Annotated in this window: 52 protein-coding genes and 1 riboswitch (2 of these 53 running past the window's edge); of the genes, 25 read left to right on the top strand and 27 right to left on the bottom strand. The window is 63.7% G+C overall.

Annotated features, from left to right (window positions below; all coding sequences use genetic code 11):
• On the top strand, positions 1 to 983 hold the 3' portion of the coding sequence (locus HDE76_RS08020) for an NAD(P)/FAD-dependent oxidoreductase (RefSeq protein WP_184506526.1). 202 nt of this gene lie to the left of the window's left edge; 983 of the gene's 1,185 nt are visible here — the last part of the coding sequence; its start codon lies off the left edge, out of view; it ends in the stop codon at positions 981 to 983.
• 27 nt (positions 984 to 1,010) lie between these two features.
• On the opposite strand, the gene HDE76_RS08015 is transcribed toward HDE76_RS08020, so the two are convergent.
• Positions 1,011 to 2,102 carry a phospholipase A gene (locus tag HDE76_RS08015; protein ID WP_179477286.1) on the bottom strand — a complete coding sequence of 364 codons (1,092 nt, stop codon included), beginning with the start codon at positions 2,100 to 2,102 and terminating at the stop codon, positions 1,011 to 1,013.
• A gap of 148 nt (positions 2,103 to 2,250) precedes the next feature.
• Complete coding sequence (locus tag HDE76_RS08010; RefSeq protein WP_179477285.1) at positions 2,251 to 2,616, bottom strand: EF-hand domain-containing protein; 366 nt, start codon at positions 2,614 to 2,616, stop codon at positions 2,251 to 2,253.
• A gap of 221 nt (positions 2,617 to 2,837) precedes the next feature.
• On the opposite strand from HDE76_RS08010, the gene HDE76_RS08005 reads away from it, so the two are divergent.
• Positions 2,838 to 4,121 (top strand): crosslink repair DNA glycosylase YcaQ family protein, encoded by a 1,284-nt coding sequence (locus HDE76_RS08005; RefSeq protein WP_343205677.1) that lies wholly within the window; start codon positions 2,838 to 2,840, stop codon positions 4,119 to 4,121.
• Positions 4,122 to 4,139: 18 nt separating this feature from the next.
• Here HDE76_RS08005 and HDE76_RS08000 read toward each other — a convergent pair whose 3' ends face one another.
• Positions 4,140 to 4,610 (bottom strand): hypothetical protein, encoded by a 471-nt coding sequence (locus tag HDE76_RS08000; RefSeq protein WP_179477284.1) that lies wholly within the window; start codon positions 4,608 to 4,610, stop codon positions 4,140 to 4,142.
• Between the two features lie 442 nt (positions 4,611 to 5,052).
• Here HDE76_RS08000 and HDE76_RS07995 point away from each other — a divergent pair, with 442 nt between their 5' ends.
• From HDE76_RS07995 to HDE76_RS07975, 5 genes are all read left to right on the top strand, one after another.
• Positions 5,053 to 5,262: a cold-shock protein gene (locus HDE76_RS07995; RefSeq protein ID WP_179477283.1), complete on the top strand. Its 210-nt coding sequence runs from the start codon at positions 5,053 to 5,055 to the stop codon at positions 5,260 to 5,262.
• Positions 5,263 to 5,365: 103 nt separating this feature from the next.
• Positions 5,366 to 6,271, top strand: a complete 906-nt coding sequence (locus HDE76_RS07990; protein ID WP_179477282.1) for an alpha/beta fold hydrolase — start codon at positions 5,366 to 5,368, stop codon at positions 6,269 to 6,271.
• Between the two features lie 144 nt (positions 6,272 to 6,415).
• Positions 6,416 to 7,480 carry an NADH:flavin oxidoreductase/NADH oxidase gene (locus HDE76_RS07985; RefSeq protein ID WP_184506524.1) on the top strand — a complete coding sequence of 355 codons (1,065 nt, stop codon included), beginning with the start codon at positions 6,416 to 6,418 and terminating at the stop codon, positions 7,478 to 7,480.
• A gap of 26 nt (positions 7,481 to 7,506) precedes the next feature.
• A complete protein-coding gene (locus HDE76_RS07980; RefSeq protein ID WP_184506522.1) occupies positions 7,507 to 8,382 on the top strand; it encodes a pirin family protein in 876 nt (291 codons plus the stop codon).
• A gap of 104 nt (positions 8,383 to 8,486) precedes the next feature.
• On the top strand, positions 8,487 to 8,789 hold the full coding sequence (locus tag HDE76_RS07975) for a DUF962 domain-containing protein (RefSeq protein WP_184506520.1): 303 nt from the start codon (positions 8,487 to 8,489) through the stop codon (positions 8,787 to 8,789).
• A gap of 37 nt (positions 8,790 to 8,826) precedes the next feature.
• Here HDE76_RS07975 and HDE76_RS07970 read toward each other — a convergent pair whose 3' ends face one another.
• Complete coding sequence (locus tag HDE76_RS07970; protein ID WP_179477278.1) at positions 8,827 to 9,216, bottom strand: cytochrome c; 390 nt, start codon at positions 9,214 to 9,216, stop codon at positions 8,827 to 8,829.
• Between the two features lie 169 nt (positions 9,217 to 9,385).
• Here HDE76_RS07970 and HDE76_RS07965 point away from each other — a divergent pair, with 169 nt between their 5' ends.
• Positions 9,386 to 10,174, top strand: coding sequence for a tRNA threonylcarbamoyladenosine dehydratase (locus HDE76_RS07965; protein WP_184506518.1), 789 nt, complete (start codon positions 9,386 to 9,388; stop codon positions 10,172 to 10,174).
• A 46-nt stretch (positions 10,175 to 10,220) separates the two neighbouring features.
• Here the strand turns inward: HDE76_RS07965 and phbB are convergent, their stop codons facing one another.
• Both phbB and gluQRS read right to left on the bottom strand, forming a co-directional pair.
• Complete coding sequence (gene phbB / locus HDE76_RS07960) at positions 10,221 to 10,958, bottom strand: acetoacetyl-CoA reductase (RefSeq protein ID WP_179477276.1); 738 nt, start codon at positions 10,956 to 10,958, stop codon at positions 10,221 to 10,223.
• Positions 10,959 to 11,122: 164 nt separating this feature from the next.
• Positions 11,123 to 11,989, bottom strand: a complete 867-nt coding sequence (gluQRS, locus tag HDE76_RS07955; RefSeq protein WP_184506516.1) for a tRNA glutamyl-Q(34) synthetase GluQRS — start codon at positions 11,987 to 11,989, stop codon at positions 11,123 to 11,125.
• Positions 11,990 to 12,100: 111 nt separating this feature from the next.
• On the opposite strand from gluQRS, the gene HDE76_RS07950 reads away from it, so the two are divergent.
• Positions 12,101 to 12,775, top strand: coding sequence for an epimerase (locus HDE76_RS07950; RefSeq protein ID WP_184506514.1), 675 nt, complete (start codon positions 12,101 to 12,103; stop codon positions 12,773 to 12,775).
• 43 nt (positions 12,776 to 12,818) lie between these two features.
• On the opposite strand, the gene HDE76_RS07945 is transcribed toward HDE76_RS07950, so the two are convergent.
• Positions 12,819 to 13,724 carry a YihY/virulence factor BrkB family protein gene (locus HDE76_RS07945; protein ID WP_184506512.1) on the bottom strand — a complete coding sequence of 302 codons (906 nt, stop codon included), beginning with the start codon at positions 13,722 to 13,724 and terminating at the stop codon, positions 12,819 to 12,821.
• A 270-nt stretch (positions 13,725 to 13,994) separates the two neighbouring features.
• On the opposite strand from HDE76_RS07945, the gene htpX reads away from it, so the two are divergent.
• Both htpX and htpG read left to right on the top strand, forming a co-directional pair.
• A complete protein-coding gene (gene htpX, locus HDE76_RS07940) occupies positions 13,995 to 14,879 on the top strand; it encodes a protease HtpX (protein ID WP_184506510.1) in 885 nt (294 codons plus the stop codon).
• A 109-nt stretch (positions 14,880 to 14,988) separates the two neighbouring features.
• Positions 14,989 to 16,866 (top strand): molecular chaperone HtpG, encoded by a 1,878-nt coding sequence (gene htpG / locus HDE76_RS07935; protein WP_184506508.1) that lies wholly within the window; start codon positions 14,989 to 14,991, stop codon positions 16,864 to 16,866.
• 512 nt (positions 16,867 to 17,378) lie between these two features.
• On the opposite strand, the gene HDE76_RS07930 is transcribed toward htpG, so the two are convergent.
• Both HDE76_RS07930 and HDE76_RS07925 read right to left on the bottom strand, forming a co-directional pair.
• Entirely contained in the window at positions 17,379 to 18,836 is a 1,458-nt protein-coding gene (locus HDE76_RS07930; RefSeq protein ID WP_184506506.1) for a cytochrome c peroxidase, read from the bottom strand.
• 136 nt (positions 18,837 to 18,972) lie between these two features.
• On the bottom strand, positions 18,973 to 20,757 hold the full coding sequence (locus HDE76_RS07925) for an alkaline phosphatase family protein (protein ID WP_184506504.1): 1,785 nt from the start codon (positions 20,755 to 20,757) through the stop codon (positions 18,973 to 18,975).
• 495 nt (positions 20,758 to 21,252) lie between these two features.
• On the opposite strand from HDE76_RS07925, the gene HDE76_RS07920 reads away from it, so the two are divergent.
• A complete protein-coding gene (locus HDE76_RS07920) occupies positions 21,253 to 22,296 on the top strand; it encodes a diguanylate cyclase (RefSeq protein WP_221262329.1) in 1,044 nt (347 codons plus the stop codon).
• A 428-nt stretch (positions 22,297 to 22,724) separates the two neighbouring features.
• Positions 22,725 to 24,527 carry a DUF885 domain-containing protein gene (locus HDE76_RS07910; protein WP_184506707.1) on the top strand — a complete coding sequence of 601 codons (1,803 nt, stop codon included), beginning with the start codon at positions 22,725 to 22,727 and terminating at the stop codon, positions 24,525 to 24,527.
• Between the two features lie 42 nt (positions 24,528 to 24,569).
• Here the strand turns inward: HDE76_RS07910 and HDE76_RS07905 are convergent, their stop codons facing one another.
• The gene (locus HDE76_RS07905) at positions 24,570 to 25,265 is read right to left on the bottom strand and encodes a mobilization protein (RefSeq protein WP_184506500.1); all 696 of its coding nucleotides are present in this window, start codon (positions 25,263 to 25,265) and stop codon (positions 24,570 to 24,572) included.
• Between the two features lie 216 nt (positions 25,266 to 25,481).
• On the bottom strand, positions 25,482 to 26,114 hold the full coding sequence (locus HDE76_RS07900) for a DUF4124 domain-containing protein (RefSeq protein WP_184506499.1): 633 nt from the start codon (positions 26,112 to 26,114) through the stop codon (positions 25,482 to 25,484).
• 356 nt (positions 26,115 to 26,470) lie between these two features.
• Between HDE76_RS07900 and HDE76_RS07895 the strand changes: the two genes are divergently transcribed.
• From HDE76_RS07895 to HDE76_RS07885, 3 genes are all read left to right on the top strand, one after another.
• The gene (locus tag HDE76_RS07895; protein ID WP_184506497.1) at positions 26,471 to 26,806 is read left to right on the top strand and encodes a hypothetical protein; all 336 of its coding nucleotides are present in this window, start codon (positions 26,471 to 26,473) and stop codon (positions 26,804 to 26,806) included.
• A gap of 147 nt (positions 26,807 to 26,953) precedes the next feature.
• Positions 26,954 to 27,637, top strand: coding sequence for a carbonic anhydrase (locus HDE76_RS07890; protein ID WP_184506495.1), 684 nt, complete (start codon positions 26,954 to 26,956; stop codon positions 27,635 to 27,637).
• A 9-nt stretch (positions 27,638 to 27,646) separates the two neighbouring features.
• Complete coding sequence (locus HDE76_RS07885) at positions 27,647 to 29,155, top strand: SulP family inorganic anion transporter (protein ID WP_184506493.1); 1,509 nt, start codon at positions 27,647 to 27,649, stop codon at positions 29,153 to 29,155.
• 100 nt (positions 29,156 to 29,255) lie between these two features.
• Here the strand turns inward: HDE76_RS07885 and HDE76_RS07880 are convergent, their stop codons facing one another.
• The 4 genes from HDE76_RS07880 to HDE76_RS07865 all read right to left on the bottom strand — a co-directional run bounded on the left by HDE76_RS07880 (position 29,256) and on the right by HDE76_RS07865 (position 34,213).
• Complete coding sequence (locus tag HDE76_RS07880) at positions 29,256 to 29,918, bottom strand: MOSC domain-containing protein (RefSeq protein WP_184506491.1); 663 nt, start codon at positions 29,916 to 29,918, stop codon at positions 29,256 to 29,258.
• Positions 29,919 to 30,085: 167 nt separating this feature from the next.
• Positions 30,086 to 30,673 carry a nicotinamide riboside transporter PnuC gene (pnuC, locus tag HDE76_RS07875; RefSeq protein WP_184506489.1) on the bottom strand — a complete coding sequence of 196 codons (588 nt, stop codon included), beginning with the start codon at positions 30,671 to 30,673 and terminating at the stop codon, positions 30,086 to 30,088.
• A gap of 16 nt (positions 30,674 to 30,689) precedes the next feature.
• Positions 30,690 to 32,888: a TonB-dependent siderophore receptor gene (locus HDE76_RS07870; RefSeq protein ID WP_184506487.1), complete on the bottom strand. Its 2,199-nt coding sequence runs from the start codon at positions 32,886 to 32,888 to the stop codon at positions 30,690 to 30,692.
• A gap of 60 nt (positions 32,889 to 32,948) precedes the next feature.
• A riboswitch (TPP riboswitch) is annotated at positions 32,949 to 33,045 on the bottom strand.
• Positions 33,046 to 33,076: 31 nt separating this feature from the next.
• Positions 33,077 to 34,213 (bottom strand): phosphotransferase, encoded by a 1,137-nt coding sequence (locus HDE76_RS07865; RefSeq protein ID WP_184506485.1) that lies wholly within the window; start codon positions 34,211 to 34,213, stop codon positions 33,077 to 33,079.
• A 117-nt stretch (positions 34,214 to 34,330) separates the two neighbouring features.
• Here HDE76_RS07865 and HDE76_RS07860 point away from each other — a divergent pair, with 117 nt between their 5' ends.
• Both HDE76_RS07860 and HDE76_RS07855 read left to right on the top strand, forming a co-directional pair.
• A complete protein-coding gene (locus HDE76_RS07860) occupies positions 34,331 to 35,230 on the top strand; it encodes an AEC family transporter (RefSeq protein ID WP_184506483.1) in 900 nt (299 codons plus the stop codon).
• 67 nt (positions 35,231 to 35,297) lie between these two features.
• Entirely contained in the window at positions 35,298 to 35,858 is a 561-nt protein-coding gene (locus tag HDE76_RS07855) for a response regulator (protein ID WP_184506481.1), read from the top strand.
• Positions 35,859 to 35,907: 49 nt separating this feature from the next.
• Here HDE76_RS07855 and HDE76_RS07850 read toward each other — a convergent pair whose 3' ends face one another.
• The gene (locus HDE76_RS07850; RefSeq protein ID WP_221262328.1) at positions 35,908 to 36,171 is read right to left on the bottom strand and encodes a ribosomal protein L7/L12; all 264 of its coding nucleotides are present in this window, start codon (positions 36,169 to 36,171) and stop codon (positions 35,908 to 35,910) included.
• Positions 36,172 to 36,227: 56 nt separating this feature from the next.
• On the opposite strand from HDE76_RS07850, the gene HDE76_RS07845 reads away from it, so the two are divergent.
• Complete coding sequence (locus HDE76_RS07845) at positions 36,228 to 36,632, top strand: S4 domain-containing protein (RefSeq protein ID WP_184506477.1); 405 nt, start codon at positions 36,228 to 36,230, stop codon at positions 36,630 to 36,632.
• A gap of 107 nt (positions 36,633 to 36,739) precedes the next feature.
• Positions 36,740 to 37,330: a response regulator gene (locus HDE76_RS07840; protein WP_184506475.1), complete on the top strand. Its 591-nt coding sequence runs from the start codon at positions 36,740 to 36,742 to the stop codon at positions 37,328 to 37,330.
• A 180-nt stretch (positions 37,331 to 37,510) separates the two neighbouring features.
• Here HDE76_RS07840 and katG read toward each other — a convergent pair whose 3' ends face one another.
• The 11 genes from katG to HDE76_RS07785 form a co-directional block, all read right to left on the bottom strand.
• Positions 37,511 to 39,781 (bottom strand): catalase/peroxidase HPI, encoded by a 2,271-nt coding sequence (gene katG, locus HDE76_RS07835; protein ID WP_184506473.1) that lies wholly within the window; start codon positions 39,779 to 39,781, stop codon positions 37,511 to 37,513.
• A gap of 533 nt (positions 39,782 to 40,314) precedes the next feature.
• On the bottom strand, positions 40,315 to 40,977 hold the full coding sequence (ureG, locus tag HDE76_RS07830) for an urease accessory protein UreG (RefSeq protein ID WP_184506471.1): 663 nt from the start codon (positions 40,975 to 40,977) through the stop codon (positions 40,315 to 40,317).
• Positions 40,974 to 41,669: an urease accessory UreF family protein gene (locus HDE76_RS07825; protein WP_184506469.1), complete on the bottom strand. Its 696-nt coding sequence runs from the start codon at positions 41,667 to 41,669 to the stop codon at positions 40,974 to 40,976. The genes ureG and HDE76_RS07825 overlap by 4 nt, the downstream gene beginning before the upstream one ends.
• On the bottom strand, positions 41,659 to 42,201 hold the full coding sequence (gene ureE / locus HDE76_RS07820) for an urease accessory protein UreE (RefSeq protein WP_184506467.1): 543 nt from the start codon (positions 42,199 to 42,201) through the stop codon (positions 41,659 to 41,661). The genes HDE76_RS07825 and ureE overlap by 11 nt, the downstream gene beginning before the upstream one ends.
• A gap of 38 nt (positions 42,202 to 42,239) precedes the next feature.
• The gene (gene ureC / locus HDE76_RS07815; protein WP_184506465.1) at positions 42,240 to 43,943 is read right to left on the bottom strand and encodes an urease subunit alpha; all 1,704 of its coding nucleotides are present in this window, start codon (positions 43,941 to 43,943) and stop codon (positions 42,240 to 42,242) included.
• Positions 43,944 to 43,956: 13 nt separating this feature from the next.
• Positions 43,957 to 44,292, bottom strand: coding sequence for an urease subunit beta (locus HDE76_RS07810; protein ID WP_255481476.1), 336 nt, complete (start codon positions 44,290 to 44,292; stop codon positions 43,957 to 43,959).
• Positions 44,289 to 44,882: a HupE/UreJ family protein gene (locus HDE76_RS07805; RefSeq protein ID WP_184506464.1), complete on the bottom strand. Its 594-nt coding sequence runs from the start codon at positions 44,880 to 44,882 to the stop codon at positions 44,289 to 44,291. The genes HDE76_RS07810 and HDE76_RS07805 overlap by 4 nt, the downstream gene beginning before the upstream one ends.
• 38 nt (positions 44,883 to 44,920) lie before the next feature.
• Positions 44,921 to 45,223, bottom strand: coding sequence for an urease subunit gamma (gene ureA, locus HDE76_RS07800; protein WP_184506462.1), 303 nt, complete (start codon positions 45,221 to 45,223; stop codon positions 44,921 to 44,923).
• 32 nt (positions 45,224 to 45,255) lie between these two features.
• On the bottom strand, positions 45,256 to 46,161 hold the full coding sequence (locus HDE76_RS07795) for an urease accessory protein UreD (protein ID WP_184506460.1): 906 nt from the start codon (positions 46,159 to 46,161) through the stop codon (positions 45,256 to 45,258).
• A gap of 33 nt (positions 46,162 to 46,194) precedes the next feature.
• Complete coding sequence (mutS, locus tag HDE76_RS07790) at positions 46,195 to 48,882, bottom strand: DNA mismatch repair protein MutS (RefSeq protein WP_184506458.1); 2,688 nt, start codon at positions 48,880 to 48,882, stop codon at positions 46,195 to 46,197.
• A 150-nt stretch (positions 48,883 to 49,032) separates the two neighbouring features.
• On the bottom strand, positions 49,033 to 50,139 hold the full coding sequence (locus HDE76_RS07785; protein ID WP_184506456.1) for a calcium:proton antiporter: 1,107 nt from the start codon (positions 50,137 to 50,139) through the stop codon (positions 49,033 to 49,035).
• A gap of 141 nt (positions 50,140 to 50,280) precedes the next feature.
• Between HDE76_RS07785 and HDE76_RS07780 the strand changes: the two genes are divergently transcribed.
• The 5 genes from HDE76_RS07780 to csrA form a co-directional block, all read left to right on the top strand.
• Positions 50,281 to 50,778 (top strand): CinA family protein, encoded by a 498-nt coding sequence (locus tag HDE76_RS07780; protein ID WP_179477241.1) that lies wholly within the window; start codon positions 50,281 to 50,283, stop codon positions 50,776 to 50,778.
• 172 nt (positions 50,779 to 50,950) lie between these two features.
• The gene (recA, locus tag HDE76_RS07775; protein WP_179477555.1) at positions 50,951 to 51,988 is read left to right on the top strand and encodes a recombinase RecA; all 1,038 of its coding nucleotides are present in this window, start codon (positions 50,951 to 50,953) and stop codon (positions 51,986 to 51,988) included.
• Positions 51,989 to 52,068: 80 nt separating this feature from the next.
• Positions 52,069 to 52,569 (top strand): regulatory protein RecX, encoded by a 501-nt coding sequence (locus HDE76_RS07770; protein ID WP_255457618.1) that lies wholly within the window; start codon positions 52,069 to 52,071, stop codon positions 52,567 to 52,569.
• Between the two features lie 86 nt (positions 52,570 to 52,655).
• Positions 52,656 to 55,283 carry an alanine--tRNA ligase gene (alaS, locus tag HDE76_RS07765; protein WP_179477239.1) on the top strand — a complete coding sequence of 876 codons (2,628 nt, stop codon included), beginning with the start codon at positions 52,656 to 52,658 and terminating at the stop codon, positions 55,281 to 55,283.
• Between the two features lie 277 nt (positions 55,284 to 55,560).
• Positions 55,561 to 55,695: the 5' portion of a carbon storage regulator CsrA gene (gene csrA, locus HDE76_RS07760; protein ID WP_179477238.1), read on the top strand. Its footprint extends 69 nt past the window's final position; the window shows 135 of its 204 coding nt (coding positions 1-135); it begins with the start codon at positions 55,561 to 55,563; the stop codon falls past the right edge of the window.

The raw sequence follows: 55,695 nt of genomic DNA, 5'->3' as shown, positions 1-55,695 counted from the left end.
TGGGCCAGCGGATTGATCGCCTGTACGGCTGCAACGCCAGCGGTCGTTGCGTCATGGATATGCGCTATGCCGATCATTCGCCTGGATGCTTCGGCCTCGGCATGAGCCGCGGAAGCCTCTTCACGGTATTGCGTGATGCATGGCCGGACGCCGGGCGCCTGCATGCCGGGGTGCGGGTGGAAAGCATCGGCACAGACGGCCGCCATCTGATCGATGGCGAGGGCCATCGCCACGGCCCGTTCGATTTGATCGTGGTTGGCGACGGAGCGCATTCGCGATTGCGCGAGGCCACGCCCGCACGGGTAAAGCGTCAACGTATCTATCCCTGGGGAGCCATGTGGTGCCTGCTGCCGGCAGACGGCTGGCAACATCCCTCCACGCTGCAGCAGCGCTATCACGGCGCCAGGGAGATGATCGGCCTTTTGCCGGTGGGACAGCGTGCGGACTGCGGCGGCCGCTGGCTGACCTTTTTCTTTAGTCTGCCCGGCGAGCATGTTGATGGTTTTGATGCGGATGCGCTGACTCGAATGCGCGAAAGGATCCGGGTGCTGTGGCCAGAAGTGATGCCACTACTCCATGGCATGGATGAGCCGGCGCGTTTTCATCGGGCCCGATATCGGGATGTTGTTCTCGGCAAGCCCATCGGCGGCAACGTGATCTTTATCGGCGACGCCGCTCATGCGATGAGCCCCCAGCTGGGGCAGGGCGTCAACATGGCACTGCTGGATGCGGAGGCTCTAGCCGATGCGCTGGCGGTGTCCGCGCACGTTGACGAAGCATTGCTGCGCTATCAGCAAACGCGCCGCTCGCACCTGGCGGTCTACCAACAGTTGAGTCGCTGGCTGACGCCGCTGTTTCAATCCGACCACGGGAGCCTCGCGCTTCTGCGGGATACGTGTTTCGGCCCACTGGGCCGTCTCCCGCTGACGCGTGGACAGATGTTGAAAATCCTCACCGGCACCAAACAGGCCTGGTGGCGCTGATCGACTGGGGCCGGTCATCTGCCCCTATCAGTACCAGTCGAGCAGGGAAATACCGGCGCCGATGTAGCTGGCATTGTGGTTGTAGTCGATCAGGCTTTCGCCGTAGCCCTTGAAGGCTTCCACATAGCCGCGCAGATTGCCCACCAGCGGAAAGCTCCAGGTGAACTGGGCCGCACCGTGGGCATCGCTGCCGCCGCGCAGCGAGCTTCGCAGCATCAGGCCGAATTCCTGGCCGTTCCATTCGTGGATGATCTGCATGTCGCCGCGGCCGACGTAGTTGCTGATGTCCGGGTTGTTGTCGCTGGTGCGCGATTCGGGGATGCGCCACCAAGGGCGAAACATCACCGTCCAGCCGTCGCGTTCGAAACCGATATCGGCCATCACGCGGTTCCAACTGCGCGACAGGGGGTCGGAGCGACCGTTCGACTGGTGGTCGATGCCGATGCCGAGCAGTCGGCCGTCCCAACCGAGCACGGAGTAATGGGTGTTGAACACCAGCATGGCTTCGGGCTCGTAGTTGGTTTCGCGAAACGGGCGCGAGGCCTGCGAGTTGTAGACCTGCCAGTGCGAGTCCTGCGTATAGCCGACCCACACGTCGCCGTAATCGCCAAATACGCCCTGCCATACCTTGGTTTTCAGGCTGAGCTGAAACTTCGCCTCGCTGTTCTGCAGCGGCTGCGGTGTGGTGACCGTATTCACCGGATTGGGGCTCTTCGGCTCAGTGTTCTGGTTGCTGGTGACAAAGATGGGCATCAGATAAACCGGCTTGTAGCCGCGCAGGTTGAACGTGCCGAGCTTGCTTTCCGGCGACAGTTCCCAGCGGCTGTCCAGTAACGACAACGGCTTGCCCGCCTCCGCATCGCTGGGCACCGCTGCGGTCGATTTTTCGTGGCCGAAAATGCTGGTCGACGCGCTGCCGCTGGTCTGATCCACACGCTTCTGTGCGGCGGGCAGATTGGTGCGGCCGGTGGCGTGGTCGTAGCAGGTCAGTCGCTGTGCATCGCTTTCGATACCGGTACAGGCGCGGATATCCGTCGGGCTGGGATTCTGCGCGTGTGCCGCCGTGGTGACCGCGCCGGCCAGCAACGCGAGCGGCGCGGCAAGGAGTAGAGGCTTCATGAAATCTCCAGAACATCGGATGGGCGAGGATCGAGCCAGATTTCCGAGCCACGCGTCCCCGGTTGCGCGTCGGAAAGTTTCTCACAAAGAACGCAAAAAAAAACGGCCGCAGATAAATGCTGCGGCCGGCCTTTTTGCCGCAATAGCGTCAGAGCTGCTTCAGCCAGTGTTGATACTCGGCTTTGCTGATCTTGCCGTCGCGATTGGTGTCGGCATGGATGAAATCGTTGGCCAGGGGCGGATAAGCCACGGCCTGGCTTTCGCTGATGCTCTTGCCGCCGCCGGACAACTGCTCGAACGAAGGCGCTGATCTGATGGTGGGCGCGGGGGACGGCGCACTGTTGATGGTCACCTCGCCCTTAGGCGTCTGCATGTCGGCCGTGTTCGGCGACGGCATGGCTGCTGTCGTTGCCGGGGCGGGCGGCGGTGTCGACATGTCTTGCGCGAACAGCTCGCCGCCAGACAGCAGCGCGGCGATGGTGAAGGCGCCGATCAATGGTTTGTAGAATTTCATGATGGATACTCCGTGCCAGAATCAAAAAGAGAGATGACGGATGCTCCGAACTGTGCCCCGTTGCGTGAAGCGTCGAAACAAAGCGACCGACGCGAGTGCGGTGAACCTACGCGATGAGTCTGAAATGCCGTTGCCATTGAGGTTTCTACCCATGAAACCTGACGTAATGAAGCTATTCCTGTGAGGCTTCTTCATCGTGTTCGCGAATCCGTGAAGCTTTCGTGTCGTTGAACGCCGTAAATGGGTCTGCCGGCGCCATAACGGCCATCCAGGCGCGCCTGCTGCATCTGCACGCCCAAGGCCTGCTGCAGCCGCTACGGCGGCGCGCGACGCGCGCCGATGTTGTCGCCGCCATCGAACAGATGCGGTTGCTGCAGATTGATACGATCAGCGTAGTCGCGCGCAGCCCTTATCTGGTGTTGCATGCGCGGCTGGGCCACTACCCGACGGTCTGGTTGGACGAGGCGCTTGCCCGCGGCCAGCTGGCGGAGTGCTGGGCACACGAAGCGTGTTTTGTTCCGGCTGGCGATATTGCTCTTCATCGCGGCTGGCGCACGCAACGCGCGCATCACTGGGCTCATCGCAACGCGCAGGCGCTGCATAGGGATCAGCGCGCTGGCATGGATTCACTGCTGGAAGGTATTCGCCGCTCTGGCCCCGTCAAGGCGTCCGATTATGCAGGGCCAGAACGTACCGAAGGGGCTGCCAAATCCGGCTGGTGGTCGTGGAAGCCCGAAAAGCGCTGGCTTGAGGCGTGGTTCGCGCTGGGTGAGCTGATGATTGCGCGCCGGGAGGGATTTCAGCGCATCTACGACATCGCGGACAACGTGCTGTCGCGACTCGATCCGCCATTGGACGTCGCTGCGAAGGCACTGCCGGAAGCCGAGCTTCGGCGGCGTTTCGTGCTCGATAGCGTGCGGGCCCTGGGCGTAACGCAGGCTGCGTGGATTGCGGACTACTACCGATTGAAACCGGCGGTGACCGACAAGGAGCTGGCTCCGCTGCTCGCCAGCGGCGATCTGCTTGGCGTTGCCGTGCGAGGCTGGGACAGGCCGGCGTACGTGCATCGGGATCATGCCGACACCCTGCATAGAGCCATGCTCGGCCGCCTGCGCGGAACGCATACCACGCTGCTGTCACCTTTCGATCCCGTGATCTGGGATCGAGCACGCGCGCGGGTCATGTTCGATTTCGACTACGCGCTGGAGTGCTACACGCCGGCGGCCAAGCGACGCTACGGCTATTTCGTCTTGCCGATCCTGCATCGGGGCAGGTTGATCGGCCGGCTGGATGCCAAGGCGCATCGCGCCGAGGGCCGGTTCGAGATCAAGGCGTTTTATCTGGAATCGGGCGTAGCGACACGTTCGGTGCGTTGGGCCGATGTCGCGTCCGCCATCGCGGAAACGGCAAACTGGCACGGTGCGCCGGAGGTTTTCGTCAGCAGCGAGCAGGCCGACGCAGAGGTCGGAGCACTGCGAGCGGTCCTGCCGCTCGCAGCAAATTAACTCCGGCCCGCTCGTAAGTCAGGGTGAAGTGCTCGCGGGCGCCGCGTTGGTGTCGCAGGACTTGCCACGCAGTGCATCGCGCAACTGGCTGGCGAGCGAGTTGCATCGGGCGGCGAGCTGCGGGCGAATGTCGGGATCCTGCGAGTCGCGCAGCAGGCTGGTGCGCATCGCGTTGTAGCGAGACTGCAGCTGCCCCGGCGCAAAAATATTCGCGGCGCGATGGCAGGCCATGTAGCTCGACAGGTAATCATCGCAGGCTGGAATGCCGGTACTGTCGGGGAGATTGGCGGGGGAGGATGTCGTGGACGCGTTGACGGCAGGTGCTCGATGCGGCGCGCGCTGCACTGTTGTGGTGCTCGTGGAAACCGGTGCCGCCGTGGTTCGGGTCGTAGTGACCGTGGTGGTTTTGCTGGGAGGCTGATGCGCGCAGCCGGCCACGACCAGGGCAGCAGCTATGGCGAGTATGGTCAAACGGGGCGTGACGGACATTGGGTGCTCTCCTCAAAAGCGCTTCGGATGGGGACTTGCCGATATCTGGCCGGCCACGGATTCTTCAGTATCTACACAATAGACAGGTTGCACGTAAAAAGAATCTGAAATTCGTATCGAGATCGACGCGGGCTTACAAACGGTGTGGAACGGAGGCATCTGCGCCCGGCTGGCTCGTTGGCGGAAACGGTTTCGAGACCGCGGACCCTGAAGGAGCCTGGTAACCCGCCCCCGGATCGGGGTGCAATAAATACCTTGACAAATTGCTCGCAAGCTTGAAACGGGTTAGGTATGCTCTATCCACTGTGTTTGCTCGGCAACGTGCGTGCCCGGTGGGGATCTCAATTAAATCCGCATCGCTACACCCGATCCAGGCACGCCAGTAAACCGTCGGCCCAGGGGCCGGTTTGTCTAAGTGCCAAGCAATAGATCGGAGTGAGTCATGTCGGATCGTGAAACAGGTACAGTCAAGTGGTTCAATGATGCCAAGGGGTTTGGCTTCATCAGTCGGGAAAGTGGTCCTGACGTGTTCGTGCATTTTCGCGCCATCAGCGGCTCGGGCTTCAAGAGCCTGCAGGAAGGCCAGAAAGTCACGTTCCAGGTTGTAACAGGCCAAAAGGGCCTGCAGGCCGAGGACGTAACGCCGGTTTGAACCGACGTGACACCATCGAAAGAGCCGGCGCAAGCCGGCTTTTTTGTGCCCGACGACCGGCCAGGGGTTTTGTGGTCGGCGCATCACACGTTAGCCTGTCCGCATGCCCGATCATTTTTCCGACAGCGCCTCGCCCCTATCCATTGCGCAACTCTCTCATGAGCCCATCGTCATCCCGATTACCGCGCTTGACGGTGCGCGCTTTGAGCTGCTTTGCGTGCAGCCGGCCGGCGAATGGCGGCAGCTGCTGTACTGGCTGCCTGCGATGGGTGTGCCGGCGAAGCATTACCTGCCGATGGCCGAGGCGCTGGCGGCGCGCGGTATCGCGATGGTTGTTCACGAATGGCGCGGCATCGGTTCCAGCGATCGCCGGGCCAGCCGCCGCAGCAACTGGGGCTACCGCGAGCTGTTGCTGGATGACCTTCCGCCAGCCATCGCGGCCGTGCAGTCACGCTGGCCCGACAAGATCCGCCTGATCGGTGGGCACAGCCTGGGCGGTCAGGTCGCTTCGCTGTATGCCGCGCTCCATTCGGCCGACTACGCCGGCATCGTGCTGGTGGCCAGCGGCGCGCCGTATTGGCGGGCCTATCCACGCAGCCTGCTGATCAAGATAGGTTGCATGCTTGCACCGCTGGCGGCGAATCTTCGCGGTTACCTCCCGGGGCGGCGCATCGGCTTTGCCGGCAACGAGGCGCGCGGGCTCACCGCCGACTGGGCGCGCAGCGCCCGCAGCGGCCGCTATTCGGCGACCGGCATGTCGCAGAATCTGGACGAGCTCCTGGCGGCCGTTCGATTGCCGATCTTCGCGCTGCGCCTGCGCGACGACTGGCTGGTGCCGAAAGCCTCGCTCGAGTGGCTGCTCGGCAAGATGCCGCAGTCGTCCCATCGCGCTGGCGTGCTGACGCCCGACGATCTGCGCGGCCAACCGGCCGACCATTTCAGCTGGATGAAGGCCCCTGCGCCGATCGTCGAACGCCTGGCGGACTGGATGGATTCTCTCGGCGCATAGGCAAGGCGCCGGGTGGGAAAGGCCCGGGTTTGTCCGCTGCGCGAACCTGCCGGTTGATACCGTGCAGAACTGCCAGCATGTTGATCGACTGAACTCGCGCATTCTTCCTCCGATCACTCTCAGATCACTCCCTTGGAGCAACGCATGAATCTGTTCGACCCCTTCGCTCAGCGCAGCCTTACCTTGCCCAACCGTCTGGTGGTCTCGCCGATGTGTCAGTACTCGGCGACGGACGGCCTGCCTGACCATTGGCATCTGGTGCACCTGGGCAGCCGGGCGGTGGGCGGCGCGGCGCTGGTGATCACCGAGGCGTCCGCCGTGTCGGCACAGGGCCGCATCACCCACGGTGACGCCGGCCTGTGGAACGACGCCCAGGTCAAGGCGTGGAAGCCGATCGTGCAGTTCGTCCGCGCCAGCGGTGCGATCGCCGGCATGCAGCTGGCGCACGCCGGGCGCAAGGCCAGCGCGCAGCGGCCGTGGGAGGGCGGCGGTTCGCTGGCGGCCGATCAGCAGCCATGGACCACGGTCGCGCCCTCGGCCATTCCCTTCGACGCCGGCTGGCACACGCCGCAGGCGCTGGACGAGGCCGGTATAGAGCAGGTGGTCGCCGATTTTCGCGCCACGGCGCAGCGCGCGCTGGCGGCCGGTTTTCAGCTGATCGAGCTGCACGCGGCGCATGGCTATCTGCTGCATCAGTTCTTGTCGCCGTTGAGCAACCAGCGCACCGATCGATACGGCGGCAGCTTCGAAAACCGCAGCCGCATCGTGCGCGAAGTGATCACTGCGGTGCGCGACGTGTGGCCGGCCGAACTGCCGCTGTGGCTGCGCATCTCGGCGACCGACTGGGCCGAGCACGGCACCGGCTGGGATATCGACGAGAGCGTGCAGCTGGTCAAGCAGGTCAAGCCGTTGGGCGTGGACCTGATTGACGTCTCCAGCGGCGGCACGCTCGCGCATCCCAAGATCCCGCTCGGCCCGGGCTATCAGGTGCCCTTTGCGGCGCGTATCCGGCGCGAGGCGGAGATCGCCACCGGCGCGGTCGGCCTGATCACCGAAGCGCAGCAGGCCCAGGCGATCATCGCCAATGGCGAGGCCGATGTGGTGCTCACGGCGCGCGAAAGCTTGCGCGATCCCTACTTCCCCCGCCGCGCAGCCAAGGAGCTGGGCGTGAAGCTGACGCCGCCGGTGCAATACGGCCGGGCCTGGTAACTGTCATCGAACCGGAGAGGATGGACATGCATATCGAGCCGACGCTGATCGAAGGCCGCGTACACGATCTCGGCGACGGATTCGCCGTGCGCCGCCTGCTGCCCGCGCAGCAGGCGCGCCACGTCGGACCGCTGGTGTTTTTCGACCATATCGGGCCGGCCAGCTTCGCGGCGGGCAAGGGCATGGACGTGCGCCCGCACCCGCATATCGGTCTGGCCACCGTGACCTGGCTGTTCGAGGGTGCCATCCGCCATCGTGACAGCCTGGGCAGCCTGATCGACATCCGCTCGGGCGAAGTGAACTGGATGACGGCCGGCAAGGGCATCGTTCACTCCGAGCGCACTCCGCCGAACGAGCGGCGCGATGGCCATACCCTGCACGGCATCCAGATCTGGGTGGCGCTGCCGCAGGCCGATGCCGAGGTCGATCCCGAATTTCATCACCACGAGCGCGACCAGCTGCCGCGCATCACTCGCCCGGGCGTCGAGGCCATCCTGATCGCTGGCGGCGCCTATGGCGAACGCTCGCCGGTCAAGGTATTCGCACCGATGTTTCTGCTCGAGGTGACGCTGGCCGCGGGTACCGAACTGGCGCTGCCGCCGGAGCATGCCGAGCGCGGCATCTACGTGGTCGAAGGCGGTATGCGCTGGGGTGACCTCGATCTGGCAGCCACGCAGATGGCGGTGCAGGCCGGTGCGTCCGCGCCATCGCTGCTGGCGCATGAAGACAGCCGCCTGATGCTGTTCGGCGGCGCGCCGCTGGATGGCGAGCGCCACCTCTGGTGGAACTTCGTCGCCAGTAGCCGCGAGCGCATCGAGCAGGCCAAGGCGGAATGGGCAGCCGGACGATACGCGCGCGTTCCGGGTGATGAGGAAGAGTTCATTCCGTTACCGGGCGGATGATGGCGGTTCGTCGTCAACCTTGGCGTACGAATGCTGCGGCGCTCATTGCCCGGTTTTCGTTACGCATTCATGCTTGCCCGGCCGATCGATCGTGGAGTTTCGACATGACCCGCTTTGCCAGCTTCAGCGAGTTCTATCCGTTCTATCTCAGCGAGCACAGCAACCGGATGTGCCGGCGCATGCATTTCATCGGCAGCAGTCTGGTCGTGACCATTGCGGTGTTCGCGGTGGTGACCGGACAGCTGCGCTGGCTCTGGCTGATGCCAGTGGCTGGTTACGGTTTTGCCTGGATCGGCCACTACGTCTATCAGAAGAACCAGCCCGCCACGTTCAAGCACCCGCTGTACAGCCTGCAGGGCGACTGGGTGATGTATGGCCACATGTTGCGCGGCAAGCTGCAGTTTTAAGCGCCAGCGGCCCGGTACGCGAGGCCAGGGACTAAGCTCAGCGGTATTTGTCGTGACAGCTCTTGCACGCCTCGCCGACGGATTTCACCGCCGCGGCCAAGGCGGGGCAATCGGCCGGCGATGACTGCAGCGCCTGCGTGACGCGCGTCTGCAGCAGAGTCGCCGCGTCGGTAAACGGCTGATCGGGGATGCCGAACGTCGGCGCGATGTCAGTCGCCGTCGACTGCACGCGTTCCAGATGGTGCTGGATGCCAATCGCGGCGCATTGTTTGCTTTTCAGCGCCTGGCTCAGGGCGTCCATGTGATAGTTCATCGTCGCCATCACGGCCTTGGGCATCGGATTGCGCGCCGCCAGTGTGCTCATCACGTTGGCGGTTCCGATGATGCCGATCACCAGTCCCAGCAGGATCATCAAAGCTACGCGCATCGGTTCGCTTCCACGTCGGTCGGGCAAGACCGTGAGAATAACGCGCTGCGGCACGTTCCATCCACGCCGCACGCTAAAATGGCTATTCCACGCCGCACGATTCAACACATCAGGCCACGCCAGTGAGATTTTTGCCGCCCATGTCGTTTCCATGCCGCCGTCAGTCAGCATGACCGTCGAAACGTTTCCGATCGAGCGCTTTGCCGGCGTCGAACGTCTGTATGGCGCAGGCACGGTTGCCGAGCTTTCCACAGCGCACGTCTGTGTGATCGGTATCGGCGGCGTGGGTTCGTGGGCGGCCGAGGCGCTGGCGCGCAGCGGGGTGGGCAAGTTGACCCTGATCGATGCCGACGAAGTCTGTGTCTCCAACACTAACCGCCAGTTGCATGCGCTGGATGGCGAGTACGGCAAGAGCAAGGTGGGCGTGATTGCCACGCGCGCGCAGGCGATCAATCCGGCCATCAAATTGGACGGCATCGAGCGCTTCCTCACGCCGTCCACGCTGGACGAGCTGCTCGATCGTGGCTACGACGTGGTGCTGGATGCCTGCGACGCGTTCCGGGTCAAGCTCGAAACGATCGCCTGGTGCCGTCGTCGAAAGCTCCCGATCGTGAGCGTTGGCTCGGCCGGCGGGCGCACCGATTCGACCCAGATTCGCGTGCGCGACCTCTCGCGCACCGAGCACGACGCGATGTTCAGCCTGATCCGGAAAAAGCTCCGTGCGGACTTCAACTTTCCGCGCAACCCCGATCGTTACTTCGGTGTTTCGGCCGTCTATTCGCTGCAGAACGTGCAGTACCCGCAGCCCGACGGCACGGTCTCCGGCAATCGGCCGCCGGGCGGGGATCCGCTGAATCTGGCCTGCGGCGGCGGCCTGGGCGCGGCTACGCATGTCACCGGCGCATTCGCTTTTGCCGCGGTCGGCAAGGTGCTGGAAAAGCTGCTCGAAAAGAAGTGATTGGGTTGGTATGAAGTGGCGGGGCGCTACTCCATCCCGCCAGGCCTCAGCCCATGTGATGACCACCGTTGATGGCCAGATTGGCACCGGTAATCCAGCTGGACTGTTCGCCGGTGAAAAACGCCACGGCATGGGCGATTTCATCCGGCCGTCCCAGCCGTCCCATCGGGATCTGCGCGATGATTTTTTCGCGCACGTCTTCCGGCACGGCCATCACCATATCGGTGCCCACATAGCCGGGCGACACCGTATTTACCGTGATGCCGAAACGGGCGTTTTCCTGCGCCAGCGAGATGGTGAAACCGTGCATGCCGGCCTTGGCTGCCGCGTAGTTGGCCTGGCCGTATTGGCCTTTTTTGCCGTTGATCGAGCTGATCTGCACGATGCGCCCCCACTTGCGCTGGCGCATGCCCTCGATGACGGGGCGGGTGACGTTGAAGCAGGCGTTGAGGTTGGTGTTGATCACCGCCGTCCACTGCTCGTAGTCCATCTTGTGGAAGGTCGTATCGCGGGTGATGCCGGCGTTGTTGATCAGAATCTCGACCGGGCCGCACTTTTCCTCGACGGCGCGGATCATCGCTTCGCACGCCACGGCGTCGCAGACGTCACCCGGCACCATGCAGACGTCGATGCCTTCGTTCTTCATCGATGCGTGCCAGGCTTCGGCCTTTTCGGCATTGCGGTAATTGGTCGATACGCGGTGCCCCTGGCCGGCCAGATACCGGACAATCGCGCTGCCAATACCACCGGTACCGCCGGTAATGAAGGCCGTACGTTGCGTCATGAATAATCCTGAGAGCCGATGCCGGCCGAAAGTAGATACTGGAGTTGCCTGAAATAATTGGATGGCTAAATGCGTCGATGTTTCCACGCGATTTGCCCACCCGGATTTATACACCAACCGCCGCCGATACGAACGCGACACTGCCCTTGGAGGTTTATACCGATTCAGCCGGCGCAGCGGGAGCTGCAGTGCGGCAACGCCGCGGGATCGAATGCGGAGAGTGCTTCGGCCAGCAGTTCGGCCGGGCGGTTCGCCGCGTGCGTGACGGGAATATCCAGAAATGCCAGCGCGTGCCACAGCGCCGGCATGGGATTCGACGGATCGACCGGATGCGCATGCTCCGACTTAGAGAGCTTGCGGCCATCGGCATCCAGCGCCAGCGGCAAATGCCAATACGCGGGAGTGGGTAAACCCAAGCAGTGCTGCAGCCAGATCTGCCGCGGCGTGGAATCGAGCAGATCGCTGCCGCGCACCACGTCGGTAATGCCCTGAAAGGCGTCGTCGACCGCGCAAGCCAGCTGGTAGGCGTAGATGCCCTCGACCCGACGAATCACGAAGTCGCCGGCTTCGTCGCGCAGGTTGTAACGCTGCGGTCCTCGCAGTGCGTCGTCGAACAGCATATCGCTGTCGGGCGCGCGCAGCCGCCACGCGGGCGGCCGCGTGTCATCGGGTTCGGCGATGCAGAGGCCATCGCGGTGCACGCCGCCGGCGGCTGCCAGATCGCTGCGGCTGCACCAGCAGGGAAAGACGCGGTCGGCGGCGCGAAGTTTTTCAAACGCTTCGTCATAAGCCGCCGTACGCTGCGACTGGAACAGCACGGGCTCATCGGCGATCAGTCCGAACGCGGGCAGTGTGGCGAGTATGGACTGCGCCGAGCCGATGACCTCGCGCGGCGGATCGATATCCTCCATCCGCACCAGCCACTGGCCACCGGCATGCCGCGCGCACAGCCAGCTTCCCACGGCCGCCACCAGCGAGCCGAAATGTAGCGATCCAGTGGGTGAGGGAGCGAAGCGGCCGCGGTAATTCATCGGCGTAGTTTAGGTGCAGCGCCCGCGCCGACCGCAACGTGGACACGTGGAAAGTCTCGATTCATCGCATACTGCAACACGCGCCGACGGATAAAATCGAGGAGTGGCCGCATGAAAGTTCTCTTGTTTGGCGCCACCGGTATGGTCGGGCAGGGTGTGCTGATCGAATGCCTGCAGGCGGCGGATGTGTCACTGGTTCAGAGCGTGGGCCGCACCGCGCTCGATCGGCAGCACCCCAAGCTGCGTGATCTGGTGCACACGGATCTGCTGGACTACAGCGCTATCGAATCGGAGCTCATCGGTTTCGACGCCTGTTTCTTCTGCCTTGGCGTGACCTCAGCCGGCAAGACCGAAGCAGATTATTCAAAGCTCACCTATGACATCACGCTAGCCGTGGCGACCACGCTGGCGCGATTCAATCCGCAGATGACCTTCGTTTACGTGTCGGGTGCGGGCACCGACAGCTCGGAAAAAGGCCGCAGCATGTGGGCGCGGGTCAAGGGGCGCACGGAGAACGCGTTGCTCAGGTTACCGTTCAAGGCGGCCTATATGCTTCGCCCCGGCATCATCCAGCCCATGCGTGGCGTGCGTTCCAAAACCTCGACGTATCAGATCTTCTATTCGTTGACGCGGCCGCTGCTGCCGCTGCTGCGGACAATGATGCCGTCCACGATCCTCACCACCGAAGTGGTCGGGCAGGCGATGCTCGCCGTCGCGCGCCGCGGCGCATCCAAGCCGGTACTCGAGACCGCCGATATCAACGCCCTGGTCGCGGCGGCAGGTTGAGGCCAGCGGATTTGCCACGCGTCTGAGGCGAGCCCTTCGATGCTCATGTTGAGCGGCCGGTGGTCACCGACGCATTGATCTTCTCTGCCGGTGTCGCCTCGATTTCCACCGCGTGGGCGCTGGGCCGAATCGGCTTGCCGCGCGCATCGGCCAAGCCGCGGGTGAGTTCGGCGCCCATCAGCACGATGATCGACGAGTAGTACACCCAGGTGAGAAGCACCACAAAGGCGCCGGCCGGCCCGTAGGCACCGCCGACGTTGCTGTGGCTGATGTACAGGCCGATGCCGAATTTGCCGACGATAAACAGGATGGCCGTGAGCAGGCCGCCGCCCAGCGCGTCGCTCCATTCGATCAATGCATCGGGCAGCACCTTGTACATCGCGCCGAACACCAGCACGAAAATCACGGTAGAAATCGTATCCTCGATGATCAGCCACGCCAGCGTGTCGCCCGGCACCACGGCCTCGATGATGCCGCTGATCACAAAGGATATGACCAGCAGAAAACCGATGCCGACCAGCAAGGCCAGCGCGTGTGCCCGCGTGCGCACCCATTGCCCTACGGCGGCGCCGGGCTTGGGCTTGACCCGCCACACGCGATTGAGCGTGCCCTGCAGTTGCGCGAACACCGCCGACGCGCCGAACAGTGTCACCAGCAGACCGATGATGCCGGCGATATTGCCGGTCTGAGGTCGCGCTTTGGCGCTGTCCATGATGCCCTTTACGGCATCGGCCGCGCGCGGCCCCACCATGCCATTCAGCGCATCGATAAGGCGCACGTCCCAGCCGCTGTGCAGCATGGACACCAGCCAGATCAGCAGCACCAGCAGCGGTGCGAACGATAGTGCCGAATAGAACGCCAGCGCGGCAGCGCGGGTCAGCAGTTCGTCATCGCTGAAGCCCATGGCGGCTGACTGGACCGTGAGCTTGGCTGTTTTAAAATAGCGCATGGGAAAACCCCGAACTGGATGACGCCTGATGAGTCCGTGTCAAAGACTGCTTGCGCCACGGTGAAGAGCTGGCGAAAAGTGGGGTATGCGCATTCGCCGTACGCGAGCGAAATGCGGATGGCGGCGCTTCGGCGGGCCTGAACCGGCATGGCTTCCGCGCGGTCTCATCCTTGAAACAGTGGCAATGTGCCCCGAATCATAAGCAAACCTTGAAGTCGTTTTAACAGGCTTTTTCCTTTTGACCTAGCTGATCGAGTCCGAGAGAAAATCATGCGCCGCATCGCCCTCTTCCTGCTCACCAATATTGCCGTACTGATATTGCTGAGCATCGTCTGCCACCTGTTCGGCATCGACCAAATGGCTGCCAGCCGCGGCTACGGCGGCATGGGTGGATTGCTCGCGTTTGCGGCGGTGTTCGGCATGGGCGGCGCCTTTATCTCGCTGGCGATTTCCAAGTGGATGGCCAAGTGGTCGACCGGTGCGCGCGTAGTCGCTCAGCCTCAGAACGAGACCGAGCGCTGGCTGCTCGACACCGTGCGCCGGCACGCGCAGAACGCCGGCATCGGCATGCCCGAGGTGGCGATCTACGACGCACCGGAAATGAACGCGTTCGCCACCGGCATGAGCAAGAACAACGCGCTGGTCGCCGTGAGCTCCGGCCTTCTGCAGCAGATGGATCGCGAGCAGATCAAGGCCGTGCTCGGTCACGAGATCGGCCATATCGCCAACGGCGACATGGTCACGCTGACCCTGATCCAGGGCGTGCTCAACACGCTGGTGATTCTGGCGGCGCGCATCGTCGGTCGTGCGGTCGACAGCTGGCTGTCCGGCGGTCGCGACAACCGTGGTGGCGGCATCGGCTATTTCGTGGTGGTGATGGTGCTGCAGATCGTGTTCGGTCTGTTCGCCTCGATGATCGTGGCGGCCTTCTCGCGCTGGCGCGAGTTCCGCGCCGATCAGGCCGGCGCGCAGTTCGCCGGCCGAAGTGCGATGATCTCTGCCTTGCAGCGGCTGAAGGTCAATCACGGCGAAAGCACGCTGCCCAACACCATCGCCGCGTTCGGTATCTCCGGCCCACTGGCCGGAGGCTTCAGGCGCCTTTTCATGAGCCACCCGCCGCTGGACGAGCGCATCGCCGCTTTGCAGAAGAGCTGATCCAGGGACGAGGGGCGAGCGCGTAGCCTCGTTGCATCGAGCTTGCGCCTTCGCTACTCGTCCCTCGCCCCTTTTTAACTACTCGTAAAACGTCACTTATAGGCAACCCATGAACGCAACAGCCACCACCGAAACCCGCAAATTCGAAGCCGAAGTCGCCCAGGTGCTGCATCTGGTCACGCACTCGCTTTACTCGCACAAGGAAATCTTCTTGCGCGAGCTGATCTCCAACGCCTCCGACGCCTGCGACAAGCTGCGCTTCGAGTCGATCGCGCACCCTGAGCTGGCGACGCTTGGCAGCGAGCTGCATATCGACGTGAGCTGGGACTCCCAGGCGCGTACCGTCACCATCAGCGACAACGGCATCGGCATGACGCGCGACGAGGTCATTGCCAATATCGGCACCATCGCCAGCTCCGGTACCAAGCGCTTTCTCGAAGCGATGTCCGGCGAGCAGAAAGCCGACGCGCGCCTGATCGGCCAGTTCGGCGTGGGCTTTTATTCCGCCTTCGTGGTCGCCGACAAGGTCACCGTGCGCAGCCGCCACGCGGGCGCCGCCGCGAGCGAAGGCGTGCAGTGGGAGAGCGACGGCAAGGGCGAGTATTCGCTGGTGCAGGTCTCGCTGCCGGAGAGCGGCACCTCCGTTGTGTTGCATCTGAAAGCCGACGAGGACGAGTTTCTCAAGCGCTGGCAGCTGCGTTCGCTGATCACCAAGTATTCCGACCATGTCGCGTTTCCGATCCGCATGCCGATCGAGAAAGATGACAAGCCGACCGACGAATGGGAAATCATCAACGCCGCCTCCGCACTCTGGACCAAACCCAAATCGGAGATCAGCGACGACGACTACAAGAGCTTCTACAAGTCGCTTGGCCACGACTTCAACGAGCCGCTGGCCTGGACGCACAACCGCGTCGAAGGCAGCCAGAGCTTCACCACGCTGCTGTATCTGCCTGCGCAGCCGCCGTTCGACCTGATGATGGGCGGCCGCGACGAGCGCAAAGGCCTGAAGCTGTACATCAAGCGCGTCTTCATCATGGACGCGGCCGAAGAGCTGCTGCCGAACTACCTGCGCTTCGTGCGTGGCGTGGTCGATGCCGACGATCTGCCGCTCAACGTCAGCCGCGAAATTCTGCAGCACAACCGTCAGCTCGAGCGGATCAAGGCCGCCTGCGTCAAACGCGTGCTCGACCTGATCGAAAAGCTGGCGCGCGACGAGCCCGAGAAATTCGCCACCTTCTACAAGGCCTTCGGTAACACGCTGAAGGAGGGCATCAGTGAAGATGCCAACAACCGCGAGCGCATCGCCAAGCTGCTGCGCTTCGCCTCGACCAAGGGCGAAGGCACGCAGCAGACCGTGTCGCTGGACGATTACATCGGCCGCATGGCGATCGGCCAGGAAGCGATCTGGTACATCACCGCCGACAGCTACGCCGCGGCGTTCGGCAGCCCGCAGCTCGAAGCGTTCAAGGCCAAGGGCATCGAAGTGCTGCTGATGTTCGACCGCATCGATGAATGGATGATCGGCAGCTTGAGCGAGTACGAAGGCAAAAAGCTCAAGAGCGCCGCCAAGGGCGACGTGCCGCTGGACGACGCCGACAAGGCCAAGCAGGAAGAAGCCACCAAGGAAGCCGAGCCGCTGCTCAAGAAGCTCAAGGACCTGCTCGGCGATCGCGTTGGCGACGTCAAGGTCTCGGCGCGCCTTACCGACTCACCGTCGTGCCTGGCCTTGAGCGATTACGAAATGGCCCCGCATCTCGCGCGCCTGCTGCGCGAAGCCGGCCAGGACATGCCCGAGTCCAAGCCCACGCTGGAGATCAATCCCCAGCACGCGCTGGTCAAGCGCGTGGAGTCGGAAACCGATGACGCCAAAGCGAAGGATCTGGCGCTGCTGCTGCTGGATCAGGCGGAGATCGCGGCCGGTGCGCAGTTGCCCGATCCGTCGGCGTTTGTGCAGCGGATGAATCGGGTTTTGCTGGGGACATAAGCCGCACCGAACCTGTGAAAAAAAGCCCGTCGAAGTTTCGTCGGGCTTTTTTTATGGCATATGCCGGAACTCCGCTGTGAGTGCCTCCGTAGGGGAATCTATCCCGTAAAAATCAGTCGCGAAAAGCGGTTGCTTCGGCGTTTGATTTGGAAAGATTGCCGGTGGCGCCATTACTCCTGTCGCTGGCGTACCCTACTTGCTATAGATGCGCAATCCCCGCGGCATTTCCAACTACACAAACGCGGGTGACGATCTGGCACAGCGCTGGTCGCTGCTGTTGACGGTGAAGCACACCTTTTAAAGCGTGCGCGCTTAGGGACATTGCCGGCATCTGCGAGGGCGCCGTTTTTTTGCGACAAAGGTTATCGCTGCAGGCGATTTCTTTTATCCATGCTGAAGCCATCGAGTGCGGGTATCAAATGGCCGGTGGCTGCATTGTTGTCCACGCACTGAGTTCGGTGACCGTGGTTTGGTCGCGTTGCGACCGGAGCAGCGACGAATGAAAGGCTTGCCTAGTTGGCGCCGATAGCTTCGGTTTTGCTCGGCTGGGGTGGCGGCGTAAAGCCATCGTCGAGCGTGTGCACGAAAGCGATGATGTCCTGAATGTCGAGGTTCGACATGGCCGGTTTGTCGCCGACTTTGCGGTCGAAGGGGGCGTCTTTGGTGTCGACGTTGCCGCGCAGTGTCTCGGGGATGTCGTTATAGATTGCGAGCTTGCCGTTGGCTTTGCGGGGGTAGATTTTTTCGGGCTGGACGCTGCGCAGGTTGTAGAAGTCCATCACTTGTTTCAGCGTGGTGTATGCGCCGTTGTGGAAGAACACGGCGCGCCGGTCGACGTTGCGCAGGGTCGGTGTGAGGAACATGCCGCAGTACTGTTTCTGGCTGGTCAGATCTTTGCGGATGGGGCCGCACAGGCCGAGGTCGAAGTGCTCGGCATCTTTATTGGCGGGCAGGTGCGGGTTGCGCGGTACGCCCAGCGCTTCGTACTGGGTGTCGGTAAAAAGCGGCGGCAGGCCATCGGCGGTGACCTGGCTCAGATGGCAGGCGGCGCAATTGCCTTTTTGCGGGTCGTTGAAGGCCTTGAGGCCGCGCATTTCGGCAGGGCTGAGCGTGGCCTTGCCCTGCAGCCAGGCGTCGTATTTGCTGGTGAAGGCGTGGAAGGACGGATCTTCTATCTGGTAGCGCGCGAGGGCGAACATCGCCTCGGAGACCAGTCGATCCGGATCGTTGACGATGGTCGGGCCGAAAAGCTGGGTGAACTGCCGGCGGTAGGCGGGTCGGATCAGCGCGCTGGCCAAGGTCGCCGTGCTGCTGTTCGCCATTTCGGCCGGATCCAGTGCAGGGAAAAAGGCCTGGCGCTGCAGTGAATCGGCGCGGCCGTCCCAAAACAAGCCGCCCTGCGGCACCATGGCGGGCGGCGGCGCGGCGCCGGCGGATTTTTGCGCCCTGGCATGAGTGCTCGCCGAGGCCGCAACGACGTTGAGATTGACGGTGACATCGTCCGGTGAGCTATCGGGGCCGATGCTGAAAGGCTGCTGCCGGTAAAGATAGGCCAGCGAGGGCGCTGGCCGCTGGCCAAGGCGATTCATCTCGACGCCGCCGGGTTGCACGGTGAGATCGTTCGGCGGGTTGTAGCCGTGTTGGGGGCTATGGCAGGAGGCGCAAGCCTCGCGTCCCGAGCCCGATAGCGAGGGATCGAAAAACAGCTGCTTGCCCAGCTGCGCGACGGCGCTCAGCGGCTGCACGGGCGGCAGATTCAATGTGACTGGATGCGGATTCACGCCGCTGGGATAGGCTATGCCAGTATCCGACTGCGCGTTGGCCCCACTGACAAGCCCGCCGATGAGCAGGCCGCTGCAAGCTACCGTCAGGCACAAGGCGGCTTTCAATGATGGTGCGCGGCGACGGCGCGCGCATGCTTGAGGTGATCGGGTGTCGAACGGCAAGAGCGTGTATCCGATAGCGTCCATGGCGTCTGGTAGGCCGAGCCGGCATCCAGCCAGGCATCTGCGCAGCACGTGATATCTGGCTGAAGGCAAGCTAATAGCGAAAATATCCCTGTCCGGTGAAGTTCAGATCCGGGCAGGGATGTCGTCTTGGCGAGACTTATAGCGCCTTGTTCGAACGTCCGACCACTTGAGCGGTTTGCTGCAGGCGCTGATCGATCGGTGCAGGAACCCTGGTGCCCTGGACGGGATCGAGGAAGATCGGTCGAGCCAGTTCGAACGGGCCGCGATGGAAATCGAACATGCTCATGATGCTGCCGGTGGTCGCATCGTTCGAGCCCTGGCCGATACGCTGGCCATCGAGCCAGTTGTCCTCGATAAAGCGCACGACGGACGCCTGGGTGATGCGGGTATCGTCCACGTAATTCACGCGGGCATACGGCGAGATCACAAGGAACGGCACGCGCGTGCCCGGACCGCAGCGGCCATTGACCACGCCGCCGTTCACGCCGATGCCGGGCTTGGCATGCGGGCCGGTGCACTTGCCCGAGCCGTTGAGCTGATCGGCGCCGGTGACGGAACCTTCTTTTGTCGTCGAATCGAACGACGAGGTGGTGGGCGAGGCGTAGCGATGGTCGTACCAGCCGTCGGAATCGTCATAGGTGATGATGACGGCGGTGTTCTTCCAGTCGGGCTGTTGTTCGAGGAAGTTGATCACCTTGACGACGAACTGCTGCTCGTCCAGCGGATCCGAATTGCCCGGGTGCGCATCGCCCACGGCGGGGGCTTTCAGATAGCTCACCGAGGGAAAATTGCCTGCCGACACGGCGCTGAAAAAATCGTTGACGTCGTATTCGTGGTGCACCGGCGTGGCGCTGCGGTCCTTCGGATCGGTATAGCCGATGGTGGCGATCGAGCTAGGGCGAGCGTGCGACGCGTTGGCCGTTGAGGCGTAATACTGAAACCAGTTGTGATGGGGGACGTAGTCGGTCTTGGTCGACGCCAGTACGCTCGAATAGGTGCTGCGGGTGCAGCCCGTGGATCCGTTGCTGTTGGTCGCCGTCAGATCGAAGCCACCCATGAACCCGCCCCAGGTCAGATTGCGGGCATTCAACAGATCGCCGATATTTTTCGAGGTCATGCGCACCGTGCTGGTGGTCGACGAGCAGCTGTCGTACGCGGGGTCGGTGTCGCCGATCAGGGTCAGGCCGCCCTGGCCATCGGGCACGGTCGAAGCGGAGCCGACGATGGCCTGTGCGCCGTTGTTGGTGCCGGAGACGACAGCCAGCGCGCCTGGCGTCGAGGGCCCGAAAGTGTCGCTGTAGGCGTTGTCGTTCAGCGCGAAATGCTGGGCGTAGTTCCACATCGCAGTGACGGTATTGCCGTCGTAATAAGCCATGACCAGGCCGTTGGTGCCGAAGGCCCCGGTGCTGCTGACCGTATTGTTACCGGTATACGCGGGGAAACGATCGGCCAGGCCGTTATCGTAGGCCAGTTGCTCCGGCGTATAGGAGTGGTTCTGGCCTTCGGTATTGGCCTGCGTGCGATCGAGTCGGAACGGATTGACCGCATTGACACCGTTCACCGGGTTGAGCGCGTTCGGGTTTTGCGTCAGCAGGGCCGGCGTCAGTCCCTGCACCGACGGGGTATGGGGTGCTGCCTTGAACTCCGGTTCACCCGCCGGATTCTGCGCCACCGGATAGGTGCCGAAGTAATGATCGAAGGACCGGTTTTCACTGAAAATGACGACCAGATGCTTGATCGGCGTGGCCGTTCGCACGGCATCCTGGGGAGTCGGGTGTCCCGGCCACACGGGCCAGTTAATGCCGCCGCGGTCGGGGGAAGCCGCCTGAGGCGCCACCTGCGCCGAAACGGCGAGGGCCAGGCCTACGGAGGCGATGGAAACGCACAGCAGGGTCTTGCGGAATAGTCGATGGCGGAACATGTGAGGACTCCTGTTGAGGGATGCAACGGGAAGCACCGATCGGGCGGTGGCGGCGAAATGCGATGACACGCAGCCTAGATGAGAGCTGGCCACGGCAGGACCGAGCGGGACTCAAACGCCATTCAAGCACCCCGACATGAACATTCCGAGACAGGGCGGCAGATGCGATTCGCTGGCAGGGCGGCTGCCGAATGATTCGGATTTGCATCATTGAGCTACTGCGCAGAAGAGCGATGCGTGGCACGGGGATATGTTGAACGGGCTCTTATCCCTTATGGTTCTACATCTGGTCAGTTGCGTGCTGTGATGCAACACTTCAGGCATACGGCGATAAGCCGTATCTCCTCACCGTTCTGATCGAACACAGGCGTCCGCCCGACATGTCCGCAACAGCGCACCCTGCTTCCGCGACCGGCTCTGTGCCGGGGGCGGCGGCTGCGGACTCGGCCGGCGTGTATCCGGCGACCGAGCAGAGCGCATTCGGCGTTTTGGGTCATGACCCGCCGCGTGACCGTTCTGGCCGCTTCGGTCGACGCGGCGTTTCTGGTGTTTTTTCTGGTCGAGGGTTCGCCGCTGCTCGCGTGGCTCAACGTGGTCAGCATCGTCATGTACGCAGCGGCCTATGCGTTGCTGCGGCGGCGGCGGAATTTTCCCGCGCTGGCGTTGATCTGGACCGAGGTGGTGGGGCATGCGGCCATCGGCACCTTGCTGGTGGGCTGGGACAGCGGCTTTCACTATTACCTGCTGATGTTCATTCCCGCCATCGTGGTCAGCGGCAGCATGCGGCAGGTGGCGCTGCCGCTGATCGTGCTGTTTCTGGCTTATATGGGTCTGCACCAGGCAGCGCATGTCATCGGCACGCTGGCGCCGATAGGCGATGTGGCGCTGCAGATTCTCAACCTGTTCAATGTGTCGGTTTTTTTCGCCATGGCCAGTTACACGGCGCGTTTTTATTACGAACTGGTGCGCAAGAGCGAACGCAAGCTGCGCGAGCTGGCCACGCGCGACGCGCTGACCGGATTGTCCAACCGTCGTCATCTGATCGAGCTGGCGCTGCCGGAAATCGCGCGCGCGCGGTACGCCGGTCAGCCGGTGTCGCTGGTGCTTGCCGATATCGACGATTTCAAGCACATCAACGACGAGCACGGGCATGAGGCCGGTGATCTGGTCCTGACCCAGGCCAGCGCGATGTTCCGTGACGCGTGCCGCGGCCAGGACGTCGTCGCGCGTTGGGGTGGCGAGGAGTTTCTCTTTCTGCTGCCAAATACCGACACCGACCATGCCCTGTATTTCGCCGAGCGCGTGCGTGCGTGCATCGCCGGGATGGCCGTCGATCACGACGGCTGCAAGATGGCCTTCACGCTATCGCTGGGCGTTGCGTCGCTGGCGCCCGATGAAAATCTGGAGGAGGCGATCGGTCGCGCCGACAGCGCCCTGTATCAAAGCAAGTCCGAGGGACGCAATCGGGTCACGCTGGCGTCGCCGCCGCACGCCGATACGCTGCGTCCGCTCGGTGTGGCGCAAGCCTGCTCGCTCTGAGTCCTGGGCATCCGGCCGACCTGTGGGATTATGGGTCTATCCCGTTTTGAAGTACGTCGATGCTTTGTACCGAGTGCCAGTCCGGCTATCACGCTCCCTATGACCGCTTTGAGCGTGTGGCGGCCAATCCGAAAATGCCTGCCTACCTCATGCGCTGCAAAGTATGCGGCGCGCTGTGGAACGAAACCTCTGGCCCGCCGGTTCTCATCACCCGCACCGAGGCCCGCTGGCTGTATCCGCAGGCACGGATTTAATCGGGCGCCGAGCTAGCCAGGTTTGGCATGGCGTTTGAGTCCCTTCGCGCCGTTTTCTTGTGCCGCCGCTCAGGCCACTAGATGCTGCCGAATGGCACCTGCATGACCTTCGGCATATCCGGCATGGCGCTGCACGGTCTACGCTCGGCTATCTACCGGGGAGATCTATTTATGTTGAAACCATTGATTGCGGGTATCGCGTTGGCCATCAGCGGCGTGGTTGCGGCGCAGGCAGCGCCTGCCAGCGCATCGACTTCGGCGACGCCGGCCACGCCGGGCTGGGTCGCCAAAAGCAATGCCGATGCGCAGCCGCTGCTGAAGGCACTGGCCGATTTCAATCCGGAGTTTGCCTCGCAGTTCGGTTTTCCGGGCTTCGATGACAAGGCCATCGATCTGAAGCCGAACGTGGGCGAACGTTCGCGTGCGGCGCTCACGGCGGCGCGCGATCAGCTGCAGAAAAAGCTGGCGGCGGAAACCGACCCGGACGTGCGCCAGGATCTGGAAATCATGATCAAGGCCGCCGATCGCAGCATCGAGGGCAGCAAGCTCAACGAGCAATACTTGCTGTCCTACAACGACATCGGCCAGACGATTTTCCAGGGCGAGTTCACCCTGCTGCAGGATCAGGTCGCGCCTGCGCGCCGGCCGGCGGCGCTGAAGCGGCTGCAGTGCTATGTCGGCATGACCCCGGGCTGTGTGCCGGTGACCAAGGAGGCGCAGGCGCTGTTTCAGGCGAAACTCGGCGATGCGAAGCTGATCGGCCCGTACAAGGTCGAAGTCGAGCAGAATCTGGCGAATACCGGGCGCTACGTCGACGGCATCCGCAAGCTGTACGCCAAGTACAAGATCGACGGCGCGGATCCCGCGCTGGATACGCTGCAGAAGCAGTTGAACGAGTACGACGCCTGGGTCAAGTCCACCGTGTTGCCGCATGCACGCACGGATTTCCGTCTGCCGCCAGCGGTGTACGCCAATAACCTCAAGCAGGTCGGACTCGACATCAGTCCGCAGGAGCTGATCAAGCGGGCCGAGCTGGAGTTCATGGAAACCCAGGCGCAGATGCAGATGATGGCACCGGATGTGGCAAAGGCTGAGGGAATAAAAAGCGCTACCGACTATCGCGACGTGATCAAGGGGCTGAAGAAAGATCAGCTCGATCGCGATTCGATCGAGCCTTACTACCATCAGGTGATCGGCAAGATTCAGGACATCATTCGCGAGCAGGGCATTGTCTCGCTGCCCAATCGCGAAATGATCATGCGCGTGGCCTCCGAAGCCGAGAGCGCTGCCGAGCCGGCGCCGCACATGGATCCGCCTCCGCTGATCGACAACCACGGCGAACGCGGCGCCTTTGTGCTGCCGCTGGGCAATCCGCCGAACGGCAAGGGCGACAACCAGGCCTACGACGACTTCACCTGCAAATCCTGCGCGTGGACGCTTGTCGCGCATGAGGGCAGGCCCGGGCACGAGCTGCAGTTTTCGGCGATGGTCGAACATGGCGTCTCGCTGGCGCGTTCGCTGTTCGCGTTCAACAGCGTCAACGTCGAAGGCTGGGCGCTGTATTCCGAATATATGATGATGCCGTACGAGCCGAAGGGCGGGCAGATGATCGTGCTGCAGCTGCGTTTGCTGCGCGCGGCGCGTGCGTTCCTCGACCCGATGCTCAATCTGGGCCTGATTACACACGATCGTGCGCACGACATCCTGGTCAACGATGTAGGTCTGTCCGAGGCGTTCGCACGCGAGGAACTGGACCGCTTCACCTTCCGCTCGCCGGGTCAGGCCACCGCGTACTTCTACGGCTATACCCGCCTGCTCGAGCTGCGCGCGCATACGCAGATCGAACTGGGCGATCGCTTCAACCTGAAGCAGTTCAACGACTTCCTGATCGCGCAGGGCCTGCTGCCGCCGGACCAATTGGCCGAAGCAGTGGACACGCAGTTCATCCCCGCCCACGGCGGCAAGCGGCCGCAGTAGCGATGTCGGCGATAACCGTGGTCGGATCTGCCTGCGCTTAGTTCAGAGGTCGAGCTTGCCCAGTTCCGCGTAAGCGTTGTTCAACCATACCTTGACCCGCTGACGCTCCAGCAGGCCGAGGCCTGTGTTCGCACGATCGGGATGGTTGAGGGCGGCCCAGAAGCTGGCGTTCTGCTGGTCGATTTTCAGCATGGCGGTGTCGGGCAGGCGGCGCAGGGAAATGATCTTGGCGCCCAGCGCTTCGGCGCGCTGACGCTGGCCGGAGGCGTCCAGAATATCGAAGCGATCGCCGCGCAGCTCGTTCAGTACGATCACGAGATCGAGCTTGCCGCCGAACTGATCCAGCCACTGGCTCAGCAGATCGACCGAATCGCGGCCGCTGTCCATCACGTGCCACCAGGTCAGCGTCAGGCCGCTTTCCGCGGCCAGCCCTGGCACGTCGGAATCGGTGAGCCAGCGGGTCAACGCCTGATGTGTTTGCGCCGCAAGGTCGACCAGCACGTGCTGCTCGGGATTTTCCAGCGCGCACTCGATGACCGGGTCGAGGCTGTCGTGCCGATCGAGCACGGCCGGCTGGGCGAAGTCGGCGTAGAAGCGCAGCAGCGCGCCGTGTGATCGGTCGGTATCGAAGCCGCGGAACGGCATGCCGCGATCGATAAAATATTGGGCCAGCACGCGGCACACCACCGACTTGCCAACGCCGCCTTTTTCACCACCGATAAAGTGGATGTGGCTCATGTCCGGTTTTTCCTGGTTGCTTGAACGGGTGAAATGAAGCGGGGAAGGTCAAGCGTAGAAAATACCGGGTGAAGATGTCGATCGGATTCTTGTGATTAGCCTTCATCCCGCTGCGCCAAGGCGCCAGCGAGATGGATGCCGATGACGGACGCAAGCCAGCCTCGATCTGTAGAGCGGCGATATGGCGTCGTTGGGGTCACGCCTACGATCTGACGCTCAGCACTTCACTGTGCCACCGGCAACCGGTACGCACGGATGAAAAACGGGCGGAGTCGGCGGCCTGGGTGGCTTGTTGTCGCCAGGGTGGTGGTGTCCGTCGTACGGAGGGATGCCGCCCCAGTAGCCGGGGGCGGCGTTGTAGTACGGGCCGGCATAGTCGTAAACCGGCTGCGCCAGCTGCTGCTGATACATGGCGTTTTGCTGGCGCAGCGCGTCGTTCTCGCCCTGCAGCCGGCCGCGCGCGGCTGCCGCATCGATCTGGGCCTGCCGCAGATCGGCTTCCTGCTGCTGTCGGTCGGCTTCGGCTTCGTCGGCCTGCTGCTGCGCCTTCGCCTCGATCCGCTGCTTGCGCGCGTCGAGGCGCTGTTTGTAGAGTGAGGCGATGTTGTGCGAGACGGCATAGCGCTTCGCCGCGTCGTCCTGGCCGAGGTCGAGATACTGATCGATGATTTCCGTGTCGTCGGCCTGATGCAGCAATTCGCCCTTGCCGCCGATGCACGGTCGGTCGGTGTAGACAGCCTGTCCAGCCTTCGTGCATTTGTAGATGTCCTGCGCACCGGCAGCACCGGACGTCGCCAGCAGAATCGCGGCGAGACAGAAAAGTCGTTTGGCGTGGGGCTGGCTGTTCATCTTGGGCACTATTTTGCACCTATCGAGCGTAATAAAAGCGTTGAAGTAAAAAACGCAGAAATAATGCCTCGCGTTGTCTGCTCGTTGCCCGGTGCGATCGATCGGAAAAGTGGCGCCTGCTTGCCGCGTTCGTTAGGAAGTTCGCGCCGGCATGCATAGCGCAGACACGTGAGCCGAGGTGTCGGACGACACCGGCTCAGTGAAAGGCCTAACTGAATCGGACGGCTATTTCTCTTTTGAAGAAAACCTCGATATGACGCGATGTACGGACGTCCAGGCTCCGCGAAGCTGAAGATGGAAAATTATCTTGCAGTGCACCACTTGTCAGGTTGCATCGATTTGCGTAGGTTGAATGCATGCTTTCTGCCTTCGTCCATCGCCGTCCTCTGCTCCGTGCGCTGCTTGCACTGGTGCTGTTCGCCGGGTTGCTGAGTACGGCGGCAGCGACGCATGCGGGTTTCACCTCGAGTCATTCGTTGGCGGCTGCCGTCGATAGCGCTGCCGGTGATCCGGATACCTCCGAGTTGGACGACACCGCTTCTCCGCAGGACAACGCCGAGCACGACACGCTGGATGTTCCCGAGGCGTTGACATTGCCATGCGCGCTCCTCGCAGGGTCTCGTCCCATGACCTCGCACGCCGTGCCGCTGCAGTGGCACGTCAGCTCCGAGCTGCGCCCGCCCATCGCCTGAGGCGCCGTGCCTGCCGTCGATCCGTTCGGATCGCGGCCTTTCTCTCCCTTGTTTCTCAAGCCTCACGAAGCGCCGCACGGCGCCGACGGGCAACTGTTTTCGCTTCGCCGCCTCGGCGGCGTGAGCCACTATTTCTGGAGATATCCCATGGAACGCATGATCGATGGTTTTGCTCGTTTTCGTCGCGAGGTTTTCCCCGAGCAGCGCGAGGTGTTCGAACAACTCGCGAAGGGCCAGAGCCCGCACACGATGTTCATCACTTGCGCCGATTCGCGAGTGATGCCCGAGATGATGTTTTCGGCACAGCCGGGCGAGCTGTTCGTCTATCGCAATATCGGCAACATCGTGCCGCCGTACGCGCAGCACGTCAGCGGCGTGGTGGCCGCGGTGGAGTACGCGGTCAAGGTGTTGGAGGTGCAGCACATCGTGATCTGCGGGCACTCGGACTGTGGCGCGATGAAGGCCTTGCAACATCCCGGCAAGCTCGACGGCATGCCGTCGGTGCAATCCTGGTTGAAGCATGCCGATGTGGCGCAGCACGTCACGGCGGAAAAGTGCGCGCATCTGCACGGCGAGGATTACCTGCGTTGCCTCACCGAAGAGAACGTGGTCGCCCAGCTGGAGCATCTGCGCACCTTGCCGGCGGTCGCGGTGGGCATGGCCAGGGGCAACCTGAATATCCACGGCTGGATATTCGATATCCCCGATGCCGAGTTGCGCGCGTTCGACGGTGCCGAGGGCCGGTTTGTCGATGTGCCGGTCTCCGGTCGCCCAGTGCCCAAGGCTTCGCCGATGGCGCGCTTCACGTCGCTTGCCGCTACGGCGGCCTGAGGTGCTCCGATGAAAAACTATTTCTCCCAATGCCTGTTCAGCCGCGACCTGCTGGGATCGGTCGTAGTGTTTCTGGTGGCGCTGCCGCTGTGCATGGGGATCGCCATTGCGTCGGGCATGCCGCCGGCCGCCGGCCTGATCACCGGCATCGTCGGCGGCCTGATGGTCGGCTTCATCTCCGGTTCGCCGCTGCAGGTCAGCGGTCCTGCGGCGGGCCTCGCCGTGCTGGTGTTCGAGCTGGTGCGCACGCACGGCGCGGCGGCGTTGGGCCCGGTGATTTTGCTGGCGGGATTGATCCAGGTGGCGGCAGGACTATGCCGCGTCGGCATCTGGTTTCGCATGACCTCGCCCGCGGTGGTGGCCGGCATGCTGTCGGGCATCGGCATACTCATCGTCGCGTCGCAGGCGCACGTGATGCTCGATGCCAGCCCGGCGGCGAAGGGCCTGCAAAACTTCGCCGCGTTGCCGGGTGCGCTGATGACGGCGTTCGACGGCGGTACCGGCAAGGCCGCGCTGGCGGTAGGTTTGGCGACCATCGCCATCATGCTGGCGTGGGAAAAGCTGCGGCCGGCCAGGCTGAAGTTTGTGCCTGGCGCGCTGCTGGCGGTCGTCGCCGTCACTGGCGTGGTGCAGCTCGCGAGCATCGGCGTGAAGAAGGTTGATGTGCCGTCGAACCTGTTTTCGGCGATCACTATGCCGACCTGGAGCGGACTGGCCGAAGTGTTCGATCCAACCCTGCTGATCGCGGCGGTGACGTTCGCGTTTATCGCCAGTGCGGAAACGCTGCTATCGGCCGCCGCGGTGGATCGCATGCATGACGGTCCACGCACGCAGTACGACCGCGAGCTTACCGCGCAGGGCGTCGGCAATATGCTGTGCGGCTTTCTCGGCGCGCTGCCGATGACCGGCGTGATCGTGCGCAGTTCGGCCAACGTGCAGTCCGGCTCGGCGACGCGCGGGGCGACGATCATGCACGGTGCGTGGCTCATGGTGTTCGCGCTCCTGCTGCCGTGGCTGCTTCGCATGACGCCGGTCTCGTGCCTGGCCGGCATCTTGGTCTACACCGGCGTGAAGATGGTCAACCTGGGGCAGATCAGAGATCTTGCGGTTTACGGCAAGGGAACGGCGGCGATCTATTTGGCGACCACGATTGCGATTGTCGCGACCGATCTGCTGGCCGGCGTCATCATCGGCTTCGGCCTGTCACTGTTTCGTCTCGCGCTGCTGTCGTCACGGCTGAAGATCGGCCTGCACAACGACGCCACGCCCGGTGAGGCGTCGCTGCACCTGGAAGGTTCGGCCACGTTCCTCAAGGTGCCGAGCATGGCGCGCACGCTGGAGCGGGTGCCGAACAACACGCGGTTGACCTTGGTGCTCGATCGTTTGTCGCACGTCGACCAGGCCTGCCTGGAGGTACTACGTGAGTGGTCGCGCAATGCGTCTGCGCGCGGCTGCGAGCTGGTGGTCGATTGGAAGGCGCTGCACTCACGCGTGGAAGGTCAGCGCGCGGCGGCGTAATCGAGGGGATGGCTGCAATGACAAGCATCGACCGATGCTTGTCATCGTCGTTCGTCTGTAGTTGAAGATGATCGGGTCATTGGAGATGAATGACCAGCGATTAACGGCCCAGATCGGGTCGTCGTGCAAGCCTCTCGCCGATATGCCCGCGCCATTCCGGCGACAGTTCCGGTATTTCGATCGCACGTGCCAGAAGACGCAGCGCTTCGCGATCGTTGGGCTTCAGGTAGGCATCGAACAGCGATCGGATCGACAAGCCTCCCACACCTTTGGCAACGACATCCACCGTGTCGCCGGCTTTTAGGGTGCCTTCCTTCAACACGCGCAGATAAAAGCCGGTGCGCAGGGATAGCGCAAACATCTTCGGTACGCGTTTGTCGGCAAAGCGAATGCCGAGCTTGAAGCACGGTACTCGCGGCTGGCTGATGGTGAACAGCGCATCGCCGATTTGCAGCTGATCGCCTATGCAGAGCCGCGCTTCGTCGAGTCCGGCCACGGTGAGGTTTTCACTGAATTGTCCGTAAGGCATGTCATCGCGACCCAGTGCCTCGCGCCAGTAGTCGTAGTGATCCAGCGAGTACGCGTAGACCGCCTTGCTCTCCCCGCCGTGATTGACGAGATCCGCCTGGCCGTCGCCATCGAGATTGAGTCGGCGCACCGCGACCGCACCGACTACAGCCCGCTTGAAAATGCCGGTCATCACCGAGGTGTCGCCGTGCGGTACTTCCATTGGTCGCGAGACATTGACGGAACTCAGGCTCATCGACATTGCTGCTTACTCCACCTGCTTGCTGTGCCGGCTAAGTGTATGCGCGGACGTCATCCTAGCGTGACTTCAGCTTACTCGTACACGAGCGGCGTGGAGGATAGGCGGCCGCGGTGAATGGGCGACGAGCGATACACCGTCGTCGTTGGATGGGCGCCTCGACCTCAGGCGACGGCAGGTTTTTTGTCCGCCCCGTTGCCTTGACCGGCCTTTTTCCAGCTGCGCACGCCAATGAATGCCAGTACGATGAAGCCGGCATACAGGACCGACGTGATCACCAGATGCTTGTAGACGTATTCGCCCACGTAGATCGCGTCCACCACGATCCACAGCCACCAGGCGGCGATATGACGACGCGCCTGCCACCACTGCGCGACCAGGCTGAAAGCGGTCAGCGCCGCATCGAGCCAGGGTAGCGCCGCGTCGGTCCAGCGATGCATCACGAACCCGAGTGTCAGCGAACCTACGATGCCAATCGCGATATGTGCCAGCGCGTCTTTCGTCGCCAGTGGGGCCACCTGCACGCGCCCGTCGTCGTCGAGATGGCGCAGCCAGCGCAGCCAGCCGTAGACGATGAGCACGGCGAAGGCGATCTGCAGCAGGGCGTCGGAATAGAGCTTCGCCTCGGCGAAGATACCCACGTAGACCGCTACCGAAAGCAGACCGATCGGCCAGCACCACGGCCGGCGTTGGGCGGTAAGCCAGACCGCCCACGCGCTGAGCAGGGCACCGATCAGTTCGATCCAGGTCATTTCCATTGCATCGGCCTCAAAACGCCAGCGTTGCAGAAAGTCGCGCCAGCCGCGGCGCGCCCGGAAAAAGGAAGCTGTCGCCGCCGGAGGTGCCGGTATCGCGCCAGTAGAAATGGTTGAACAGGTTGTCGATATTCAATCGCCAGATCAGCGCGTGGCCTCCCAGGGTGGTGGTGTAGCGCATGCCGGCGTCGAAGACGTTGTACGCCGGTACGCTGACCAGGCCGTTGGGTGTGGCCGGATTGGCGCTGGCATAGCGCCAGCCGCCGAGCAGGCTGAGGTTGTCGGCAAACGGCAGGCGATAGTCCAGATAGACGGCCGAACGAACGCGCGGCACGTTGACGACCTGATGGCCTTCGTACGCGGGCGTGCCGGTGTCGTACGCTTGCGCCTGAATGAAATTGAGGCTGGCAGTGAGGCGCAGATTGTCGGTAAGGCGGCCGTCGGCGTTGAGCTCCAGGCCGGTGTGTTTCTCGATGCCTTCCTGTACGAAGGTGAAGCCGGCTGCAGTATTACTAGGCTGCGCGAATTGATACGGCTGGCTGATGCGATACAGCGCGGCAGTGAGGTCCAGCGCATCGCTCCACGCATACTTCGCGCCGGCTTCGACCTGCCGTGACATCAGTGGCGGCAGCACGTCGTTGCCGTTGGAGGTCCAGTACGGCGCCTGCGCACCGAGCGAAAGGTTTTCGCTATAGCTCACGTAGAGCGTCAGCGGCGCCGTCGGCTGCCACATCACGGCGGCCTGCGGCAGCACCTTGCTCAGGCGCGTGTCGCGCTGAAGCACGCCGTACGGATCATAGGCACGCTCTTCCAGATGCACGAAACGGCCGCCTAAGAGCACCTGCCAATGCTCGCCAAAGTGAATACGATCCAGTCCGAACACGGCATGCTGCCAGCTGGTCAGCGTGCGCGCTGAGAGGCCTGGCTCATTCGGCGACGGCGCGTAGTAGGGCGGATTGAACTCGCTGATATTCGCCGTGCCGACGTAGTCGTAAACATACGGGCGCTGATCAAGCGTGCGACGGAAGGCGCTGGTGCCCAGGCTGACCTCGTTGCTGACGCTGCCGATATCGAAACTGCCCTTGAGCACGGCGCGCGCTTCGTCGTTTTCGCGCGTGTCGTCGGGGCTGCGGTAATCGTAGATGTCGTAGTCGCCGTTGGGCGCGAAGAAATAGCCGGGCGTGGCGCCGCTGGCGCACGCGGCGGCATAGAAACAGCCGTACGCATACGCCACGTTGTCGTCGATCACGCTGTGGCTGTGGCTGCCGGAAAGCTGAAGGCTCCAGCTGTCGCTGAGGCGGTAGTTGAAGCGCAGCGTGGTATTGCTGGCGTGTATGCCGACCGGCTGCTGCCACGGCTCGTAACCCAGCAACTGCGTGCTGCTGGGATGCGGCGGCAGCGTGGTGCCGCCGAGCAACTGGTAGCCGGAAACCGAGCGTTGGCCGCTGGTCTGGTAGTCGGTATCCAGCTGTACGGTGGCGTTGTCGCTGATCTTCCAGTCCGCCGCGAGCGAGATAAAGCTGCGCCGGCCGTTCGTATGGTCGACGTAGGAGTGGATGTCCTCGTGCGCCGCGTTGACACGCACGCCGAAATTCGGTGTCAGCCACTTGCCCACGTCGAGCGCGGTGTACTGCGAGCCGTGTGAGTCGGTGCCGACAGTGATTGTCTGGACGTCTGCCGGGCGCTTGCTGACGTAATTGACCAGGCCGCCGGGTGCGACCACGCCGGCTTCCAGACCGGCCAAACCCTTGAGAATTTCTACCTGCTGCTTGTCTTCCAGCGGGGTCAGCTGCTCGGCGGTGATGGTCATGTCGTTGAGGCGAAAGCCGGTCGCCAGGTCGAGCGGAAAGCCGCGGATGGAGATGTCCTGGTAATAGCCCACCGGCGCATAGTTGTCGCCCAGGGCGGCATCGGAGTGGGCGATTTCACTCAGTGTGCGCGGCTGGCGGTCGTCCAGCTGGTCGCGCGTGATGACCGTGACGGCGGCCGGCGTGTCGTGCAGCGGTGCGTTGCCGAAGCTGCCGAACGTGTCGACCTGCGAACTCTCGGCGCGATAGCCCTTGTCGGTTTTGCCTTTGACCTTGACCGTAGCCAGCGCAGTAGCCTGCGCTGCGTTGGGTGTGGTGGCGTCGTCGGCCCGTACGGCGAACGCAGCGGTGAACGCCCAGGCAGACAGCAGGGCGAGCGGAAGCGGATGGCGGATAAGCGGCATGGGTCATCGTCTCGTGGTGGGACACACGAAGCGACGGCAAGCCGCGCGCCCGATTGGACGCGAACGACTCAGCAAGCTCCCTACGCCGGTACTAACCGGGTCAGGTTCCAAGGGACTCTCTCAGCCCGGCAAACGCCGGGCACCCCCGCTTCAAGACCGCTATTGAATCACGAAACGCGGGCTATGCGTCAGGCCTGTGCGCGAATCGCCTGCAACAGGGTCCGCCCGGGCGGCGTGGCAAACCACGCGGCATGGCCGAGCAGAAAGGTGTCGTAGGCGACGTCGGCATTGGCGCGCGAGCCGGTGACGGCGTGGAAATATTCCACCTCCGATAGCGCAAAATCGACGTGCACCAGCGGCAGCAGGTCGGCCAGCAGATGGATGTCGTCGGCGCTCAGTGCGCGTGCTTCGCGATAGCCGTCGATCAGCGCGCTGGCGATATCGGCGTGTACGGCGCCATGTCCTTGTTCCAGCGCCAGCCAGGCGATCGCATTGCGTTCGATCGCGGTAGCCAGATCGAACAGCGCAAACGTGCGCGAGGACAGTCCGAAATCCAGTACCGAGGCGACGCGAGCGTTAGGGCCATCGTCGCTCCAACAGAGATTCGATACGTGCCAGTCGTTATGCGTCCACAGCACAGGCTGCTGGGCCACACGCGGCGACAGTGTGGTGTGCCAGGGCGCCAGCATGCGCTGAAGATCGGTCGGCCAATCGCGCTGTCGCAGGTAGTCGGCCAGACCCGGCCTATCGGCTAGCTGCAGAGCAAGTGCGGCGGCCGGATCGTCCGCCGCGAGCAGCTCGCTGCGCGCCACCAGTATATGCGTGCTGCGCTGATCGGCGAGGTACCCGGCGGCTGCCTCGTGCAGCGTTGCCAGCATGCGGCCGGCCGCCCGCGCATGTCCGCTTTCCACGATGGGCGACCAGGATATGGCGTCGCGGTAAAGGTCGATACCATCGGCGACGGCGTGGATTTCATAGACCCAGTCGCCGATCGCGATGGCCGTCTGGCCGTCCATATCCTCGATCACTTCGGGTATGGGCATGCTTGCGGCGCGCAGATGTGCGATAAAGCGGTGCTCTTCGCCGAGCGTTGCCACGGAACGCACCAGGCGATGATGCCGTTTGACGAAGGCGGCGCCGGCATCGGTGTCGATCAGCACGGCAGCCGACAGCGGTCGCGGGCTATGCCAGCGGATGCTCAGCGGTTTGCCGAGTGCGGGATAGCGGTGCAACAACAGCGCCACTTCGTCGGCATGCAGCGCCGGCCAGTCGGGTGAAACGACGTCATCGGCCAGGCCGTGCACGCGATGGGTGATGTCCGACATGGGTGGGCGCGCGAGTCGAAGGAGGCGGCGATTATCTCCGAATGCCGCCATCGGCGCTTTCAGGCCGGCGCAGCATCGCGTCTAATAGCGGCTGCTGTCATCGCTACGCGAGATTCGATGAGTGCCTTGCTGCTGTTGTTTGCCTGTCTTGTGCTCGGCGCGCTGGTAGCGCGCCTTGCCCGGCCGCCGGCCGGCATCGTGCCGGGCATCAACTGGTGGGTGATCAATGTGGCGCTGCCGGCGCTGGTGCTGGAGCTGATCCCCAAGGTCAGCTTCGACCCGCCGCTGTGGTTTCCGGTGGCGGCGATGTGGATCACCTTCTTCGGTGCGTGGCTGATATTCGGCCTGCTGGGTCCGCGGCTGGGCTGGTCGCGCGGCCGCATCGGCGCGCTGATCCTGGTATGCGGCCTGGGCAATACCTCGTTCATGGGCTATCCGCTGATCCAGGCGTTGCATGGCAAGGACGGTTTGACCCTGGCCGTGGTGGCCGATCAGTTGGGTTGCTTTCCGCTGTTGGCGTCGGCGGGCGTGGTGGTGGCGTCGATCTACGCCGGGCGCACGCCGCAGCCGGCGATGATCTTGCGGCGCATTTTGACGTTTCCCGCCTTCGTGTCCCTGGTCATCGGCATCGTGGTCGGCCGACTGGGCGGCTGGCCGTCCGTGATCGACGGCGTTTTGATTCCGCTGGGCGCCACGCTGACGCCGCTGGCGTTGTTCTCGGTCGGCCTGCAGTTTAGGTTTCGCCCCGGCGAACGCGAGATGGCTGCGGTGACTGCAGGCCTGGGCTGGAAACTGCTGCTGGCGCCACTGGTTTGTCTTGCCGTGGGCAAACTGGCCGGCGTGCATGGTCTGGTGCTGACGGTCGGCGTGCTGCAGGCGGCGATGGCGCCGATGATCTCGGCAGCGATGCTGGCCGACGAATACGATCTGGATCCGGCGCTGGCCAACACCGTTCTCAGTAGCGGCATCGTGCTGTCTCTGGCCAGCATACCGCTGGGTAACTGGCTGCTGGGCTAGCCAGCGACGCTTGCGTGCGGGTGCCGGTGCGCCGAGACTGAGACCATACTCAGGGGAGTGTCGTTGCATGGCCACGTTCGAGCGGATCAAGCGGATCTTTGGTAGCGGTCAGTCGGAGCGCAGGGCTGCGCCGCGCAGCGGTGTGCCCAAAGGTTTGCATGTGCTGGTAGTCGACGATTCGCCGACAATCTGTGCCGTGCTCGGCAAGCTGCTCAGCCAGGACGGGCATGTGGTGATCAAGGCCGGCACCGGCGAAGAAGCGATCGCGCTGGCCGGGAGCGAACTGCCGGACCTGATTTTTCTCGATATCGTGATGCCGGGTATGAACGGCTTTGCCGTGTTGCGCGCACTGCGCCGTGAGCCGCTGACTCATGACATTCCGATCGTGATGATCAGCGGCAACCTGCAGGCGACCGAGCAGTTCTACGTGCAGCGCTTCGGCGCCGATGATTTCATGAAAAAACCGTTCGGCCGCGGCGAAGTGTTTGCGCGCATCCAGGCGTTGACCTCCAGCGGACGCCTGACCGTGCGTGAGCGCGAACAGGCGGCAGTGACCGACGAGCCGGTCGATCAGACGGTGCAGGATGCGATCCCGGATATCGCCATGCCCGATCCGCAGGATCGTTGAGTCGTCGTGCCGGCGCTCGTCGCTTACACGTGGCGAATGCACGTACGCTTCAAAGACGCACGTTGATGCGCTGCGCGATCGCCTCGACGGCCTGCTTGGCTTCCTTCAGGCCGGCGCCGGTGCGCTGTCGGTAAAGCTTGATGGCTTCGATCTTGGTTTTTGCGCGAATCGCCGCTTCGATATCGGCGTCGTCGATGTTGGGGTTCGGCGTCCATCGGGCGCGCGTCTCGCGTGCGATGTCGAGCGTCTTGCTGACGCGACCGAGCGTGTAGCCGCCGACAAAGAGCAGCGCACCGACAATGCTGTTCGACATATGCCATTCCATGCTTTTCTCCCATCTGTGACGTCGATCGAGCGAGACTATCCCGCATGAGCGAACGAGAGAGCAAATCCGTAGACGAAGTGCGTGTCGATATCTGGCTGTGGGCCGCCCGTTTCTTCAAGACGCGCAGCCTGGCCAAGCAGGCGATCGAGGGAGGCAAGATCGACGTCGACGACCTCGGTTGCAAGCCGGCCAAGGCGCTGCACGTGGGCGATCGCCTGAAGGTGGTCCGCGGCGACGAGCGAATGGAGGTCGTCGTGCTGGCGCTTTCCGACAAGCGCGGCCCGGCGAGTGCGGCGCAGGCGCTGTACCGCGAAACCGACGCCAGCCGACTGGCGCGCGAGAAGCTGAAGGAGCAGCGACGGCTCAGCGGCGCAGCCTTCGATCACCCGCCGTCGCGTCCGGACAAGCATGCGCGCCGCGATCTGCGCCGGATGAAGGACTCGCGCTGAGCCGTGCATCGCATTCTTCCGGTGGAATTTGCGGAACTATCTCCAACAGCGCCATCGACACGGCGCGGCGCCGTTTCGACCATGGGTCCGCCTCAGGGGATTGCATCATGAGTAACGTCAGCTTCGCCAAGCCCAGTTTTGTCCAGCGCCTGCTCAACAGCATCGGTTCGGGCGCGCGTCCGCAGGCCGCTGCAGGTGCGCGAGTGCTGGTGGTCGACGATTCGCCGACGATCTGCGCGGTGCTCGGCAAGATGCTGCTGCAGGATCAGTACGCGGTGCTGAAGGCGAGCGACGGCCATAGCGCCATCATCATGGCGATTCGGGAACAGCCGGCGCTGATCTTTCTCGACGTGGTGATGCCAGGACTCAACGGCTTCGACGTGCTGCGCGCCCTGCGCCACGATCCGCGTACCCAGCACATCCCGATCGTGATGATCAGCGGCAACGCGCAGGCGACCGAGCAGTTTTATCTGCAGCGTTTTGGCGCCGACGATTTCATGAAGAAGCCCTTCGGTCGCGACGAGGTGTATCACCGCATCGGGCAGCTGGTGCTGTCGGGCCGGCTGGCGCCGCGCTCCGCGGCAAACGCCGTCAGCACGCCGGCGATTACGCCGGCCGCTGCGGTGCAAGACTCGATTCCCGATATCGCCATGCCGGACTCCGAAATCGCGCCCGGATTCAGCGACTGGCACGCTTGAGTTCGTGTAGCTCGCGTAGGTCGAAGTTCGCTGCGCTCATCCCAGCCTACGTTGCTCTGTTGCTATCGTCGATAGGTATCGTGGTGTTCAAATCAAATGAAAACGGCGGCTCGCAAGAGCCGCCGTTTTCATTTGGCCGTCCATACAATGTAGGGACGGCTTTCTACATTTTCGTCTTGATCACGCGAGATCGAAACGATCCAGGTTCATCACCTTGGTCCACGCGGCGACGAAGTCCTTGACGAATTTCTCCTTCGCGTCCGAGCTTCCGTAAACCTCCGACAGCGCGCGCAGCTGCGCGTGCGAGCCGAAGACCAGATCCACGCGGGTGCCGGTCCATTTGACTTCGCCGGTCTTGCGATCGCGACCTTCGAACTCGTCGGTGCCACCGCCGACGGCCTTCCATTCCGTGCCCATGTCGAGCAGGTTCACGAAAAAGTCGTTGGTCAGCGCTTCCGGCTGCCTGGTGAAGACGCCGTGCTTGCTCTTGCCATGGTTGATGTTCAGCACGCGCAGGCCGCCGAGCAGCACGGTCATTTCGGGCGCGGTCAGCTCCAGCAGCTCGGATTTGTCGACCAGCAGCGCCTCGGCCGACACCCGGTACTTGCCCTTGAGGTAGTTGCGGAAGCCGTCGGCGATCGGCTCGAGATAGCCGAACGACTCGACGTCGGTCTGCTCCTGCGAGGCGTCCGCGCGGCCCGCGGTGAATGGAACGGTGACGGTCTGGCCGGCATTCTTGGCCGCCTTTTCCACGCCCACGCCGCCGGCCAGCACGACGAGGTCAGCCAGCGAGACTTTCTTGCCGCCAGACTGCGCCGCGTTGAACTCGCTCTGGATACCCTCGAGCGCTTTCAGCACCTTGGCCAGCTGTTCGGGCTGGTTGACCTTCCAGTCCTTCTGCGGGGCCAGACGAATACGTCCGCCGTTGGCGCCGCCACGCTTGTCCGAGCCGCGGAAGGTGGACGCCGAGGCCCAAGCGGTGGACACCAGCTCCGAAACCGACAGGCCCGAGGCCAGAATCTTCTCCTTCAGCGATGCGATGTCCTTGTCATCGACCAGGGCATGGTCGACGGCCGGAATCGGATCCTGCCAGAGCAGTTCTTCGGAAGGCACTTCTGGGCCGAGGTAGCGGGCCAGCGGGCCCATGTCGCGGTGGGTCAGCTTGAACCAGGCGCGCGCGAACGCATCGGCGAGCTGATCCGGATTTTCCAGGAAGCGGCGCGAAATCTTCTCGTAGACGGGATCGAAGCGCAGCGCCAGATCCGAGGTCAGCATGGTCGGCGCGTGACGCTTGGACGGATCGAATGCATCGGGAATGGTACCCGCACCGCCGCCGTTCTTCGGCGTCCACTGATGCGCACCGGCCGGGCTCTTGGTCAGCTCCCAGTCGTAGCGGAACATGTTTTCGAAATACTCGTTGCTCCATTTCGTCGGCGTGCTGGTCCAGGTCACCTCCAGGCCGCTGGTGATCGCGTCCTTGCCCACGCCCGTGCCGAAGCTGTTCTTCCAGCCGAAGCCCTGCTGCTCGAGCGGCGCGGCTTCGGGCTCAGGGCCGACATTGTCGGCGGGACCGGCACCGTGGGTCTTGCCGAAGGCGTGGCCGCCGGCGATCAGCGCCACGGTCTCTTCGTCGTTCATGGCCATGCGGCCGAAGGTTTCGCGGATGTCGTGTGCCGATGCCAGCGGATCGGGGTTGCCATCCGGACCTTCCGGGTTCACATAGATCAGGCCCATCTGCACCGCGGCGAGCGGATTCTCGAGCTTGCGGTCGCCTTCGTTGCGGCTCTGTTCGCTGCCGTGCAGTTCGGCTTCGGCCACCAGCACGCCGTCACCAGGCTTTTCCATATCCTTCTTTTCGTTGCCGTAGCGCACGTCGCCGCCGAGCCACTTGGTTTCCGAACCCCAGTAGACGTCCTCTTCCGGTTCCCACACGTCGGCGCGACCGCCGGCAAAGCCGAAGGTCTTGAAGCCCATCGATTCCAGCGCGACGTTGCCGGTGAGCACGATCAGGTCGGCCCAGGAAATCTTGCGGCCATACTTCTGCTTGACCGGCCAGATCAGGCGGCGCGCCTTGTCCAGGCTCACGTTGTCCGGCCAGCTGTTCAGGGGGGCGAAACGCTGCTGACCGGCGCCCGCGCCTCCACGCCCGTCACCCGTGCGGTACGTACCGGCGCTGTGCCAGGCCATGCGGATGAAGAACGGGCCATAGTGACCGAAGTCGGCCGGCCACCAGTCCTGCGAGTCGGTCATTACCGCCAGCAGATCCTTCTTCACCGCCGCCAGATCGAGGCTGTTGAATTCCTTGGCGTAGTCGAAATTCTCGCCCATCGGGTCGGACAGGGACGAGTGCTGATGCAGGATCTTCAAATTCAGCTGGTTCGGCCACCAGTCGCGGTTGGTCGTACCGCCGCCGGCAGCGTGATTGAACGGGCATTTGGCTTCGTTGGTCATGGGTTCTCCACCTTGGTTCGTTGGAATCTGGCTATGCGCACCGGTTCGGCGCGCAGGTAGCTACATCAGTGATTTTTTTGATTGCTTTGTGGTTCTAGAAGTGGCGCCAGCGCCTCGATGGCAGGGGGCTGCCTCACGGGCAAACGTCTGTAAAAAGCCGGCGGCGAAGTGGCATCAGTGGTCGGGCTTGGCCGTACCGATGCGAGTAGTCAGAGTGTGGCGATCGTTGCTCATGGTGCTGGCTCCTTGCGAGTGGCGGACAAGAGTGGCTGGCGGGTGACGTACCGTCCTTCGGAATCTACGCGCTCTGCATCATCAATAGAACTAGATTATTTTTATGTAAACGATAGCGCTGGCCTATGACAATTTTGCTGTTCCGCAGCATCCGGCAGCACTGGCGTATGCGCTTCGTGATGAGGTCGGCAGTGGGTCGGGCGTCGTGCTGCGCACACTCGCTGCGTATGCAAGCAAAAGCGTTCGGCAAGAGCGGAGCCGGCAAGTTTGTCTCAATGCGTCAGCGTGGATGACGCCGGTCAGGGCAGCAGCAGGCCCTGCGTTTCGATGAAGCGAATGACCTGATCCAGGCCGTTCTGCCGACGCAGGTCGGTCATCGCGAACGGCTTGTCGCCGCGCATGCGCAAGGTGTCCTCGCGCATCACCTCGAGCGAGGCGCCGACGTGCGGGGCCAGGTCGGTCTTGTTGATGACCAGCAGATCGGAGCGCGTGATGCCGGGGCCGCCCTTGCGTGGAATCTTTTCGCCGCCGGCCACGTCGATCACGTAGAGGGTGAGGTCCGACAGCTCGGGCGAAAACGTCGCGGCTAGATTGTCGCCGCCGGATTCGATAAACACGATGTCGGCATCGGGGTAGATGTCGAGCATGCGTTCGATCGCTTCGAGATTGATCGAGGCATCTTCGCGAATCGCCGTATGCGGGCAGCCGCCGGTTTCCACGCCCATGATGCGCTCGGGTTCCAGCGCACCGGCGACAGTGAGCAGGCGCTGGTCTTCCTTGGTGTAGATGTCGTTGGTGATCACCACGAGGTCGTAGCGGTCGCGCATCGCCTTGCACAGCATTTCCAGCAAGGTGGTTTTGCCCGAGCCGACCGGGCCACCGATGCCCACGCGCAGCGGCGGCAGCGCGCGCGTGCGGGGCGATCGGGTGATATGGGTGCGTGATGCGGTGGCGATACTCATGAGCGGAACAGCCTCGTGTATTGGGTTTCGTGATGTGCGGACAGAATGCCCAGCATCGGCGTGAAATTGCGGGCCTGGGTTGGTGCACGGGCCATCGCTGTCTCGACCCAGGCCGGCAGTTGGCTGGCGAGGCGGCGCAGCATCGCCTGTCCGGCAATCTGGCCCAGTGGTACCAGCTTCACCGCTGCGGTGGTGAGGTTTTCCGCCAGGCTCCAGCCCATCGCCTGCAGCGCATCGCGCTCGTTCAGGCCGAGCACGGTCGCCGCGCACGCGTGCACGCTGGCGTAGGCCGGCGGATACAGTCGGCCCAGCACCGTGCGATGGGCGTCGGTGAGCGTGGGCAACTGCGGCAGCGCCAGTAGCCATAGCGCCAGCGAGCGGCCGGTCTGTTCGCTCTCCAAGCGCAGTTCGGCGGTTTCGCGCATGGCGACCAGCTGGTCGTTGATCGACAGCAGGGTGCTTTCATCCAACGCCAGCCAGGCGGCGTACTGCGCGCGCCACAGCGGCGCCTCGCCTTCGGCCCAGGCCAGTGCGAGGTAATCGGCAATCCACTGTTCGGCGCTGGCGGCATCGCGCACGACGCCCGCTTCCAGCGCGGCTTCCAGCCCCAGCGAATGGCTGAAGGCGCCGACCGGCAGCGCCGCCGACGCCAGCTGCAGCAGAGCAGGCAGGCTCGAGCGATCAGCGCTCATGCGGGTCGCGCAGCGGCGAAAGGTTGGGCTCGTGTCGGCGGAAGACGGCCTGCGCCAGCGCGTAATCCTCCGCAAACGTGGCGTCGTGGCCGTGCTTGTGGCCGCCGCCGTAGGCGCCGGTTTCCGGCTGGAACGGCGCTTCGATCGCGTCGACCTGCACGCCGAGCTGATCGAGCATGTCGCGCAGCACCGGGTCGGGCGTAATCGCCAGATAGCCGTCGCCGACCTCGACCGCGATATGCCGGTTGCCCAGGTGATAGGCCGCGCGCGTCAACGCGATCGCCGTGTCGGCGGTCACGCGCAGCACTGGCTCGGGCGCGGCCACCACCACAAACACCGAGGCGTCGTCGGTCTGCAGCCGGTCGCCGGGGCGCAGCGTCAGCCCGGGCATCAGCGCCCATGCCAGCTCGCGACCGTCGGGCAGCATGAGCCGGTGCCGGCTGCGCTTGCGCGTGTCGAATGCGAGTTCGAGCGGCACGTCGTCGGCTTGTCGCTTCGTCGATGCATCGAGATGACGATGAATCATCAGCATGCGCTGATCTCAAAATAAGTTGCTTTCAAACCAAGTACTCAAAACAGGAAGTAACGCTGCGCCATCGGCAGCACCTCGGCCGGCTCGCACCAAAGCCGCTCGCCATCGGCGGTCACCACGTAGGTTTGCGGATCGACCTGGATATCGGGCATCGCCGCGTTGTGGATCATGTCGGCCTTGCCGATGCTTCGGCAGTGGCGCACCGCGACCAGTTTCTTCTGCAGGCCGAGTCGTTCGCCCAGTCCCGCATCCAGCGCCGCTTGCGATACGAAGGTCAGCGAACTCTGCGTCAGGCTGCGGCCGAAGGCGCCGAACATCGGCCGGTAGTGCACCGGCTGCGGCGTGGGGATCGAGGCATTCGGGTCGCCCATCGGCGCTGCCGCAATGCTGCCGCCCTTGAGAATCAGCGCAGGCTTCACGCCGAAGAACGCCGGTTTCCACAGCACCAGGTCGGCCCACTTGCCGACTTCGATCGAACCCACTTCGTGGCTGATGCCGTGCGTGATTGCGGGGTTGATCGTGACCTTGGCCAAGTAGCGTTTGACCCGGCCGTTGTCGTGACGCGCCGGGTCGCCGGCCAGCGAACCGCGCTGCACCTTCATCTTGTGCGCGGTCTGGAAAGTACGCAGGATCACCTCGCCGACGCGGCCCATCGCCTGTGAGTCGGAGCTGATCATCGAGAACGCGCCCAGGTCGTGCAGGATGTCCTCGGCGGCAATCGTCTCGCGGCGGATGCGGCTTTCGGCGAACGCCACGTCCTCGGCGATGCCCGGGTCGAGGTGATGGCAGACCATCAGCATGTCCAGGTGTTCGTCCAGCGTGTTGACGGTGAAGGGGCGGGTCGGATTGGTCGAGCTGGGCAGCACGTTCGGCAGTGAGGCCGCCTTGATGATGTCCGGCGCGTGCCCACCGCCCGCGCCCTCGGTGTGGTACGTGTGGATGGTGCGACCCTTGAACGCGGCCAGCGTCACTTCGACGAAACCCGATTCATTGAGCGTGTCGGTATGGATGGCTATTTGCGTATCCGTTTCGTCGGCCACACGCAGCGCGCAGTCGATCGCGGCGGGCGTGGTGCCCCAGTCCTCGTGCAGCTTCAGGCCGATGGCGCCGGCGAGGATTTGTTCGTGCAGTGCTTCAGGCAGGCTGGCATTGCCCTTGCCGAGAAAACCCAGGTTCATCGGAAACGCTTCGGCCGCCTCCAGCATGCGCTGCATATGCCAGGGTCCGGGCGTGCAGGTGGTCGCATTGGTGCCCGTAGCCGGCCCGGTGCCGCCGCCGAGCATGGTGGTGACGCCGGACATCAGCGCTTCCTCGATCTGCTGCGGGGCGATGAAATGGATATGGCTGTCGATGACGCCGGCAGTAAGAATCAATCCTTCGCCAGCGATGATCTCGGTGCCGGGGCCGATGACGATGGTCACACCTGGCTGGATGTCCGGGTTGCCGGCCTTGCCGATGCCGCTGATGCGCCCGTGCTTGAGGCCGACGTCGGCCTTGACGATGCCCCAGTGGTCGACGATCAGCGCATTGGTGATCACCGTATCGGCGCAGTCGGCGGTCTGCCGCTGGCTCTGGCCCATGCCGTCGCGGATCACCTTGCCGCCGCCGAACTTCACCTCCTCGCCGTAGGTGGTGAAATCCTTTTCCACTTCGATGATCAGATCGGTGTCGGCCAGCCGCACGCGGTCGCCGGTGGTGGGGCCGAACATTTCGGCGTAGGCGCGGCGGTTGAGTGTGGTCATGCGTAGATATCCATCAGAGCCGCCCCATCACGTCGCCATTGAAACCGTAGACGATCCGATCGCCGTCTAACGCCACCAGGCTGACCTCGCGTGACTGCCCGGGTTCGAAGCGCACCGCGGTGCCGGCGGCGATATCCAAGCGAAAGCCGCGCGCCGCGGCGCGGTCGAAATGCAGCGCCGTATTGGTTTCGGCGAAGTGATAATGCGAGCCGATCTGGATCGGGCGATCGCCGGTATTCGCCACCGCAATGGTGAGTTTTTCGCGGCCCACGTTGAGCGCGATCTCGCCATCGTCGATCAGGTATTCGCCGGGAATGCGGCCACCGCCGTTCATCGGGCTGGGCTTCATGCGCTGATCACTCCGGTCAACAGCGCGACACCGGTCAGTGCGGTGATGCCGCCGGCCAGTCGCGTGGCCCAATCGGCGTGCTTGGCGGCCAACCGTCCGGCCAGCGCGCCGCCCAGGTGCAGCAGCGCCGTGGCGGTCACCATGCCGGCCAGCCACGGCTCGCCCATGCCGCAGGCGGGCATCTCCACGCCGTGCGCATAACCGTGAAACAGTGCGAAAGCCCCCGCGATGCCGCAGGCGGCCGCCGTCGGCAGGCGCAGCTTGCTCATCAGCAGCGCGCCCAAGACCACCAGCGAGAGCGCGATCATGGTTTCGCTGGCGGGTAGCCGCAATACACCGTTCAGGCCAATCAGCGCGCCCAGCAGCGTGCAGCTGGCAAAGGCCAGCGGCACCATCCACCAGCGTCGCTCCTGCGTGGTTGCACTCCACCAGCCGACCGCGGCCATGGCCAGCAGATGGTCAATGCCGGTGAACGGATGGGCGAGGCCGGAGCCAAAGCCGTGGCCGCACTGGCCCGGATGCGCCATCGCGATGGCGGGCAGCAGGGCGGCGGCAGTGACGATGAGGCGGCGTGGCAGGGTGCGGTGCATGGCAATCCTCAAGATTTCAGGGCTTCAGTGGTGCGGGTTCAGCCGATGGGATCGTGCACGGTGACCAGCTTGGTCCCGTCGGGAAAGGTGGCTTCGACCTGGATATCCGCAATCAGCTCGGCGATGCCGTCCATCACGTCGTCGCGGCCGAGCAGGGTGGTGCCGTAGTGCATCAGCTCGGCGACGCTGCGGCCGTCGCGCGCGCCTTCCATGATCGCCGCGCTGATAAACGCGATCGCTTCGGGGTAGTTGAGCTTGAGCCCGCGCGCCTTGCGCCGCTCGGCCAGCAGGCCCGCGGTGAAGATCAGCAGCTTGTCCTTTTCGCGCGGCGTCAGTTCCATGGTTCATCTCGACGGGTTTGGCTTGTCGCGGCTCAGGTAGACCAGATGCGCGGCCGCTGCGGCGGCATGGCCGAGCTCCATGGCCTCAAGGTATGCCACAACGCTTCGAACAATTCACGCACTGTGTGACCGCTGGCGCCGAGTGCGCGTATCACCAGCAACTCCGCAGGAGCCCCCAGCCAGCTGATGCCGCAGGGAAGATCGAAGCGCGATGCCGTGGCGCGCGCAGCGGCCAGCGCGTCGGCATGCTGGGCCGAGAGTCGCGGCGAGCACGCCCAGGCCGCGGCAAATACCGGGTGGCCGGCCAGCCGCAGCGGCGAATCGCGCAGCGGGTCGTGGGCATCCAGATGCGCCTGTTCCAGCCACACCGGCCGATCGCCGCGGGATAGCGCGAGCCGCTGCTGCCAGAAGCCCCGGTTCCATCGCTCGCTCGCCGCCAGCCGGCCCAGCTGCACAATGTCCCAACCGAACATCGCTGCCCGCGGCGCCAGGGTGATCTGGCACGCCTGGATCACTTCGGCACCGTCGAACAGGATCGATTCCTGCGGGAGCCATTCCAAGCAGGCGTCGTCATCCACCGTGAGATGCAGCGCCTGTTGTGCCGGTGCGGCATCGCCGGCTCGGTACCACTTGGCGGCACCTGGCGTGGTGAGCAGGGCGTGCGCGCCGGTTTCCATGTGGACGTCTATTTCAAGCCGGTCGCCGCCGGCGATGCCGCCGGGCGGATGCAGCAGCAGGGCATGGCAGCAGCCGGTACCCTCGGGATACAGCATGCGTTGCACGCGCAAAGGGCCGCGATGGTTTCGATGCACCGCTTCCGTGGTGTCGCCGCGGCGGGCAAAGCGCAGTTCGAGCCGCGCCGACCATGCGTCGAGCTGCGATGCCCGGGGATGGGCGTCGACAGCGGGGGCAGCATCTGGCGTCGAGCGATAAGACAACGACGAAATCCCTGCGCGAAATTTTTGGGCGGCTCAACCCGACGTTAGCAGACCTTTCAGCCGGTACAGCGCATCGAGCGCTTCGCGCGGGGTCAGCGCATCCGGATCGATCTCGGTCATAGCGCGGTCGAGCGCCGACGGTTCGGGCGCGGCTGGTGCCGGCATGCCGAAGAGGCCGAGCTGCGGCGACTGCGTGGAGCCCCGTTTACGCGACGCATGATGCTCGGCACCGCCGCGCTCCAGTTCGGCCAGCGTGCGCCGCGCGTCGGCGATCACCGATTTCGGCAGGCCGGCCAGCGCCGCCACCTGCAGGCCGAAGCTGCGGTTGGCCGGGCCGTCCTTCACCGCGTGCATGAACACCAGCTGCTCGCCCAGCTTCTTGTCGTGAAATTCTACGGCATCCAAATGCACGTTGGCGATCGACGGATATTCGCCGGCCAGCTCGGTCAGCTCAAAATAGTGCGTGGCGAACAAGGTGTAGGAGCGGCTGCTCGCCGCCAGGTGCACGGCCGCCGCGCGCGCCAGCGACAGTCCGTCGTACGTGCTGGTGCCGCGGCCGACTTCGTCCATCAGCACCAGGCTGTGCTCGGTCGCGTTGTGCAGGATGTTGGCCGTTTCGCTCATCTCCACCATGAAGGTGGACTGGCCGCGCGACAGGTCGTCGCCGGCGCCGATACGGGTAAAAATGCGATCGATCGGGCCGATCGTCGCGCGCGTCGCCGGCACGTAGCTGCCGATATGGGCCAGCAGCACGATCAACGCGTTCTGCCGCATATAGGTCGATTTGCCGCCCATGTTCGGGCCGGTGATCACCAGCATGCGGCGAGCGCTGCGCTCGGCGGCATCGTCGCGGGTCGGATCGCCTAGGATCAGGTCATTCGGTTCGAACGGCTCGTCGCGAACTTTTTCCACCACCGGATGACGCCCGCGCTCGATCGCGATGCCGGGTATGTCGGTGAGTTCAGGGGCGCTCCAGTCCAGCGCGTCGGCGCGTTCGGCCAGCGTGGCCAGCACGTCGAGTTCGGCCATCGCGATGGCCGCGGATTTCAGCGGCTCCAGTTGTTCGATCAGCGTGTCGAGCAGCGCTTCGTAAATCGCCCTTTCGCGCATCAGCGAACGCTCTTTCGCGGAGAGCACCTTGTCTTCGAAGTTTTTCAGCTCTTCGGTGATGTAGCGTTCGGCGTTTTTGGTGGTCTGGCGGCGCGTGTAGTGCGTCGGCGCCTTGTCCGCCTGCGCCTTGGTGATTTCGATGTAGTAGCCGTGCACGCGGTTGTAGCCGACCTTCAGCGTGGTGATGCCGCTGGCGGCTTTCTCGCGCTCCTCCAGTTCGACCAGGTACTGATCGGCGTGGGTGGACAGCCGGCGCAGTTCGTCCAGCTCCTCGTCGTAGCCGTCGGCGATCACGCCGCCGTCGCGCTGCAGTACCGGCGGCTGCGCGACCACAGCGCGCGTAAGCAGCTCGGCGATGTTGGCGTGGTCGCCGATGCGTTCGACGAGAGAAGCCAGCAAGGGCGACGCTTCTCGAGGAGTGCGGCCAGGGATGGCCGCTTCTTGATCTTCGCGCTCATGGATGAGCGCACTGATACCAGACGCTGCGGCAAGGCCGTCTCGCAATGTGGAAAGATCGCGCGGCCGCGCCGAGCGCAGCGCCACGCGGGCGAGGATGCGTTCCAGATCGCCGATGCCGCGCAGCGGTTCGCGCAGGGCCTCGTAACGGCGGGCGTCGATCAATGTGCCGATCGCCTGATGCCGCAGACGCAACACCTCGCGCGAGCGCAGCGGCCGGTTGAGCCAGCGGCGCAGCAAGCGCGCGCCCATCGGCGTGACGGTCTCATCGAGCACGCCGAGCAGCGTGTGTTCGGTGCGGCCGCTGGGGTGGGTATCGATTTCCAGATTGCGCCGCGTGGCGGCATCCAGTGCGATCGTCTCGCTGGCGTTTTCCACCGCCATGCCGGACAGATGCGGCAGCGCGCTTTTCTGCGTTTCCTCGACGTAGCCGAGCAGGCAGCCCGCAGCGGCGATGGCCAGCGGCAAATCGTGCGCGCCGAAGCCGCCGAGGTCGCGCGTGCCGAAGAAACGGTTGAGCTCACGCTTGGCCGTGTCGATATCGAAATGCCACGGCGGCCGTTTGCGCAGGCCGGGCAGGTTGCCGACGAATTTCGGCCACGCGATGTTTTCGTCGACCAGCGTTTCGGCCGGCTGCAGCCGCGCCAGTTCGGCGGCCAGCGCTTCGGCATGGGGCACTTCGCTGAGCAGAAAGCGGCCGCTGCTCAGATCGACCCAGGCCAGCCCGTAGCTGTCGCGCGGGCCGCCGGCGATCGCCAGCAAAAGATTGTCGCGGCGCTCTTCCAGCAGAGCGGCGTCGGTCACCGTGCCCGGCGTGACGATGCGTACCACCTTGCGCTCGACGATGCCCTTGGCCAGCGCCGGATCGCCGATCTGCTCGCAGATCGCCACCGATTCGCCCAGCCGCACCAGCCGCGCCAGATAATTCTCCGCCGCGTGATACGGCACGCCCGCCATCGGAATCGGCGCACCGCCCGATTGTCCGCGCTGGGTCAGAGTGATATCCAGTAGCCGCGCGGCCTTGCGCGCATCGTCGAAAAACAGCTCGTAAAAATCGCCCATCCGGAAAAACAGCAGCACATCGGGATGCGCCGCCTTGGCGCCCAGGTACTGGCGCATGAACGGGGTGTGCTGGGAAAGATCGTCTTGGGTCATGCGATGCGGGTCTTGGCGTGGTCGCTTGGAACAGGGACGGAACACGTCCGGCGGCTTTACCCGCCAGACGAAGGAATGTCAGTCCATCAGTTTCGCATGCGGTGTGTTCCTAGGGATGCTGGCCGGGCGCACAAGGCAGGGCCGGTCGTCTCATGGGCTGAACACCAGCACCAGAAAGACCGCGAACAGCGAGAGGTGCACTGCCCCTTCCAGCATGGTGGTGCGCGAGCCGGAAAACGTCAGTCCGCTGAGGATCAGTGTGGCCGCCAGCAGCACGATGCTGGCCGGCGGCAGGCCGAGCACGACTTTCTGGCCGGTGATCAGTCCGATGATCAGGACGGCGGGAACCGTCAGTCCCACGGTGGAGGTGGCGCCGCCGAGGCAGAGATTGATCGCACGCGTCAGCTGGTTGCGGCGGATGGCGATCAGCGCGGAAATACCTTCCGGCGTGAACACCAGCATTGCAATCACCACACCGCCCAGGGCCGGCGGCGCGCCCATGGCGGCGATGCCGTGATCGAGCACTTTGGCCAGGCTCTTGGAGAGAATGACGATCGGTAGAATGTGGACCAGCAGCATCGCCACATGGCCGAAAAGCTTTCGTTTGGACGCTGCTGGCGCAGTGACGGTGGCTTCGGCAACCACCGCCTGATCGCCATTGGCCGGCTCGACGAAGAAACCGCTATGCCGTCCCGTCTGCAGCCACAGAAAGATGCCGTAAAGCGCAATCGTCAGCAAGGAAAAGCAGGCCGCTTGCAGTGAGGTCAGCGTGCTGTCCGAGGTGGATGCGGTGAACTTCGGTAGCACCAATGCAATGGTCGACAGCGGAATGACCACCGCGAGGTAGGCCGACGCGCCCTGCAGGTTGTAGGACTGCTCGTGATGATGCGCGCCGCCGATCAGCAGGCCCAGGCCGACCACCCCGTTCAGCACGATCATCAGCACCGCGAACATGGTGTCGCGTGCCAGTGTCGAGGCGTCCTGCGCGCTGATCATCACGGCGGAGATCAGCGCGACTTCGATCAGCACGATCGACAGGGTAAGAATCAGCGTGCCGAAGGGTTCTCCCAGTATGTGGGCGAGCTCTTCCGCCTCGTGCACCACGCCGAATGCGACCCAGATGATCACCAGAAACAGCCAGGCGAAGAGGCCGACACCCACGATCGGGCTGGCCAGTGCGCTCATCCAATGGGCGCCGAACACCAGAAACAGAGCGACCGATAGCCACGCAAGAACAGGACGAACAAATACTTTCATGACGTGGCTCCGAACAGCGGCGGAAGGTGGTCTGCGAGTGTAATGCGGCTGGTGTTCGTCGACGGTTTCGACGGTTTTGTTGCGAAAAGCACGCGAACGCGCCGTGACATAATCAGGCCTTATCAGTCATCGAGTTCCACGATGGATTTTTCCGATACGCATCTGCACGAGCTGGCCAAGGACGTGGCGGGCATCGTGATCGAGCAGAAGCTGATGCTGGTGACCGCCGAATCCTGCACCGGCGGCTGGATTGCCAAGACGCTGACCGATCTGCCGGGCAGTTCGACCTGGTTCGACGCCGGCGTGGTGACCTACAGTTATCAGGCCAAGGAGGCACTGCTCGGGGTGAATCCGCGCACGCTGGAGCGTACCGGCGCCGTCAGCGAGGAAACCGCCCTGGAAATGGTCTCCGGCGCACTGGCGCGCTTTGGTGCGGGCGTGGCGGTAGCTGTCACCGGTATTGCCGGGCCTTCCGGCGGCACCGTGGAAAAGCCGGTCGGCACGGTCTGGATCAGCTGGAAACGGCGCGGCGGCTACGGTTGTGCGCAGCTATTCCATTTTCCGGGCGATCGCGAGGCGGTCAGGCGGCAGACCGTGGCGGCGGCGCTCGCCGGTTTGCGCAAAATTCTGACGGAATGAAGCGCCGCGCGCCGCCAGATCGGCTTGACGGGTGTGGGATACTGCGACGGTAGCGAAACGATCCGCCGTGATCGCAGCCCGTGAGACCCGCGCCGGGCATGATCCTCTCCAGTGACCCACCCGTCTTTCAGCGACACCTCTTTCAGACCAACCGGAATTCAAGACCATGACGATCGATGACAACAAGCGCAAGGCACTCACTTCCGCGCTCGGCCAGATCGAAAAGCAGTTCGGCAAGGGCGCGATCATGCGCATGGGCGACCGTGTCAACGAAGCCATCGAAACCGTGTCTACCGGCTCGCTCGGGCTGGACATCGCGCTCGGCGTCGGCGGCCTGCCGCGCGGCCGCGTGGTGGAAATCTACGGGCCGGAGTCGTCGGGCAAAACCACGATGACCCTGCAGGCCATCGCCAGCTGCCAGCGCGCCGGCGGCACCGCGGCCTTCATCGACGCCGAGCACGCGCTCGATCCCACCTACGCCGAAAAGCTCGGCGTGAAAGTGGACGACCTCCTGGTGTCGCAGCCCGATACGGGTGAGCAGGCGCTGGAAATCGCCGACATGCTGGTGCGCTCGGGCGCGGTCGACATGGTCGTGGTCGACTCGGTTGCCGCATTGACGCCGAAGGCTGAAATCGAGGGCGAGATGGGTGACTCCCACGTCGGCCTGCACGCTCGCCTGATGAGCCAGGCGCTGCGCAAGCTCACCGCCAACATCAAGAAATCCGGCACGCTGGTGATCTTCATCAACCAGATCCGCATGAAGATCGGCGTGATGTTCGGCAGCCCGGAAACCACCACTGGCGGCAACGCACTTAAGTTCTATGCCTCGGTGCGCCTGGATATTCGCCGCATCGGCGCGGTGAAGCGCGGCGACGAGATCATCGGTTCGGAAACCCGCGTGAAGGTGGTCAAGAACAAGGTGGCGCCGCCGTTCCGCCAGTGCGAGTTCGAAATCCTCTACGGCGAAGGTACGTCGCGCGAAGGCGAGATCATCGAGCTGGGCGTGGCCCAGAACCTGATCGACAAGTCCGGTGCCTGGTACAGCTACAAGGGCGACCGCATCGGCCAGGGCAAGGAAAACGTGCGCCAGTTCCTGCGCGACAATCCGGCCATCGCCAACGAAGTCGACGCCCAGCTGCGCGAGCGCCTGCTGGTGCCGGTCGGTAAGCCGGCCGCCGCCGCGGCCGAAGAGGCGCTCGAGGAAGCGTGAGTCTTGCCTCCTGACGCTTCAAGGCAGGCAACATGGCCCGGCTCGTCCGGGCCATGTGCGTTTGTGGCGGAGGTAACCCCATGAAACGCTCCCCAGGCTCCGATGACCCGGCCAAGCCCAAGCGTAGCGCCTACGACAAGGCGCTGGGCCTGCTGGCGCGGCGCGAGCATTCCAAGCGCGAGCTGAAAACCAAGCTACGCCAGGGCGGCTACGAGGGCGAGGAAACCACCGAGGCGATCGAGCGCCTGGGCGAGCAGCAGTATCAGGACGACGACCGCTTTGGCGAAGTGCTGCTGCGCAGCCGGATCGCCCAGGGTTACGGCCCGATGCGACTGCGCATGGAGCTGAAAACCCATGGCCTCAGCGATGCCAGAATCCGCGCATTGTTGAATGACGCAGAAGTCGACTGGATCGCGTCGGCCTCGTCCCAGCTGCGCCGCCGCTATGGCAGTGTGGGCGTCGCCGACCCTGCCGAACGCGCCAAGCGGGCGCAGTTCCTCTTGCGCCGGGGCTTTGACGGCTCCACAGTACGGAGTGTTACCCACGCCGACGTGGACGAAGCCGCCGACGACAGCCCCTGAAATCCATCATCCTGCGATGATGCCAGGGTCCATCGCGTGGGCTCGCGCGCGGCGTGGCCTCCCGACCGATGGCCACGACGATTCGCATGAAAACCTCCGAAATCCGCTCTACCTTTCTCGATTATTTCCGCTCCAAGGGTCATACCATCGTGCCGTCCAGCTCGCTGGTACCGTCCAGCGATCCGACGCTGCTGTTCACCAACTCGGGCATGGTGCAGTTCAAGAACGTGTTTCTCGGCAGCGAGAAGCCGGGCTACGTCCGTGCGGCGGACGTGCAGCGCTGCCTGCGCGCCGGCGGCAAGCACAACGATCTGGATGCCGTGGGCTATACCGCGCGCCACCACACGTTTTTCGAGATGCTGGGCAACTGGTCGTTCGGCGACTATTTCAAGCGCGACGCGATCCATTTCGCCTGGGAGCTGCTGACCGGCGTGTTCAAGCTGCCGGCCGAGAAGCTCTGGGTCACGGTCTATCACACCGACGACGAGGCCTTCGATATCTGGCACACGCAGATCGGCGTGCCAGCCGAGCGCATCGTGCGCATCGGCGACAACAAGGGCGCACCGTTTGCCTCGGACAACTTCTGGCAAATGGCCGATACCGGCCCGTGCGGTCCGTGTACGGAAATCTTTTTCGACCATGGCGCGGATATTGCCGGCGGGCCGCCGGGTTCGCCGGACGAGGACGGCGACCGCTATATCGAAATCTGGAACTTGGTGTTTATGCAGTTCGACCGCGCGCCCGACGGCACGCTGAGCCCGCTGCCGGCACCCTGCGTCGATACCGGCATGGGCCTGGAGCGGCTGGCCGCGGTGCTGCAGCACGTGCATTCCAATTACGAAATCGATCTGTTCGCGCACCTGATTGCCGAGGCCGGCAAGTTCACTGGTACGACTGATCTGGGCAATAAGTCGCTGCGCGTAATCGCCGATCATATCCGCGCCTGCGCGTTCCTGATTGTCGACGGCGTGCTGCCGTCCAACGAAGGCCGTGGCTACGTGCTGCGCCGTATCATCCGGCGCGCCTTGCGCCACGGTTGGATGCTTGGCGTGCGCGGCGACTTCTTCTGGAAGATGGTGCAGCCGCTGGTCGAGGAGATGGGCCAGGCCTATCCCGAACTGGCCGCTAAGCAGTCGTTCGTCGAAGAGGCGCTGCGCACCGAGGAGCAGCGATTCGGCGAGACGCTGGAACACGGCATGCGAGTGTTCGATGACGTGGCCGGAAAATCTGGCAAGACGATACCCGGCGCCGACGCCTTCCGCCTTTACGACACCTACGGTTTTCCTGTCGACCTCACGGCCGACATCGCGCGCGAGCGCGGGCTCGAGGTGGATATGGACGGCTTCGACAAGGCCATGAACGAGCAGCGCGAGCGCGCCCGTGCGGCGGGCCGCTTCGAGGCGAAGGGACTGATGCCCGCCGACCTGGCCAGCCAGCTCAAGCCCACCGTATTTCTCGGTTACGACGCGATGTACAGCGATGCCAGCAAGGTCGTCGGCATCGTGCGCGACGGCAAGCAGGTGAGCGAGCTGGCCGATGGCGAAGAGGGCTTGTTGATACTCGACCGCACGCCGTTCTACGCCGAGTCGGGCGGGCAGGTGGGCGATACCGGTGAGCTGATCACTACCGCCGGCCGGCTCGAAGTGCGCGATACGCTGAAGATGGGCGGCGTGTTCTTCGGCCACGCGGGTCGCTGGCATGGCGCCCAGCCGCTGCGCACCGGCGACGTGGTCGAGGCCAGCGTTAACGCATTGCGCAGGCAGTCCATCGTACTCAACCACTCGGCCACGCATCTGCTGCATGCGGCCCTACGCAAGGTGCTGGGCGATCACGTCACCCAGAAAGGTTCGCTGGTGGCGGCCGAGCGGCTGCGTTTCGACTTCTCGCATTTCAAGCCGATGAGTCGCGAGGAGCTGGCCGCGGTCGAAGCGATGGTGAATGCCGAAGTGCGTCGCAACGCCGAGGCTGAAATCCACAACATGGCGTATGACGAGGCGATCGAGTTCGGCGCCATGGCCTTGTTCGGCGAAAAATACGGCGCCGAAGTGCGGGTGCTGAAGATGGGCGATTTTTCCACCGAGTTGTGCGGCGGCACGCACGTCAGCCGTACCGGCGACATCGGCCTGTTCAAGATCGTCAGCGAGGCGGGCGTGGCCTCCGGCGTGCGCCGGATCGAGGCGGTCACCGGCGACGGTGCGCTGGCTTACGTGGCTGACGAGGAGCGTCGCCTGGGCGAACTCTCGCATCTTTTGTCCAGCAGCGGCGATGACGCTGTCGAAAAACTGCGGCAGATCTTCGATCGGCAGAAAAAGCTCGAGCGCGAGCTGGAGTCGCTGCGCAGCAAGTCGGCCGGTTCGGCCATCGCCGATCTTGCGGTGACGGCGCAGGACGTCGATGGGATCAAGGTCGTCGCCGCGAGGCTGGAAGGGCTCGATGCCAAGTCGCTGCGCGATGGCGTTGATCAACTCAAGCAGCAGCTCGGCGATTGCGTGGTGCTGCTGGCGGGCGCGGCGGATGGTCGCGTCTCGCTGATTGCCGGCGTGCACGGCAAGGCGCTTGGGCGCATCAAGGCTGGCGATATCGTCGCCCATATCGCGTCACAGATCGGCGGCAAAGGCGGCGGCAGGCCGGACATGGCTCAGGGCGGCGGTGCGGATGCCCCTGGACTGCCCAAGCTGCTGGCTGAACTACCGCAGTGGATTTCCAGCCACTGACCGGGGGCTGAAAACGTTGCGTTATGCCCCTTGTCATCGTTCAGACGCATTGCGCGGGATACCGGCGCTCGGCTAGTATCAGTCGAATGTCGACGTTACCAAAGCAACGGTAGCGTCGCCGGTCATGACAGCTAATCATTAGGGTCAGGGCTGTGAACCGGGAAGGCGGTAGGGCCTTCGATGGATCAATCGTCGAATTGTGGACAGATGGAGGCTCAGGGGTGAGGCGCCCATCGGTCGACAGGCCCATGACACAAAAAATTATGGAGTAACAATCATGTTGATTCTGACCCGCAGGGTCGGCGAAACCCTGATGATCGGCGACGAGGTGACCGTCACCGTTCTGGGCGTCAAGGGCAATCAGGTGCGCATAGGCATCAATGCTCCCAAGACCGTCGCGGTGCATCGTGAG

Source organism: Rhodanobacter sp. ANJX3, from assembly GCF_014200755.1.
GTDB lineage: Bacteria > Pseudomonadota > Gammaproteobacteria > Xanthomonadales > Rhodanobacteraceae > Rhodanobacter.
This window is presented reverse-complemented; position numbering and strand designations above follow the sequence as displayed.

What these genes read in the sequence shown, in the direction of transcription:
- HDE76_RS07770 (WP_255457618.1), top strand. Translation starts at nt 52,069, where the DNA reads ATGAAACGCTCCCCAGGCTCCGATGACCCGGCCAAGCCCAAGCGTAGC.
- HDE76_RS07995 (WP_179477283.1), top strand. Translation starts at nt 5,053, where the DNA reads ATGTCGGATCGTGAAACAGGTACAGTCAAGTGGTTCAATGATGCCAAG.
- HDE76_RS07985 (WP_184506524.1), top strand. Translation starts at nt 6,416, where the DNA reads ATGAATCTGTTCGACCCCTTCGCTCAGCGCAGCCTTACCTTGCCCAAC.
- katG (WP_184506473.1), bottom strand. Translation starts at nt 39,781, where the DNA reads ATGACCAACGAAGCCAAATGCCCGTTCAATCACGCTGCCGGCGGCGGT.
- htpX (WP_184506510.1), top strand. Translation starts at nt 13,995, where the DNA reads ATGCGCCGCATCGCCCTCTTCCTGCTCACCAATATTGCCGTACTGATA.
- HDE76_RS07880 (WP_184506491.1), bottom strand. Translation starts at nt 29,918, where the DNA reads ATGAGCCTGAGTTCCGTCAATGTCTCGCGACCAATGGAAGTACCGCAC.
- gluQRS (WP_184506516.1), bottom strand. Translation starts at nt 11,989, where the DNA reads ATGAATTACCGCGGCCGCTTCGCTCCCTCACCCACTGGATCGCTACAT.
- HDE76_RS08000 (WP_179477284.1), bottom strand. Translation starts at nt 4,610, where the DNA reads ATGTCCGTCACGCCCCGTTTGACCATACTCGCCATAGCTGCTGCCCTG.
- HDE76_RS07980 (WP_184506522.1), top strand. Translation starts at nt 7,507, where the DNA reads ATGCATATCGAGCCGACGCTGATCGAAGGCCGCGTACACGATCTCGGC.
- HDE76_RS07990 (WP_179477282.1), top strand. Translation starts at nt 5,366, where the DNA reads ATGCCCGATCATTTTTCCGACAGCGCCTCGCCCCTATCCATTGCGCAA.
- HDE76_RS07920 (WP_221262329.1), top strand. Translation starts at nt 21,253, where the DNA reads ATGACCCGCCGCGTGACCGTTCTGGCCGCTTCGGTCGACGCGGCGTTT.
- pnuC (WP_184506489.1), bottom strand. Translation starts at nt 30,673, where the DNA reads ATGACCTGGATCGAACTGATCGGTGCCCTGCTCAGCGCGTGGGCGGTC.
- HDE76_RS07825 (WP_184506469.1), bottom strand. Translation starts at nt 41,669, where the DNA reads ATGAGCGCTGATCGCTCGAGCCTGCCTGCTCTGCTGCAGCTGGCGTCG.
- HDE76_RS07865 (WP_184506485.1), bottom strand. Translation starts at nt 34,213, where the DNA reads ATGTCGGACATCACCCATCGCGTGCACGGCCTGGCCGATGACGTCGTT.
- HDE76_RS07855 (WP_184506481.1), top strand. Translation starts at nt 35,298, where the DNA reads ATGGCCACGTTCGAGCGGATCAAGCGGATCTTTGGTAGCGGTCAGTCG.
- HDE76_RS07930 (WP_184506506.1), bottom strand. Translation starts at nt 18,836, where the DNA reads ATGGACGCTATCGGATACACGCTCTTGCCGTTCGACACCCGATCACCT.
- ureG (WP_184506471.1), bottom strand. Translation starts at nt 40,977, where the DNA reads ATGAGTATCGCCACCGCATCACGCACCCATATCACCCGATCGCCCCGC.
- HDE76_RS07850 (WP_221262328.1), bottom strand. Translation starts at nt 36,171, where the DNA reads ATGTCGAACAGCATTGTCGGTGCGCTGCTCTTTGTCGGCGGCTACACG.
- HDE76_RS08010 (WP_179477285.1), bottom strand. Translation starts at nt 2,616, where the DNA reads ATGAAATTCTACAAACCATTGATCGGCGCCTTCACCATCGCCGCGCTG.
- htpG (WP_184506508.1), top strand. Translation starts at nt 14,989, where the DNA reads ATGAACGCAACAGCCACCACCGAAACCCGCAAATTCGAAGCCGAAGTC.
- HDE76_RS07840 (WP_184506475.1), top strand. Translation starts at nt 36,740, where the DNA reads ATGAGTAACGTCAGCTTCGCCAAGCCCAGTTTTGTCCAGCGCCTGCTC.
- HDE76_RS07810 (WP_255481476.1), bottom strand. Translation starts at nt 44,292, where the DNA reads ATGAAGCCCAGCCCGATGAACGGCGGTGGCCGCATTCCCGGCGAATAC.
- HDE76_RS07895 (WP_184506497.1), top strand. Translation starts at nt 26,471, where the DNA reads ATGCTTTCTGCCTTCGTCCATCGCCGTCCTCTGCTCCGTGCGCTGCTT.
- HDE76_RS07845 (WP_184506477.1), top strand. Translation starts at nt 36,228, where the DNA reads ATGAGCGAACGAGAGAGCAAATCCGTAGACGAAGTGCGTGTCGATATC.
- HDE76_RS07885 (WP_184506493.1), top strand. Translation starts at nt 27,647, where the DNA reads ATGAAAAACTATTTCTCCCAATGCCTGTTCAGCCGCGACCTGCTGGGA.
- ureA (WP_184506462.1), bottom strand. Translation starts at nt 45,223, where the DNA reads ATGGAACTGACGCCGCGCGAAAAGGACAAGCTGCTGATCTTCACCGCG.
- phbB (WP_179477276.1), bottom strand. Translation starts at nt 10,958, where the DNA reads ATGACGCAACGTACGGCCTTCATTACCGGCGGTACCGGTGGTATTGGC.
- mutS (WP_184506458.1), bottom strand. Translation starts at nt 48,882, where the DNA reads ATGACCCAAGACGATCTTTCCCAGCACACCCCGTTCATGCGCCAGTAC.
- HDE76_RS07970 (WP_179477278.1), bottom strand. Translation starts at nt 9,216, where the DNA reads ATGCGCGTAGCTTTGATGATCCTGCTGGGACTGGTGATCGGCATCATC.
- ureC (WP_184506465.1), bottom strand. Translation starts at nt 43,943, where the DNA reads ATGACCACACTCAACCGCCGCGCCTACGCCGAAATGTTCGGCCCCACC.
- HDE76_RS07965 (WP_184506518.1), top strand. Translation starts at nt 9,386, where the DNA reads ATGACCGTCGAAACGTTTCCGATCGAGCGCTTTGCCGGCGTCGAACGT.
- HDE76_RS08015 (WP_179477286.1), bottom strand. Translation starts at nt 2,102, where the DNA reads ATGAAGCCTCTACTCCTTGCCGCGCCGCTCGCGTTGCTGGCCGGCGCG.
- ureE (WP_184506467.1), bottom strand. Translation starts at nt 42,201, where the DNA reads ATGCTGATGATTCATCGTCATCTCGATGCATCGACGAAGCGACAAGCC.
- HDE76_RS07805 (WP_184506464.1), bottom strand. Translation starts at nt 44,882, where the DNA reads ATGCACCGCACCCTGCCACGCCGCCTCATCGTCACTGCCGCCGCCCTG.
- HDE76_RS07870 (WP_184506487.1), bottom strand. Translation starts at nt 32,888, where the DNA reads ATGCCGCTTATCCGCCATCCGCTTCCGCTCGCCCTGCTGTCTGCCTGG.
- HDE76_RS07785 (WP_184506456.1), bottom strand. Translation starts at nt 50,139, where the DNA reads ATGAAAGTATTTGTTCGTCCTGTTCTTGCGTGGCTATCGGTCGCTCTG.
- HDE76_RS07925 (WP_184506504.1), bottom strand. Translation starts at nt 20,757, where the DNA reads ATGTTCCGCCATCGACTATTCCGCAAGACCCTGCTGTGCGTTTCCATC.
- alaS (WP_179477239.1), top strand. Translation starts at nt 52,656, where the DNA reads ATGAAAACCTCCGAAATCCGCTCTACCTTTCTCGATTATTTCCGCTCC.
- HDE76_RS07905 (WP_184506500.1), bottom strand. Translation starts at nt 25,265, where the DNA reads ATGAGCCACATCCACTTTATCGGTGGTGAAAAAGGCGGCGTTGGCAAG.
- HDE76_RS07945 (WP_184506512.1), bottom strand. Translation starts at nt 13,724, where the DNA reads ATGCGCTATTTTAAAACAGCCAAGCTCACGGTCCAGTCAGCCGCCATG.
- HDE76_RS07890 (WP_184506495.1), top strand. Translation starts at nt 26,954, where the DNA reads ATGGAACGCATGATCGATGGTTTTGCTCGTTTTCGTCGCGAGGTTTTC.
- HDE76_RS07900 (WP_184506499.1), bottom strand. Translation starts at nt 26,114, where the DNA reads ATGAACAGCCAGCCCCACGCCAAACGACTTTTCTGTCTCGCCGCGATT.
- HDE76_RS07950 (WP_184506514.1), top strand. Translation starts at nt 12,101, where the DNA reads ATGAAAGTTCTCTTGTTTGGCGCCACCGGTATGGTCGGGCAGGGTGTG.
- HDE76_RS07780 (WP_179477241.1), top strand. Translation starts at nt 50,281, where the DNA reads ATGGATTTTTCCGATACGCATCTGCACGAGCTGGCCAAGGACGTGGCG.
- HDE76_RS07975 (WP_184506520.1), top strand. Translation starts at nt 8,487, where the DNA reads ATGACCCGCTTTGCCAGCTTCAGCGAGTTCTATCCGTTCTATCTCAGC.
- HDE76_RS07860 (WP_184506483.1), top strand. Translation starts at nt 34,331, where the DNA reads ATGAGTGCCTTGCTGCTGTTGTTTGCCTGTCTTGTGCTCGGCGCGCTG.